The following is a 57,671-nucleotide window of genomic DNA, read 5'->3' on the forward strand; positions in this document are numbered from 1 at the left end:
CCAAAATCCAGCACCATCGACTCATCATTCAACTGACCATGTAGAGTTAAATCCACAATCCAGCTCTCGCCAACTGCGCCGCGTTTATTACACAAGTAAGAAAAATCAATCACTGTCAGTGAGTTTACAAAAAGGATCATAAATTTCCTTTAGACTGGTTAAAGAATCACAGCAATTATAATGATTTTTACTTCACAATGCGCGGTTTTATCTCCCTTTATCTGTAACAGTTTAATTAAGTGGTCATAAAACAAGCTGAAAATATAAATTATTTAACTGCTCCGAGTTGTTTAGCGTACAAGTGTACGCTAAAGTACATGGCAATTTCTAAGCGACGAATAAGAGTTATGGAACCTAAAAACAGCTATACAAAAGAAGAACTAATCCTTTGCGGTCAAGGTGAAATGTTTGGTGAAGGCAACTGCCGCCTACCTAGCGACAACATGCTTATGATGGATCGCATCGTTTCAATTACTGAAGATGGCGGCGAGCACGGTAAAGGCCAGATCGTTGCCGAGTTAGATATTAACCCTGATCTTTGGTTCTTTGACTGCCACTTTAAAGGTGACCCTGTTATGCCTGGTTGTCTAGGCCTTGATGCAATGTGGCAATTAGTTGGTTTCTTCCTTGGTTGGTCTGGTGGTCCTGGTCTTGGCCGTGCACTCGGTGTAGGTGAAGTTAAATTCACAGGTCAAATCCTACCAACAGCTAAAAAAGTTACTTATCGTTTAGACATGAAACGTGTTATCAAACGTAAATTATTCATGGGTATGGCTGATGGTACTGTAGAAGTAGATGGCCGTGTAATCTATGAAGCGAAAGATCTTAAAGTAGGTCTTTTCCAAGATACAACTGCATTCTAATTTTTTACTTGTTTGCAGATACAAAAAAGCCCCTGCATGGGGCTTTTTTGCGTAAATTAACAGGTGCCTATATTAAGTTTTAAACATATTGCGGTTTTCAATTGCTTCGCGCCAGCCGCCTAACCATTCAGATTTAGGGTCGATTTGTTGATAAGGGCATTGATCTTTGGAACGGCCTGCCAAGCCTGCTTTATAACCTTGAGAATGAGCTCTTTCTAAACGATCTCTTTTCTGTCTCTTCATAGGTAATATCCTCACCTTTTATATTTATAGATATGTAGCGAAATTGACATCTACATTTAATGAATAGTTAATAAAACTGTTAAATTCAAATAGCAAAAAGCAATTAAATAAATTGACAACAAGTAACATGCTGATGCTCAACTGAATTAACATTTTAAATGACTAAGTGGTCGTACCTCTCATCTAAAACCACCTATAAATACACTTAAATTCGGCTAAAAATTTTATCTCTTTTAGCTTCATAATTGTGACCTAAGCCGTTTCGGCAAAGTTCCCATTTAAATTGTAATCATGACAAATTTATGATGATTACAATTTAGGCAATTAATTACTTGCATATTAAAAACCGATCGGTCTAATATTAAGTATGCAAACAAATAACACAACGCCAAGCCGTCGTGGCAGGCCACCAAAAATAGCACGTTCAAATGCAGATACTCGCGCTCTTTTAATTAATACGGGTTTAGCTGTATTAACTGAAAAAGGCTTTAGTGCAACCGGCATTGATTTAATCTTAAAATCAGCGCAGGTACCTAAGGGCTCTTTTTATCATTACTTCAAAAGTAAGAATGATTTTGGCTTAGCACTTATTGATGCTTACGACAGCTATTTTCAAGCAAAGTTAAAACGCCATCTAACTGATGAAAAAATAAACCCGCTTGAAAGAGTTGTACTGTTTGCTAACGACGCCAAACACGGCATGACAAAGTTTGAGTTTAAGCGTGGCTGCTTAATTGGCAATTTAAATCAAGAACTCAGTTACCTTGATGAGCCAATGATAGAACGTATTAAGCAAGCTTACATCAGCTGGCAAGCTTTAATTGAGCAGTGCCTAGTTGACGCAAAGCAGCAAAAGCAAATACCTCAATCATCAGATTGTAAGATGCTTGCTGAGTTTTTCTGGATCGGCTGGGAAGGCGCAGTAATGCGCTCTAAACTTGATAAATCAAGTGAACCACTCACCCTTTATACAGCACAATTTTTACGCTTAATTTTATAAAGCCGTTTTAATACGGTTTTATTTCAACCATTAAAAGACGATCGGTCTAAAAGGAGTCAACATGACAACATCAGTAAAATCGGTAGTTATCAACAAAGATGATCAAGGTTATTGTGCCCAGTACACTGACTTTCCTATAGAGAGCATCCACCAGCACGATGTAAATATTGATGTTGACTACAGTACGTTAAATTACAAAGATGCCTTAGCGATTACTGGTAAAGGCCCTGTAGTAAGAACATTTCCTATGATCCCTGGGATTGACCTTGCAGGCACAGTGACAGAGTCTAAGAGCGATGAATTTAAAGTTGGTGATAAAGTCCTGTTAAATGGCTTTGGTGTTGGGGAAAAATACTTAGGTGGTTTGAGTTCAAAAGCGTCTATGAGTGCAGATTGGCTTATCCCCCTCCCCGTTAATTTAACACCAAAACAGGCAATGCAAATTGGTACGGCAGGTTATACCGCAATGCTGAGTATTATCGCCCTAGAAAAACAAGGTATTACACCACAAAGCGGCGAAATACTTGTCACCGGTGCTAATGGTGGTGTAGGCAGTTTTGCAATCTACTTATTAAATAAGCTTGGCTTTGATGTGGTTGCAACAACAGGTCGAATGAATGAAGCAGACCACCTTAAAAAATTAGGCGCAAAACGCGTTTTATCTCGTGAAGAATTCTCAGCACCTAGTAAACCACTGGCAAAAGAGCAATTTGCTGGCGCAATTGATTCTGTTGGCAGCCACACCCTTGCCAATGTATGTGCATCTATTAAATACGGTGGTGTTGTAACAGCATGTGGATTAGCACAAGGTATGGACTTTCCGGCAACGGTAGCACCGTTTATCCTTCGTGGCATTAGTCTTATGGGCATAGATAGTGTAATGCGCCCAAAAGCCGACCGAATTGAAGCATGGCAACGTTTAAGTGAGTTAGTTGAAGCTCAGTACCTCGATGCTATTTCGCAAGAAATTCCACTTTCTAATGCCGTTGCAAATGCCGAAGCCCTATTAAAAGGTGAAATTCGCGGCCGTTTAGTGGTTAATTGCAAAGAATAGGTGCGGATATAAACATTCTTAGCAAGTTAGCTATAAAACTAGGGTAAAGGCAATTATACTTACCCTAGTTTTGTAATACCGGACAGTCTAATGAGTAATAAAGAAATTTTCAGCAATAACCCACTGCAAGGTGTTGGTATCGAGCAAGTCGTCACAGAGCTTGTCGAACAATATGGCTGGGAATTACTCCACGCCTATATGCGTTTGAACTGCTTTAAGAATAACCCAGATGTAAAATCTGCGGTTAAGTTTTTACGTAAAACCCAATGGGCACAAGAAAAAGTCGAGAACTTTTATTTGTATCGTCTTAAAAACTTACCACGCCCTGACGATGTAAACTACGAATTACCGCCACGCGATCGTGTGATCCCTGCAGATCAAAAACCAGGTGAACCGTGTGAGTTAAGTTTTACTGACGCCAAACGCATCCACGCTAAAAAAGAAGCAAAACAACTTGCTCGAGCTCGTAAACAACGTTCAAGTGCGAGTAATCCTTGGGGTAATTGACTTTAAGTTTTGAGCTATCAGTTTTTAGCTGTAAGTTGAAATATGCCGCCTGTTAGGGCGGTTTTTTATTTGAGTTAGCAAGTTAATATCTTCACAGCCAGTCAAACTCGTCAATATTATTTGTTATTAATTTAAGGGTAACGTGATTATGTTAGACTACTTTCATCATCATTAATGTCAGTTAAAAAGGATGTATATGTCTAACTACAACGAATCACCTGAACAAATCACGAATGCAACGCAAGGTTATGTTATGCAGCAAACAATGTTGCGCATTAAAGATCCAAAGCCGTCTCTAGATTTCTACCAAAACGTTTTAGGCATGAAGTTACTGGGTAAATATGACTTCCCTAAAATGGAGTTTACACTGTACTTTTTAGGTTATGAGCAAGACATGCCAACAGGCACCGATAAAGAAAAAGCACAGTGGGTGTTTCGCCGCCCTGCTCTTATCGAGCTTACACATAACTGGGGCACAGAAAAGGACGACAGCTTTACAGGTTACCATAGTGGTAATGATGAACCAAAAGGCTTTGGTCATATCGGTATTAGCGTGCCAGACGTATACGCAGCATGTGAGCGCTTTGCAAAATACGATGTTGAGTTTGTAAAAAAACCAGACGATGGTTCTATGAAAGGCTTAGCCTTTATTAAAGACCCTGATGGTTATTGGATAGAAATACTCTCGGCTGAAGGGATCACTGAGATAATTGAAGATCACAAATAAGAAAACCTTATATTAAAACCTGCCATCTAGCAGGTTTTAATATTTGATGAATTAGAAATCTTAGTATTTCATTTTTTAATAGTTAGAAAAGCTACAACTTTCATCATCGCTTGATACAGAAACGGAAAGTTCTTCATCACTGTTTTCAAAAACTAAAAAATTTATTGGCTTACAACAAACTTGGCAATCTTCGATGTATTGTTGATTTAAGTCTGCAGGGTCAAGTAAAACATCTATTTGTTCACCGCAATATGGACATGCAATCGTTTTTTCAGTTAATTGATTCATCAGTACGACTCCCTAATATTGAGTTCTATACTAAGTAGATTGTTCTTATCTCAATGCTTTTCAACATAACCACCTTATTGAGTATCAAAATACCTATTAAGTAAGCTTAGTTGCTACAAACTACTCACTTTTAGGCTTGCGCAATTTAGATAAAATAAGACTATCAATATCATTACTAACGCTTCCTATGCTGCTATTGGTAAGTATGACGTAGCCTCTATTTTGGTCTGTAATCGACCGTGTTAAGGCTATCCAACCTTGGTTGAATCCAGCGAACCCTAAACTTTTATTTTCTGAATCGACAACATAACTCATACTCCAGCGATCTCCTGTGTTTGCTACAGGTGTAATCATTTCTGTAATTAGAGCTTGTGATATAAGACGAGAGCCATTGTATTTATTTTCCTTATTTTTAAGCACGGCTAAATTAAATCGTGCTAAATCAATAGCAGTCGTTTGTAAACCCGCAGCAGCTTGCTCAGCAAAGTAGATCATGGATGTTTTCTTTGCATTTTCATCATACGGTGTTGCTGATTTACTCATAACAGCAGGTGTTACATTAAATGTTGAGTTATTCATGCCGAGCGGCTTAAGTACATTTTTCTGCATATAGTCTTCAAAACTTAAACCCGATACATCTTCTATGAGTAACTGAACAATAGAGTACCCACCACCTGAGTAGGACCATTTTGTATTTGGTGTATGTATTAATTTTACATCGCCTGCACCATTATTCTTGCCATTTAATGAATCAACAATCGAAGGAACATCAGTCGGTGAACCCCATCCAAAATAAGGACCGAGAGACAAGCCCGATGTATGCGACAGAACATTTCTTAATGTTACATTTTCAGTTCCAAACTCAGACTTAGGTATCTTCCAGCGTTTTAAATAATTATTTATTGGTTTATCAAGTTCAGTTTTACCTTGATCCACCAACTGCATAACCCCCCACGAAGTTACTACTTTTGATATTGAGCCCACATTAAACATGGTATTCTCTGTAATCGCTTTTTGACTTTCAATATCAGCAAAACCATAAGAAAGAAATCCAGTAACCTCTTCGTCTTGAACAAAGGCAACAGCTACACCTGGGGCTTTATGCTTATCTAAAATCTTTGGTACAGCCTGATCAAGCTCAGCTTTTAATTCTGAGAAATAAGTCGTCTCAGCTGCTTGAGCATTACTAATAACGAAAAAAACAATAAAAAATAATAATTTATTCATAACATCCCTTTTGAAATACTAAATAACGTAAATACACGCTTCTAAAGTAAGAATCTCTTATAATAAAAACAACCTACTATTAATTATTTAAGTAAATTCCTATAAGTATTTACAGCAATATCTAGTAACTTTGGTTTTTTGTTAGTCTTACGCCATCAACAACCATTACCCATTGGTCATCAACCAAGTGTGGTGCTTCTGTCACATCGAAATTAGAGGTAAAAAAAGCCACACCTACTACAAAGTCATCTCCTCTAAACTCTTTTAACGGCGCGTTTATAGATGTTGACCCACCATCTTGGACCCTCTCATATACCACCGTACCGTCTTGATGGATAAGTAAGTACATTTCTTTGCTTTCCCACTCACCTACGTAAGATAACTTATCCGCTGGCAAAGGCTTGCTACAAGAAGTCAGAGCGAGCACAGCTAAAACAAGTAAAATAAACTTTTTCATAATCCCTCACGATTAACTAAACATCACATTGGGCAACAACTAAGCATTTAAAATACCAAAGATTTTTATGCCTTCCCTGAGCCAAGCGCAGAACAAAGCTTCGTTCCCCATCTTTTCTCATAAAAGGGCTTAATTTGAGTTAGCAAAAACTCACTTAAACCAGAGTCATTTTCTGTGATTTGATAAAAATCTATTGATTCACCTTTTGGTAATGTATCTGTGGCGACAGAGCCTGCTTCTGTTATCACTTTTTTAGCGTCACCATCTGTTTCAATGCCAATAATTAAATGCGGCTTTTCATCAACGGATTTATCGTGCATTAAAGCAAGGTAGGCGCTATTCACATTTCTATGCTTTGCGAATAACTGAGTTAAAGAGTCAATCATTTTATGAGGATAATTAGCAGGCTCTCCCAATAGGACTGTTGTTTCTTTCTCAACAACTCTTTGTACTGGAGACTGACTGATACCTGTGGTTAATAAGTGAGCCACTTCCTGTGGTAAAAACTCTTTACCATAATTTGACTTAGGATTGAGGAATAATGTAGCTCCTTGTGTCATTTCAAATAAAGAGCGGGTTGGCAGCATCAAATACGACTGTTCAGTATCAATGGATTTCTGAAGCACTTCTAAAGACGAAAAAAACGGGATGACAGATAAGCCATCGGCTCTTTGCCAATGTTGTATTTGAATGTGACTACCAGCTTCAAGGTTGCTATGCCCATAAGCTTCTACTTGTTCTGTAGCACCCAGTAAAAACACGTTTGAATTAAGTAAAGTTTCGCAAAATTCTGGCCGATGAGCAGGTTCATCTGCTGCAAGCCTTAATAGTTCTTCAAGTTTATTTTCTTCGATTGTTTCCACAACTCTTCCTTAAGCTGGTTTACACCTAAAATGGCAGGTTGAAGTGAGTAATGCTTAGCTTTTTGAAATTAGCTGCTTGCATTAAACCACGATTATCGCGCGTGTACAAAAAGTGACAATATAATACGCGTTCTATATTTTATTTTGGAAAGTTGTATTTTCAATACCGTTTACAATGAGTTTTAGTTAAATAACTCATTTCACCAAAACTCTTTTCGGATCACGCGGATAAAACTCATCGGGCTGTTTAGCACATAAATCAAATTCACGGGTATTTTTGTAAGGTAGTTTCATAAAGCCAGCTACACCTACATCAGTTATACTTACTGCATATTGCATCAACTTACTTAGCAAACGTTTAAATTCAGGCTCTTTACTTGCATCAAGCAGACGATAGTAATGATGTATTTTCATCCTATCTGGTAAGGCTTCAAAAATGATACAGCCCGTATGGTGTATCTGATTTAGCTCAAATACGCACTTTATGACCTTTTTCGGGAGCTGTAATTGCTCGTCAGGGTCTTTACCATCTTCAAAATAAGAGTGTGGCCTGGTTACGTCTGAGGCTTGTACATCCATTACTTCATAATCAAGCTCAGGTAAATTTTCAAATTTAAACGCACCGGTGCCATCACGTTCGAGCTGAATTGTTTTACGCGCATCAAACAAGCAACATTTAAAGAGGCCTTTTTGTTCAATCCCTTGGGCTAACATCACTGTGTTGTTAATCGCATCGGTAAACGCAGTGCCGAGTGTTTCATCATGCAGAATAAGGGAAGACTCAACAAACAGTGAGTTTTCTTTCCAATGAAAACTTAGGCCACCTACTACTGGGTATTTTGCTAATCGGCTTATAGAGGCCAAAAATGCTTTTTCGGTGTCGCCGGTATCAAATAAAAATTCTTTGTAGTATCTATCGAGCTGGGCATCGTTTACATCAAGTAATTGTTGATTATGGTCGGCTTGTCTTAAAAATTGCTTACGGGAGCTATAAACCACTGTATCTGGGTGCTCATCAAACTCACTAAACCAATAAGGAATATGAGGGCGAATGACTTTACGGGGTAACTCAGGGAGGTAAGCTTTGGCCATTGTAGGCATGTTACGCATAAAATAATCACCCGCACCATCACGAGTGGACTTATTTTTTGAAAGCATACCGTCAATAACACGGGCAAGCTCCATGGGTAAATTGAGGCTTGTAGCCGGAATAACAGCAGCTCCAAATCGACACGACTGTGCAGACGCCAGTGCATAAAGGGTTGATGCAACACCCTGCTCATCAAAACGTGGCGATGACTGCCCGCCCGACATTTGTTCATCACCAATAAAATACACATCCCCCATGCGTGCATTAGTGGTGCTGATATCAGCAGACATAAGATCCATAAAGTTACTGGCAACAGGGTTACCTTCTGCGTCTATTTGTGCATAAACAGAGCTGCCCCAATCCACCAACGACAACTTATTTGTTTGTTCATCATAAACGATGTTAGAGGGTTTAATATCACCATGTACAATTGGTTGCGGGCTTAAGCCATTTTTATGTTCGCGTAAGTCAATAAGAACATTGCGAAGCTTAAGCGCCAGCGCCATAATTTTTGCTGCGCTAAAACGCCCCTGTTTGATGGAGATTTTTTCTAAGTCTTCACCTAGAGCGCGCTCCATCATTAAGATTCCTTGCTTTTTAATGCGCTCAAATGCATAAAACTTTGGTACGAGTGGGTTATGCACTTGCGAAAGCATGTACGCTTCGTCTTCTAAACGGTCACGCACACTTTGCGCAAGCGTTATGCGTGAAAACTTAAACACCCAAGGCATACCTTCGTCATCAATACCCGCAAATACAAAGCCAAATGCACCAGAACCAATTAATTCAACGTCACTGTAACCAAGCAAGGTTAGCTGTTTAATACAAATGTTAAGCCATTGACGGTGCTTTTTAGCATCATGGTGAGACAGCAAATAAACAGACTGTTCTTCATTGATATAAAAATTGCGGATTTGTTTAGGATTCACTGCATCTCTCAAGGTAGAAAACGACTTTAATTATTGAATGTAGGAAAGTTAATTACAAGGGCTGAGTTCAATTAAGGTTTGTTACGACTTAAAGCAAAAAAACGGCAAGCAAAGCTTACCGTTTTGGGACTCAATGGGTAGTTGAAATTAAAGTCTTATACCACCATCAATTTCTACAACACGACCTGTAAAGAAATCGTTCTCTACAATGTATTGTGCTGTTTGGGCAATTTCTTGTGCTTCACCAAAACGACCCACTGGCGTTACCGCCATCATGCGTTGTTTTGCTTCTGGTTTCATTGCATCTGTCATTGCAGTGCGAATAACACCCGGTGCGATTGCACCAACACGGATACCAAAGCGACCTAACTCTTTCGCCCAACCCGTTGTCATCGCAACAACACCGGCTTTAGACGCTGCATAGTTTGTTTGGCCAATGTTACCAGCACGGGCAACACTCGACATATTAACGATAACGCCACCTTTGCCAGACTCAATCATGTGGCTCGCAGCTTCACGCCCTGCTAAGAATACACCGGTTAGGTTCACATCAATCACAGATTGAAATTGAGCCAACGACATTTTATCTACCACTTTGCCTTCTTTTGCTTTGATAAACATACCATCGCGTAAGATACCCGCGTTGTTAATTAATACGCCTATATGGCCAAAGTCTTTGTTAATCGTGTTAAACGTTGCTACCACTGCATCTTCATCTGTAACATTAGCAGCATACGCCATGACTTTTGTGCCATATTTAGCAAGCGCTGATACTGCAGTATCAAGTACGTCTTGTTGCATATCGATAAGGGCGATGTTCGCACCAAGCGATGCAAATTTCTCAGCCATCGCAAAACCTAAACCTTGCGCACCACCGGTAATTACAATGTTGTTGTTTTTAATTTCCACAACAATCTCCTACTTCGAGAATAATTTAAAAATAGCGCTAAAATCATCACTACCCGCACCTTGATGCTGAAGCATAGTGTATAGATTCTTCGCCATTGACCCCATTGGGGTAGATGAATTACTTTGCTGAGCCGCTTCCATAGCAAGACCTAAGTCTTTTGCCATTAAATCAACCATAAAGCCCGGTTTATAATCATTACTTGCTGGCGCCGTTTCCATTACACCAGGGCATGGGTTATAAAGCTCAAGTGTCCAGTTACGGCCAGAGCTTGCAGTCATGATGTCACTTAACACTTTTGGATCAAGCCCGTTGTTAATGCCCATTTGTAGTGCTTCGCTAGTACCAGCCATTAAAATGCTTAGCAGCATGTTGTTACAGATTTTTGCGACTTGTCCTGCGCCAATATCACCAGCATGGAAGATGTTTTTACCCATATCTACTAGAGCAAGCTTGGCTTTTTCAAAGTGGCTTTGCTCACCACCGACGATAAAGGTTAAAGTGCCCGCTGTTGCACCTGCAACACCACCTGATACCGGCGCATCAACAAAATCAATACCTTTTTGAGCAAGTTCGCTACCCACTTGACGCGCTGATTCGGCATCAATGGTTGAGCAGTCAATAACCAAAGTTTTGCTATCAAGTAAGTTGATAAGACCTGTTTCGCCTAAGTAAAGCGATTTAACGTGTTTGCTTGCCGGTAGCATACTGATAAAAATATCAGCGCCAATGGCACACTCTGCTGCATCGTTTGCAGCAATTGCACCTTTATCGGCAAGCTCACTGACCGCCGCTTTATTTAAGTCAAACACGCGAACTGTATGACCTGCATTGACAAGGTTTGCCGCCATTGGGCCACCCATGTTGCCTAAACCAATAAATCCTATTGTTAATTTAGCCATTTGTTTACCCCTTGGACTTAAGATGACGTTAATGAGTTAAGTGGGTGAGATTGCTCATCCCAGCGTGCTGTAAAAAAGCTATCTACAACTGCTTCGTCGATATCGCTAAGCGATTTAAACTGCCAGTTAGGTGCACCGTCTTTGTCGATTAGTAGCGCACGAACGCCTTCTTGGAACTCGCCTACTTCGCCACAGCGTACTGACATACCCAGCTCCATTTTGAAGCACTGTGCTAACGTCATCTCTTTTGAATTTGCTAATTGACGTTCAACCAGCGCACAACTAAGCGGACAACCATGTGCTAATGACTTTTGCGCACGGGTAAGCCATTTGTCTTCGGTTTCTAAAGCTTGAATGTAGTCAATTTTGCACTGCAATGAATCAAATTCAGCCAGCTTTTGTATAACCGCTAAGTTATCTTTTATATTACCTTTAGGGACACGGCCTGAAATATTATCAATGGAGATTAAAATGTTTGTCAGCTTTTCGTGGTTTAATGAAGCTGTTTTGCCCCACTTTTCAGCGGTGATAGCCGTTAAAATAGCGTCATATTTATCTGCTGTTGCATAGTGATCAGCAAGATTAACAAACAAGGCATCTTCAGCATTGATAGACGCCGCAGTTAATCCTAAAAATAAACCGACTTGCTCAGGCATTTTATGTAAGAAGTAACTGCCGCCCACATCTGGGTATAAACCAATGGTTAGCTCAGGCATGGCAATACGTGATGTCTCTGTTACCACACGGTGACTTGCCCCAGCCATTAAACCAAGGCCGCCACCCATAACAATGCCATTACCCCAAAGTAATATTGGCTTTTCATAGCAGTGAATTAGGTAGTCTAATTTATACTCAAGGGTAAAAAAGTCTTCAATGTAGTTAGCAGGCTCACCTGTGCTCATTGCTTTATGCAGGCTTACTACATCGCCACCGGCACAAAATGCTTTTTCGCCAGCCCCTTTTAGAACGACCATGGCAACGGCGTCATCGTCAGCCCATTTTCTAAGCTGAGGCTCTAGCAATTGGATCATGTCGTAATTTAAAGCGTTTAAAGACTTAGGCGCATTGAGTGTCGCAATTGCAATGAGGCCGCTCTCGGCCTCTGCAGTTTCAAACACCACAGGCGCATCTTGATGATTTAGTAGTGTTACATTAGTCATTAGCCATTTACCCAATTTGCTTTACGCTTTTCTAAGAATGCATTCACGCCTTCTTTTTGGTCTTGCGTATCAAACAACTGTACAAACAACTCACGCTCTAATGGCAATGCATGAGACATAGGTTGTGTGCGACCTTTTTGGATAAGCTCTTTACATGCAGTCACAGCAACTGGGCTTTGCTCGCCAACTTGGTTAGCAAGTTTCATTGCCGCAGCTAAACTTTCGCCAGTACCAACCACTTCTTCAACAAGGCCAATTTCGCGTGCTTTGTCTGCTTTTAGGCGCTCGCCACATAAGATCATGCGTTTTGCCCAGCCTTCACCAACAAGCCATGCAAGGTTTTGCGTACCGCCAGCACAAGGCAACAAGCCAACTTTCGCTTCAGGAAGTGCCATTTGAGCTTGCTCTTCAGCAATACGAATATCACACGCAAGAGCCACTTCAAGACCACCGCCCATGGCATAACCATTAATTGCCGCGATTGATACACCACGGAAATTGGTTAACGCTTCAAATGCATCACCAAACACTTTTGACATAGTGGCAGCAACGCCTTTGTCACCGCTGGCAAACACGTTTAAATCAGCACCTGCGCTAAAGAACTTTTCACCTTGACCTGTGATCACCAATGCATAGACATTTTTGTTAGCATTTAGCTCAGTTACAGTGTCTTTAAGCGCGGTTAATGTATCTTGTGTCCAGGTATTCGCTGGCGGATTATTCATGGTTAAAACCGCTACGTTACCTTCAATATTTAAATCAATCGATGGATTAGACATAGGTTGCTCCTTATAGAATGTCGCCAGCTGACTCAGCTAAGATACGACGTGCGATAATCACACGCATGATTTCGTTTGTGCCTTCAAGAATTTGATGCACACGGACGTCTCTAAAATGACGCTCTAATGGGTATTCTTTGATGTAACCGTAACCACCGTGAATTTGTAATGCGTCGTCACAGACTTTAAAACCAACATCTGTAGCAAAACGTTTAGCCATCGCACAGTAAGTGGTTTTTTCACTGTCACCGGTATCTAGTTTAAATGCGGCTAAGCGCACCATTTGACGAGCAGCAACAAGCTCGGTGTTCATATCGGCAATCTTAAATTGCAGTGCTTGGAAAGCAGCTAATGGCTTACCAAATTGCTCACGTTCTTTTAGGTATTCGCGCGCAGTATTAAGAGCTGCTTGTGCTGTACCTAATGAACAGGTAGCAATATTAATACGACCGCCATCTAAGCCTTGCATTGCAAACTTAAAGCCTTCACCTTCTTGACCTAGTAAGTTAGCCGCAGGAATTCTGACACCTTCGAAGCTAATTAAACGTGTTGGCTGTGCATTCCAGCCCATTTTTTCTTCAGCTTTACCGTATTCGATACCTGCTGCATCTGCAGGCACAACAAATGCCGAAATACCGGCTGCGCCTTCACCACCAGTGCGCGCCATAACTACTAGTAAATCAGTTTCACCAGCACCCGAAATAAACATCTTAGAGCCTGAGATCACAAACTCATCGCCCTCTTTAACCGCTTTGGTTTTTAACGATGCCGCATCAGAGCCAGAGCCAGGCTCTGTTAAACAGTAAGACGCAAGTAACTCACCCATTACTAATTGTTCGCAGTACTGGGCTTTTACTTCCTCAGTACCAAAGCTTGCAATCATCCACGTTGCCATATTATGAATGGTCAACATAGCGGTTGTTGCGGTACAACCCATGGCAAGCTGTTCGAAAATAATGCTTGAATCTAGGCGAGATAAACCTAAGCCACCCGCTTCTTCAGGGGTATATAAACCACAAAAGCCTAGCTCACCGGCTGCTTTAATGGTGTCTTTAGGGAAAATGTGTTCTTGGTCCCACTTAGCTGCATGTGGAGCAAGTTCAGACTCTGCAAACTGACGGGCTGTTTCAGCAAACGCTTGCTGATCTTCGGTTAAATTAAAGTCCATAGTAGACCTCTATTTGTTGTCTTATTCTTGTGTGAATAACGATTGTTGTCGTTTAAATGTGTGTTCTTTGAGCGAGCGTGTGCTCGCTCAGCAGTAAATTAATTACGGCTTATTTAAGGTTGATACTCATGTTCGGGCCTGAGGCGATATCATCCTCGAACCAACGTGAAGTAATTGTTTTCGTTTCTGTGTAAAAACGAATACCTTGCTTACCGTAGGTGTGTTGGTCACCGTAGAATGAACCTTTCCAACCTGTGAAAGAGAAAAACGGGAGTGGAACAGGAATTGGCACGTTGATACCAACTTGACCTACTTCGATTTCATGTTGGAATTTACGTGCAGCAGCGCCGCTTGATGTGAATAACGAAGTACCGTTACCGTAAGGCGAGTTATTGATAAGCTCAATCGCCTCTTCTAGTGTATCTACAAACATACAAGCCAATACAGGACCAAAGATCTCTTCTTTGTATAAATCCATCTCGGTTGTTACATCAGTAAATAACGTTGGACCAACCCAGTTACCTTGCTCGTAACCTTCAACAGTAAAGTCAGAGCCATCAATTAAGCACGTTGCACCTTGTTCTTTACCACTTGCGATAAGTGATAGAATACGGTCTTTAGCAGCTTTTGATGTTTGTGGGCCGTAAGCCGCGTTGGTATCATCCCATACACCTGGGCGTACGTTTTCAAAGCCTGCTTTAATTTCGTCAACCCAGTCTTTTGCTTGACCAACAAACACAGCAACCGAAATACCCATACAGCGCTGACCCGCAGCACCTACAGACGCACCTACTAGGTTGTTTACAACATGCGATTTACTTGCATCAGGCATAATAACCATGTGGTTTTTTGCGCCTACACAAGCTTGCACGCGTTTAAGGTTTGCAGTGCCTTTTGAGTAGATGTATTCACCTACGCCACACGAACCAACAAATGAAATAGCACGTACTGCTGGGTCTTCTAATAAACGGTCAACTTGTGGTTTTGTACCATGAACAACTTGTAACACCCCTTTTGGCGCGCCCGCTTCAACAAATAGTTCAGCTAAACGCATCGGTGTTAGTGGATCTTGCTCTGATGGTTTCAGAATAAAGGTGTTACCACACACAATAGCCAGTGGGAACATCCATAATGGGATCATCGCAGGGAAATTAAATGGCGTAATACCCGCACATACACCCAGTGGTTGCATGTAAGAATAGGTATCGATTTTACGCGCTACGTTTTCCATTGTTTCGCCCATCATTAGTGATGGTGCATTGGCTGCTTGCTCAACCACTTCAATACCACGCCAAACATCGCCTTTGGCATCTTCAAATGTTTTACCCAGCTCATGACAAATAATCGTCGCAAGCTCGTCATGGTTTTCTTTTAGTAGTGCTGCGTATTTCATCATAATGCGCGCACGCTCAGAAATTGGCACTTCTTTCCATGTTTTAAATGTTTCTTTTGCAGAGGCAATGGCTGCATCCATTTCAGCATCCGTTGCACACGGAACTTGCGCTAACACTTCTTGGTTTGCAGGATTGATAACATCAATCAACTGCGTTGAACTTGATTGGGTAAATTCGCCGTTGATAAATAAAGGTACTTGGTGCATGAGGCACTCCTCCCCAGTGGGTATAAAGAGGCCGCAACATGATAGTTTTTAAAATACGTTGCGGCTGTGAGAGATTAAAATTCTAAAGTGATTAAATAACTTCGATTGCCATAGCAACAGCTTCACCACCACCGATACACAGTGAGGCAACACCTTTGCTAAGACCACGATTCTTTAATGCATGAATTAAGGTAACTAAGATACGCGCGCCGCTTGCACCAATTGGGTGACCAAGTGCACAAGCACCGCCGTTTACGTTTACTTTGCTTTCATCAAGTTTTAACTCGTTAATTGCAAGCATAGTCACCATCGCAAACGCTTCGTTGATTTCCCATAAATCAACATCATTCACAGACCAACCTGCTTTTTCTAAAAGCGATTGCATCGCGCCAACCGGTGCTAAAGTAAATTCGCTTGGAGCCTGAGAATGTGTGCTGTGAGCAACGATACGGCAAAGTGGCGTTAAACCTTGTGCTTTAGCATCTGATTCACGCATTAACACAAGCGCTGCTGCACCATCAGAAATTGATGACGAGTTTGCAGCTGTAATCGTGCCATCTTTTTTGAATGCAGGACGTAAACCTGGGATTTTATCAGGGCGTGCATTGCCTGGTTGCTCATCAATCGCAACGGTCACATCACCTTTACGTGTAGAAATAGTGTGCGCTGCAATTTCATTATCAAATGCGCCTGTCTCAATCGCGCTGTTTGCTTTAGTCAGTGAGCTAAGTGCAAAGTTATCCATTTGTTCACGACCAATTGAATATTGATCGGCAGTGTCTTGTGCAAAACAACCCATTGCTTTGTTGTCGTAAGCATCTTCAAGGCCATCACACATCATGTGGTCTTTCACTTCGCCATGACCCATACGCATACCTGAACGTGCATTCGGTAACATATAAGGCGCATTACTCATGCTTTCCATACCACCCGCAACAGCGGTGTTTATAGAGCCTGACTTAATTAAGTCATGGGCAAACATTGCAGCTTTTAAGCCAGAGCCACATACTTTGTTGATTGTTGTTGCGCCAGTACCTTGATTAAGGCCCGCTTTTAACATTGCTTGGCGAGCAGGTGCTTGACCAAGACCAGCTGGTAATACACAGCCCATGATCACTTCGTCAATCTTATCGGCAGATAAACCGGCTTGCTCTAAGCTACTTTTAATAGCTGTAGCACCTAAATCAGTTGCGTGTGCACCACTTAGTGCGCCCATAAAACCACCCATAGGGGTACGTTTTGCGGCAACAATAACAACGGCTTCAGTAGTCATAATTGGCTCCATGTAAGTGGTTATCATCATGTGTTCAAATCATGTGTAACCAAACAGTTAATTTGTTATAGTTTAATTTCGATTTAATTCAGCATACATAATATTTACGTTTACGCCAACGTAAATCTAAAATCAACTTTTTTGCGGTCGTTAAAACTGTAAACTTATCTGTATTTTGTTGTATTAAAAATCGAACATCTGCTTACAAGGCTAGATAAATAAAGCTTTTCAACAAATCCAACCAGTTATCTTTATAAGTCTAAAGTATAACTCCCAAATCACCCTTTACCTTTACGTAAACTTCACTTATATTGGTGTTATTCGAATGAGGTAAATAAATCATGAAACAAGACAATCAAACAAACTTTGAAAGCGCAGCAGTTGAACCTGCTAGCAATGAGCAAACGTTTAGTATCAGCGAACTAGCAAAAGAATTTGATATTACCACCCGCTCTATCCGCTTTTATGAAGACCAAGGCTTGATCTCACCTGATCGCAATGGTCAAACCCGTATTTATTCAAAACGCGACAAAGTAAGACTAAAACTTATTCTACGCGGTAAACGCTTAGGTTTTACCTTGGCTGAAACGGGTCGTTTGTTTGAACTGTACGATGCAGACAAATCAAGCGCTAAGCAGCTAGTGACTATGCTTGACCTTATCGCAGAGAAAAAAGCCGACCTAAGCCAACAGATGGACGACATTAAAGTTGTACTGATGGAATTAGTTACAGCAGAACGTCGCTGTCGTGAAACCCTTAATAATTTAGACGAATAACCTGACAACAATCTCGTCAACAGACTCTCACAGGAACACACATTATGAGCACTATTTCACTATACAAAGAAATGAACTTCGGACTTGGCGAAACAGCAGACATGATCCGCGATCACGTTAATAGCTTTGCGAGCCAAGAAATTGCCCCACTTGCAGAACAAACCGATATAGATAATGCCTTCCCTAATCAACTTTGGCCACAGCTTGGCGAAATGGGTTTATTAGGTATGACAGTACCTGAAGAATTTGGCGGTGCGGGCCTTGGTTACCTTGAGCATGTAATCGCAATGGAAGAAATTAGCCGTGCAAGCGCATCGATTGGTTTAAGTTATGGTGCTCATTCAAACCTATGTGTTAACCAAATTAACCGTAATGGGTCACAGGCACAAAAAGAAAAATACCTGCCTAAGCTTATCAGCGGTGAGCACATTGGTGCCCTTGCGATGAGTGAGCCAAATGCGGGTTCTGATGTTGTATCAATGAAATTAAAAGCTGAGAAAAAAGGCGATGTGTTTGTACTTAACGGTAACAAGATGTGGATCACTAATGGTCCAGATGCCGATACCTTTGTTATCTATGCAAAAACAGATTTAAATGCTGGCCCTAAAGGGATCACAGCGTTCATCGTTGAACGTAACACACCAGGATTCTCTACTGCACAAAAGCTAGACAAACTTGGTATGCGTGGCTCTAACACCTGTGAATTAGTGTTCGAGAACTGCGAAGTACCAGCAGAAAACATTCTAGGTAACTTAAACGAAGGCGTAAAAGTACTTATGAGTGGCCTTGATTATGAGCGTGTTGTTTTAGCCGCTGGCCCGCTTGGCATTATGCAAGCATGTATGGACATTGTGGTTCCTTATATTCATGAGCGTAAACAATTTGATAGCCCAATTGGTCAGTTCCAGCTTATTCAAGGCAAAATCGCTGATATGTATACGCAAATGAATGCTGCTCGTTCATACGTTTACACGGTAGCTCGTGCATGTGATCGCGGCGAAACAACGCGTAAAGATGCCGCTGGTGCGATTTTATATGCCGCAGAGCTTGCGACTAAAATGGCCCTTGATGCTATCCAAATCTTAGGCGGTAATGGTTATATTAACGAATACGCGACAGGTCGTTTATTACGTGATGCAAAACTATATGAAATTGGCGCAGGTACCTCTGAAATCCGCCGCATGCTAATTGGTCGCGAATTATTCACTGAAAGCCGATAGGACCTTGTTATGACGATTTTAAAATCGAGTGTAAATCCACACGATCCGCAATTTTTGCAAAATCACGAAAACATGGCCGCTCTCGTAAGTGATTTACGTGAAAAAGTAGCGGATATCCGTTTAGGCGGTGGCCCTGCCCTAATTGAGCGCCACCAAGGCCGTGGTAAGTTGTTTGTTCGTGACCGTATTGAAACGCTACTTGATGAAGGCTCGCCATTTTTAGAGATTTCACAATTTGCTGCCTTTGGCGTATATGAACAAGCTATTCCTTGTGCCGGTGTTGTGGCTGGGATTGGTCGTGTGAAAGGCGTTGAATGTATGATCATCGCCAATGATGCAACCGTAAAAGGCGGCACATACTTTCCACTAACAGTTAAAAAACACCTGCGTGCCCAAGATATCGCAGAGCGTTGTCATTTACCGTGTATTTATTTAGTTGATTCAGGCGGTGCAAACCTGCCTGAACAAGATGATGTATTTCCAGATAAATTACACTTTGGCCGAATTTTCTATAATCAGGCTCGTATGTCTGGTAAAGGCATTCCACAAATTGCGGTCGTAATGGGTTTATGTACTGCAGGTGGTGCTTATGTACCAGCGATGGCTGATGAAAGTATTATCGTAAAAGAGCAAGGCACAATTTTCTTAGCAGGCCCGCCACTGGTTAAAGCAGCTACGGGTGAAGAAGTGAGTGCTGAAGAGCTCGGTGGTGCTGATGTTCACTGTAAAACATCTGGTGTTGCCGACCACTATGCTGAAAACGATGCCCATGCACTTTCTATCGCGCGCCAATGTATTGAACGAATTAACTATCAGCGCCCTACTGCACCGTTACTTGATGATGTAAAACCGCCGCGTTACGACATTAACGAAATTTACGGCATTGTGGGTACCGACCTCAAAAAGCCATTTGATGTACGCGAAGTAATTGCCCGTGTTGTTGATGATTCATCGTTTGATGAATTTAAACGCTACTTTGGCGAAACACTAGTAACCGGCTTTGCAAAAATATTTGGTCACCCTGTCGGTATTGTTGCCAACAACGGCATTTTATTCAGTGAATCAGCGCAAAAAGGCGCGCACTTTATACAACTATGTGCACAACGCAAAATTCCTTTGGTGTTTTTACAAAACATTACTGGCTTTATGGTTGGTAAAAAGTACGAAGCCGAAGGTATCGCCAAACATGGGGCGAAAATGGTAACCGCTGTGTCATGTGCTGATGTACCAAAATTCACCGTGTTAATTGGTGGCTCGTATGGTGCAGGTAACTACGGTATGTGTGGCCGTGCATTCGAACCAACCATGATGTGGATGTGGCCAAACGCCCGTATCTCGGTAATGGGTGGTGAACAAGCAGCTGGCGTTCTTGCTCAAGTAAAACAAGACGGTTTAGCCCGTAAAGGCGAAAGCATGACTGATGAGCAAGTCCGTGAGTTTAAAAAGCCAATTATCGAGCAATACGAAAAACAAGGTCATCCATATTACGCCAGTGCCCGCCTTTGGGATGATGGCATTATCGATCCTGCTGATACCCGCAATGTATTGGGGCTTGCCTTAAGTGCAGCTAAAAATGCACCAGAGCGCGATTCGCAGTTCGGCGTATTTAGAATGTAATGGAGGCCTTATGTCAGTAACACTCGAAATAACAAAATCAAATGTGGCTGTGCTGGTACTAAGTCGCCCTGAAAAACACAATGCATTTAACGAAGAAGTCATCAGTGAGCTGATCCGTTTAATTGAACACGCAAACAGTTGCGATGTGCGCGCACTGGTTTTAAAAACCGATGGTAAGCACTTCTCTGCAGGGGCTGATTTAAATTGGATGAAGTCGATGGCTGGCAATGACTTTGCTGAAAACTTAGCGGATTCAATGCAGCTGGCAAAGCTTATGAAAGTCCTTGCTACAAGCCCTCACCCTACAATTTGTGCCGTACAAGGTGCTGCATTTGGCGGTGCGTTAGGCTTGATTGCCTGTTGTGATATCGCGATTTGCCAAGACGATGCGCAATTTTGCTTAAGTGAAGTAAAGTTGGGTCTTATTCCTGCGGTTATCAGCCCTTATGTCATTAAAGCTATTGGTGAACGCGCTGCACGTCGTTATTTTTTAACGGCTGAGATTTTTGACGCGCATACAGCCAAGCAACTGGGTTTAATTCACCAGATCACCGGCGATTTACAAACAGCGCTCGACAAACACTTACAAAACCTTGTCAACAATGGCCCTATTGCTGTTAAAGGAGCGAAGCAGCTAATCAATGATGTCGCTGGCAACGTAATAGATGATGCACTGATTGAGTTAACCGCTGAGCGCATTGCTCGCATTCGTGTATCTGAAGAAGGCCAAGAAGGCCTAACTGCTTTTTTTGAAAAACGTGCCCCTAACTGGCAGAAATAGGAACCATTATGACAACAAAATCATTGAAAAAAATTCTCGTTGCCAACCGTGGTGAAATTGCCTGCCGAGTTATGCGTACAGCAAAGCAAATGGGCTTAACAACGGTTGCAGTGTACTCAGATGCTGATAAACATGCTCAGCACGTAAAGCTTGCTGATGAGGCGTATCACATTGGTCCTGCGCCAAGTAAAGATTCGTACTTAGTGGCAGACAAAATCATCGATGTTGCAAAACAAGCAGGTGTTGATTGTATTCACCCAGGTTATGGTTTTTTATCTGAGAACTGTGACTTTGCGCTCGCGTGTGAGAAAAATGATATCGCCTTTATTGGCCCGCCAGCATCCAGCATTGAAGCCATGGGTTCAAAAACCCGCGCTAAAGAAATTATGCACCAAGCAAATGTACCTTTAGTGCCAGGTTACTATGGTGATAAGCAAGATACTGAGTTCTTACAATCTGAAGCTGAAAAAATTGGTTACCCGGTACTGATTAAAGCGGCCTTTGGTGGCGGTGGTAAAGGGATGCGAGTTGTAGAACACGCAAAAGACTTTATCAGTGCTCTTGAAGGTGCAAAACGTGAAGCAAAAGCCGGCTTTGGTAACGATTTAGTACTGTTAGAGCGCTATGTCACCAAACCTCGCCATGTTGAAGTACAAGTTTTTGCCGATAGTCATGGTAACTGTGTGTACTTAGGCGACCGTGACTGCTCATTACAGCGTCGTCACCAAAAAGTAATTGAAGAAGCCCCTGCTCCGGGTTTATCTGATGAACTTCGTAAAGAAATGGGTGAAGCAGCAGTACGTTGTGCCCAAGCGATTAACTATCGCGGTGCAGGTACGGTTGAGTTTTTATTATGCGGTGATGAATTCTTCTTCATGGAAATGAACACCCGTTTACAAGTAGAGCACCCAGTAACAGAAATGGTAACCGGTGTTGATTTGGTGAATTGGCAAATCAACATTGCGGCAGGTGAAGCATTACCACTTAGCCAAGCAGATATTCAGCTACAAGGTCACAGCTTTGAAGCGCGTATTTATGCAGAAGATCCAAGTAATGACTTTATTCCGTGTTCTGGCCACATTGACGCCCTATTCACACCGAACGAATCTGAATTTGTACGTATAGATACAGGGATTGCAGCGGGTGATGAAATTAGCCCGTTCTACGACCCTATGATTGCTAAATTAATTGTGCATGACGATAACCGTGAGGCAGCACTTGGGCGTTTATCAAAAGCACTAGAGCAATTTCACTTAGCTGGTTTTAGCTGTAACGTTAATTTCTTACATAACCTTGCTAACCACCCTATTTTTCAAGCAGGTGCACCCGATACGCACTTTATTGAAGACCAAGGTGATCGCCTTGTTGCTAAAAACGAGCAACAGTCTGTTATTGCGACCGTTGTGGCAGCCTATACGTATGCAAATCAACTAAAAGGTGAAAGCAGCAGCCCATGGCAACAATTAACAGGCTTTATGCTAAACAGTGACGCTAAAACAACAATTCCGTTTGTGGATTTAAACGTTCATGCTATTAAGACCTCAGAAGGCTTTAAAATCAGCCTAGATGGAGTTGACTATACAACCTCGGGCAAGGTTGAAAATGGCCTTGCAAACCTAGTCGTTAATGGCGAAAAAGTTGTGGCTCATATTAATCAAACAGACTCTCACATCACAGTGATGTACAAAGCACAGCAAACGGTGCTAGAACTGATTGATAAACACTATATTAGTGAACACGAAAGTGATGCATTGCCACTCGCTGCACCACTCAATGGTACTGTTGTTAAACATTTAGTTGAAGTGGGTAGTACTGTCGCTAAAGGTGACGCTGTTGTCATCATTGAAGCGATGAAAATGGAATACACCCTTAATGCCCCGCATGATGGTGTATTAACTAGCTATTGCTTTGCTGAAGGTGAACTGGTGAGCCACGGTGATATGCTAGCCATTGTAGAAGAGCCGGAGGCGTAATGGCACAGTTTCCTGATTTTGTTCGCATTGTAGAAGTTGGCGCCAGAGACGGCTTGCAAAATGAAGCTGCCGTTAGCACTCAAGATAAAGTCGCGCTTATCAACGCCCTTGCAGATGCTGGGCTTAAAGATATAGAAGGAGGCGCCTTTGTGTCACCTAAATGGGTGCCACAAATGGCTGATTCTAGCGATGTAATTAGCGCGTTAAATTTGCCTAATGTTAACTTAAGCGCCCTCACCCCGAATTTACGGGGTGCAGAGGCGGCAAAACAAGTCGGCATACAAGAATTTGCTATCTTTACAGCAGCAAGTGAAGCGTTTTGTCAAAAGAACATTAACTGCTCTATTGATGAAAGTATTGATCGCTTTAAAGATGTTATGGCTTTTGCCAAAGCGAATAACATTCGTGTTAGAGGTTATGTTAGCTGCGTTATGGGTTGCCCATATCAAGGTGATGTCGACTACAATGATGTATTAAACGTCTCAAAGCGATTACTTGAGCTCGGTTGTTACGAAATTAGCCTAGGTGACACCATTGGTGTAGGTACAGCGAGAAAAGTCGATGAGTTATTAGATTTACTCTTGCAACATATTGATAAATCTAAACTCGCTGTACATTTTCACGACACCTACGGGCAAGCGCTCACAAATATTTACACCGCCCTAAGCCGCGGTATAGCAACGGTTGACAGTGCTGTTGCAGGCCTTGGTGGCTGCCCTTATGCCAAAGGTGCGTCAGGAAATGTTGCCACTGAAGATGTAGTTTACTTACTACAAGGGCTTGGCATAGAGCATGGAATTGATTTAGAAAGACTGGCGAAAGCTGGTTGGGCTATTTGCAGTGCACTAAATAAACAACCTGTCAGCAAGGTATCACTTGCTCTAAAGAACACTCAGAATAATTAAGGAGTAGGCTCATGGCCGGTTTCGATAAAGTGGTTTCAAGTTATGAAGCTGCAATGGAAGGTTTAAAAGATGGCGATACTATTATCGCTGGTGGCTTTGGCTTGTGTGGTATTCCTGAGGGACTTATCAGTGAAATTAAGCGTAAACAGACTAAAAATCTAACCGTTGTCTCAAACAACTGCGGTGTAGATGATTTTGGTTTAGGGGTTTTACTTCACGATAAGCAAATTAAAAAAATCATCGCGTCTTATGTGGGTGAAAATGCGCTTTTCGAAAAACAACTACTCGATGGCGAAATTGATGTTGTTTTAACACCACAAGGGACACTCGCTGAGAAGATGCGCGCTGGTGGTGCGGGTATTCCTGCGTTTTATACAGCAACAGGTTACGGGACTCCTGTTGCCGAAGGTAAAGAAGTCAAAGAATTTGATGGTCGCCCGTATATCTTAGAAGAGTCAATTACAGGTGAGTTTGCCATTGTTAAAGCATGGAAAGCCGACCGCTACGGTAACCTTGTATTTCGCCACACAGCAATGAACTTCAACCCGATGGCCGCGACAGCAGGTAAAATTACCGTTGCTGAAGTTGAAGAGATTGTTGAACCAGGTGAACTTGAGCCAAGCCAAATTCATACCCCAGGTATTTATGTTAATCGCGTGATCAAAGGTGACTTTGAAAAACGCATTGAACGTGTAACAACTCGCGATTAAGGAGCAATAAAATGGCATTATCACGTGAACAAGTTGCAATGCGTGTTGCACAAGAACTACAAGATGGCTATTACGTAAACCTAGGTATTGGTATCCCTACTCTGGTTGCTAACTATGTACCTGACGGTATCGAAGTTATGTTGCAGTCTGAAAATGGTTTATTAGGTATGGGTGCGTACCCAACCAAAGACCAAGTTGATGCAGATATGATCAACGCGGGTAAAGAAACCGTGACAGCAGCCACAGGTGCAGCAATATTTAATAGTGCAGATAGTTTTGCCATGATACGGGGTGGTCATGTAGACTTAACAGTATTAGGTGCATTTGAAGTTGACCAGAACGGTAACATCGCATCGTGGATGATCCCAAAGAAGCTAATTAAAGGCATGGGTGGCGCGATGGACCTCGTTGCTGGCGCAAAGAATATTATTGTTACGATGACTCATGCAAGCAAGCATGGCGACTCTAAGTTATTAGAAAGTTGCACTTTACCGCTAACTGGGGTTAACTGTGTAAAGAAAATCGTAACTGATTTAGCCGTACTAGAAGTTAAAGACGGCGCATTTCATCTAATCGAACGCGCTCCAGGCGTGTCGGTAGACGAAATTATTAGCAAAACGGCAGGCAAATTGCTTGTTGAAGGTGATGTTCCAGAGATGGCTTTTTAAGCCACTCACATCCCATGTACCGACCTCATTCCCAGTGCCAATGGCGCTGAGTTACCCAAAATCCCTCGCAAGAGGGATTTTTTTTATCTATTGATTTACTCTAAGTTGCACCAATTTGTCACATAAATAGTATAAAATGCCCTAACTTTGTGAAGTGAAAGTCTTTGAAGTATAGGGTGTTACCTGTTTCAGAAAACTGCTAAAATCTTTTAAATGCAATAAAAGTAGATTAAACAATCAATTAAAGAGTCTTTTTTATGCATTTGTGCAAATATTAGCTATATTCAACTTTTACTCTCTTACTTTTTACATTTTGGGATAATAATTGCTTAGCAGTTAATTAACTAACAAGCGCTATTGAGACTTACTGAAATTAACTATGCAAACACCTATTCGTGGCTTACGCTCATTTTGTTTTGCTGCACGCACCCTTAGCTTTAAAGATGCTGCAAACCAACTCTACCTTACGCCTTCAGCCGTAAGCCATCAGATCAAACAATTAGAAGAACAATTGGGTATTGAACTGTTTGAACGTCAAACCCGCTCTATCCGCTTAACAGCTGCGGGGAAAAATTTTTATGACTCTGTATCACCGCTTATTAAAGCGCTAGAAAAAACCATTAACGAGTTTAGTCAGTTACAAGAGAACGTAACGATCAGTATTACGCTACCTGAGTTTTTCGCCAGTGAGCTGTTAATGCCAAAACTGAGCGAATGGACTAGCGATCACCCAAATACAAACTTACAGTTAAATACCTTAAAAACGCGTAAAGAGCTAACTAAGCAAAGCGACTTATCGATTGTATTGTCTTCGTCTAAACCGCACGAAGGGGTTGTACATGAGTTGTTTTCGCTATCGTATACGCCAGCTTGCAATAAAGAAAACTGGCAAGCATGGCAAGAAAACCCTTTTCAGGCATTAAATGAAGTTCCTCTAATACTTCATAAGGCGCGTCCCTGGGCTTGGCACCAATGGGCAGAGCATGCTGGTATTGATGACTTTGCACCAAAGCAAATTATTCAGGTTGATAGTATGTTTGGTGTGGCACGTGCTGCGCAACAGGGCATGGGTATTGCCCTAATCCCCTTACCTATCAGTCAGACTTGGTTTGATGAGCAATGGTTATTTAATTTCACTAATATGCCATTAAAAACCAAGGATAAATATTACTTAGTGCAACACGAACCAAGTGAAACCAATGCACAACTAGAACTATTTATAAAATGGATGATTGATACTTTTAAGCACCTTAAGTAGTCATTATGACCCTCAGAGAAACCTGAGGGTTATCTAAATCTTTAATATCTTAAATAACAATCAACTAAGCTTTAACTCGTTTTAGCCCACCTTACCATCAGTAATGAGCGTCTTAGTTATATATAAAAGCCGATTAAACCAATAGCAACTACCAGTACAAGGGTTAGTAAGTCCATTTTCAATCCATCAATAAGCCCTCAACTTAAAGTGGGGACAGTTAGGCTTTTTAAATCATCAAATTATTGTTCAGCTATTTAAAACTCTATACTTTTAATTTACGACAATTTAAGCATAACCCTTATAAACTAATGCATACAGCGCTTAGTCTTAAATTATTACATTAGACTAAAGTCTATAAGTTAATTTTCTTCATCTATTGAGTGTTTTTTTATCGTTTGTTGAATTTTTTCTACTCAACTAAAGTTCAATTGTCGGCACTTGATACCGATATAACAGAGGAAAAGATTATGTTTAGTACACTTATGAAACCCGTTGTAGTTAGCTCTTTATTAACTTGTTCAGCTATGGCAATGGCTGATCAAAGTGACTATAAATTAATGGTAATTGACCAATCGACACAGGCAAGTGCTGAGGTTAACCGTCAATACGAATTAGCATTTAACCAATGTGCGTTAAGTGTTCAAGCAAAGAATTTTACCGAAGCTGAAACGCTTTGTTCAAAGGCAATCAGTTTACTAAATACAAGCAAAGTACCTGCTTATAAACGCCGTGAATTAACGTCATTTGCTTTAAGCAACCGCGGTGTTGCTCGCATCATGTCTGAAAACGACACAGCTGCACTGTCTGACTTCTACGAAGCAGTACAAATTTCAGGTAACGAGTTAGTAGAGCACAACTTAACGCGTGCGAAAAAGAACTTAGCGTTATAAGTTCTCACAGAACTGTGTTGTCTCAAAACCCAGCTTCGGCTGGGTTTTGTCGTTTATGTACTGATCATTTTTTGCTTAGTGCAAAATTCTATTAGCGATTTAGAGATTAAGCTAACGAAGCTTACTTTAAGCTTCAGTCAGTGCCTGTTTGTAACTTAAATCAAAATATTTGAGTAACTGATTCAGATAGTTCAGGTTTATTTGGTTAGGCTTAAAACTTTGTCCCTTTTCTATATTCGCTATGTGCTTTCTTAGCTTTGCTTCGTCTTTAGTCCAAAAAGCGATGTTCCCTAAAACAAAGTCATTCCAATACATTTTTGAATTACTTAAGTCTTCATTGGGATCCAATACTTTTTTTGCGTAAAAAACAGCGTGTTTATAATTACCCGCTAGCCCTTCCATTTGAGCTAAATGCCAAGTTAATGAGCTTTCTTTTGAATTATTATGGGTAATAAAACGTTTAATCAGAATAGCGGCTTCAGCATGACAACCTGATTTTTCAAGTAACCTAAACCCAGCATCGTAAGTCTGATCAAATTGCTGGTATGTAAGATTTAAATCTTCTTTTAATCTTTCTTCAAGCGCAACTTTACAATCAGCAAACACAACATTTGATATAAATAAAAATCCAATTGATAAAAATCCTGTTTTCATAATTCTGTCCTTGTTGTTCTCACTATAGGCTCGTCTATGATTCTTTGACAAAAATTTTAATTGTTTTGCTAAATACCACGATTCTAATATACAAGCATATTTACTCAGGTTCAGAAGCATTTTCAACTTGTAAATATACAGATAACTTTGAAATTTAAATGTCACCTTGAAATGCTTTGTCCATAATCTTTAAAAAGCTATTTTTAACAAAGTTACTAACCAATGGCCACCGTTAAAAAGTTAGCTCGTTTATCAAAACCTATCTCCATATAAAAATCACAGTCTACAGATGCAAATAACGTTTCTATAAATGAGCCAGGCATAAAAATTTATAAGCACTCAGCCAAACTTATTTCAGTTGTTAAAGATACTAGAATCGACATTACATACGCTCAACCTTCATAAAACTCCAAGCTCTGAGTAATTACTCTATAGATTAAATTTCTTCATCTATCAGGTTTAATTTAATCGTTTGTTTAGCTTATAGGAATATTTTAAAGTTCACTCGTTGGCAAGAAACACCAACTTATTCAAAGGAAAACTATCATGTTAAAAACACTTGTAACCACTATTGCACTTAGCTCTTTATTAACTTGCTCAGCGATGGCAGTAGCCGCACAAGCTGATTATAAATTGATGGTTATTGAGCAAGGCCAAACCAACGATAATGCAACCAGCCAATACGAAACTGCCTTCAACCGCTGTGCATTAAGCGTTAAAAAAAAGAATTTTTCAGAAGCAGAAAGCCTGTGTACACAAGCAATTTCTCTTCTAAGTACAAGTAAAGTACCAGGTTACAAACGCCGCGAGTTAACATCGTTTGCACTTAGTAACCGAGGTGTTGCACGCATCATGTCTGAAAACGATACAGCCGCGCTTTCTGACTTTTATGAAGCAGTACAAATTTCTAAAAATGAACTTGTAAACCACAACTTAAGCCGTGCAAAGCAAAACTTAGCGCTGTAGTTGTAAAGGTTCCCCCAACCAAATTGTTGTCGAAAGCCCGGTTCTTGTGTGTTCTGACTGGGCTTTTTTTTGACCTGATTAAAGGCCAATATCAAACTGCTGCTTTAAAGCTCTAACTTGGTCACTGTGGGTAGATAAATATAAATTAAATTGCTCAATAACATCAGGATATTTAACTGTTGAAAGATGGAAACTTTGCACATCTACCGCAAGTTTATCGTGAAAGTACACGGGCACTCTGTTTTCAAACTCTTCTCGCATTTTATAGTTCAAAACATCTTTAGATATGTAAATACAATTTATTCGCTTTAACAGTAATAAAGAAATCAATTCACTGGTATCAGCCGTCTCCACAACGTCTATCTGCTTTTTCATAAAATGTGATTTATAACTTTGCGATGTAAAGCCTCGAACTTTACCTACCCTACTACAGTCCGAAAGCGTGGTACTTTGTTGCAAACTCGCAATGCCTGTAACTGTATCCAAAATAGATTCTGAGTAAATAATGGGGTTAGATTTTGAAAATGTATCTTTAAACGATTTTTGCCACTGCGGATTGTCAGGATATTTAAAATCAATATAGTTTTCAGTAACCAGATCCCTATAAAGACGATTTAAAGGAGCGGGATAAAACTTAACGCTATAACCAAATTCTCTGCTGAATTGTTTAAGCAATTTTTCACTAAATCCTGTGAAGTTAGGCTTTTTACTGTCACTGCCATCGTAATAAGGTAGATACTCTATATTCTCTACACCTATCACGATGGCTTTTAATTCCTTACACACTAATCCATTAGAAAATAAGCACAATTTTAAAATTAACGTATAAATTAGTTTGGTTTTCAACACAAAAAGTATCTAGTTTCTCCAGCCATAGTTTTAGGATAGGCTATAACTATGGTTTCAACTAATTTTTACTAATAACATTTAACTACGCGGAACAAACTCAAGTACTGTTGCATTGATGCAATATCTATCTTGTCCTCTTGGACCTTCCCCCGGAAATAAGTGCCCTAAATGAATCCCTGAGCTTTTCGATTTTAGCTCTATGCGCTGCATACCATAGCTATTATCTTCATGCATCGTTACACTATTTTTAACGGGGTGAGTAAAAGACAACCACCCTGTTCCTGAATTAAACCTATCTCGGGTATCAAATAATGGTGCACCACTTAATTTATCGATAAAAATGCCATCTGGGGTATTTTTAAAAATGTCATATTCCTTACAAAACGGGCTGTCTGTTCTGGAATGAAATGCCACTCTAAAAGCCTCACTGTCCCCCAATTTAAATGCGCCCAATGCTTTGTAAAACTCTTCCTTATTCACATACCCTTGACGCCCATAAACTTCTTTACCATCTTCGATAAATAAAAGTGTGGGTGTTGCCCAAGTAGGTGTGTTAATAACCAAGCCGGCAAGTTGATCAGCATGGCGAAAAGTCATAGGGATTGTGCCCTTGTAAGCATTAGCAACTTCTTTTTTAAATTTTTCGCAATACGGGCAATAGCCTTTAGCATCTATTACTACAATGTGTTTGTTAGCGAGTAAGGCAGTGTTATCTATTTTGGGCTTTTCTAATGGGCTAAATACAACCCCTGTAGAATGATCAGGACAGTAGCCATTCGGATTTTTCTTTATATAGTCTTGGTGATACTCCTCTGCTTTAAAAAACCTATCAAGCGGTTTGATAACCGTTTTAATTTCACCAAAGCCTGCAGATGATAATTTTTTTTGATACTCTTCTTTAAGGCGATTTGCACTAACAAGCTGATTGGAGTTGCTGGTCAGAATAGTCGACCGATATTGTGTGCCAATATCATTGCCCTGCCGGTTAAGCTGTGTGGGATCATGACTTTCGAAGTAATGTTTTAAAAGATCTTCTGTCGTTAATTTGTTGCTGTTATAAGTTACTTTAACTACCTCAGCGTAATTGTTTTCATCAAAACGACGAGAGCTACGTGTAATATTTTTATATGTCGCCTTAAAGCCTTGGCCATCAGCATAACCCGATACCGCATCGAGCACACCGTTGAGGGCTTCATAGCGTTTTTCTGCTCCCCAAAAACAACCCGAACCTAATACTATAGTTTCAATATGCTTAGTTGCATTAGGCAGATCTTCTTTGGCCAAAACGGGACTGATACTAGCAACTGCACTGACGGTGAACCATGCCACCAATAAAGACTTAATTGTCATACTAATTTACCTCGTCATAGCGTGTGTATTTAATAGACCTAAGAGAAATATAAAATATTTCAACTTAAACGCATCCCACGGGCTATTCACCGCTTAAAATTTAACTCTTTAGTGTTAATAGGGTAAAAAAAGCTTTTTTTAACATTGGGATATATAAATGAGAATTGCACATAGCTTATCTGCTCTTGCATTGGGTATAACGCTTGCTACGCAAGTGAATGCAGCAGAGTTCACTTTTAAGCAATCTATTCAAGCAACAGATAACACTTTGGTATTGTTTTTAGACACTGAAACACAAATCGCCAAATTCAATCATTTAGCCTCAGAGACACAAACTCACATCAACAAAGTGATTGATTTTTCAGACTTTGAAGCTAAATATGGTAAGACATTAGAGATCATTGCTCCAAATGGTAGTCAGCATCAACGTATTCTTCTAGTTGGCTTAGGTGAACAAGCAAAGCTAGATGCAGCAAAAATGGCAAAGCTTGGTGGCAATGTACATGCACAGCTACATAAAGCAAAACAAGAAAACGTCAGCCTTGATTTCTCAACAATCACTGATCAAGAAACTAACGCTAAATATGCTGCAGAGTTTGCCCATGGCGCAAATCTACGTGACCACCGCTTTGAAGTTTACAAAAAAGAAAAAGATAGTCACTTAGTGAGCTATACAGTCGATGTAGAAAATATAGACCAAGCGGTCAAAAACCATACTTTACTACAACATATAGAAGAAGGCGTATTTTTAGCTCGCGACTTAACAAGTGAAGTTGCAACTGAAATGACGCCGGCTGATTTTGCAAAAGCTGCAAAAGAACTTAAAAAGTTAGGTGTCAAAATTTCTATTTTAGAACCTAAGCAAATCAAAAAACTTGGTATGGGTGCACTAGAAGCAGTTGGTCGTGGTAGCGAACAAGGTTCACGTTTAGTTGTTGCGCATTATCAAGGAAATAAAAATACACCGATCGCTTTAGTGGGTAAAGGTATTACATTTGACTCTGGTGGTTATAGTCTAAAGACAGGTGCATCAATTGCCCGCATGAAATCAGATATGGCCGGTGCAGCAGCGGTACTTGGAACGGTTAAAGCAATGGCACTAGCAAAAGCTGATACTAATGTCGTTGCAGTAATGGGCATGGCAGCCAATATGGTGTCACAATTTGCCGTTGCACCTGGCGATGTAGTACGTACAGCCGAAGGTCTAAGCGTAGAAATTGTAAACACCGATGCTGAAGGTCGTTTAGTGCTTAGCGATGCAATGTGGTACGCCCGTGATAAATTTAAACCAAGTATTATGGTTGACGTTGCAACATTAACCGGCTCTAAAATTGGTGCTGTAGGTAATGACTATGCTGCCATTTTCTCTGAGGATGACCAATTAGTAGAGCAACTAACGATCGCTGGTAAGCAAGTAAACGAAAATGTATGGCGTTTACCACTAGGCTACGAAGATGCATTAAAGTCTGATATCGCAGACTTAAAAAATATTGGTTCACATGGTCCAGGTGCAACAACAGCAGCTAGCTTCCTGAAAAACTTTGCGGGTGAAACTCGCTGGGTTCACATTGATATTGCCGGAAATGCGCTTAACAGCAAAGCAAAAGATGAGCTTGCTGAAGGCGGCACTGGTTACGGTGTGCGTTTGTTATCTAACTGGCTTCTAAACAACCAGTAACAAAAAGATTGCCTACAACACCAGGTTGTAGGCAATTAACACTCGATTAAAATACAAAAACTGTATTTACATCAACAAATTCGTGCTTTTATGCTATGTTGCTATGACTAATCACTTTTAAATTGGGATGCAATGACTACATACAGCTCGCCATCGATTACTGTACTTACCACTCACTGCATTTATTTTGATGTAAGTCATTCAGAACAGACAATTCTAGAAACACAGAAAAAAGTCTGGGCTTTAGCACAACTCTGCCAACAATCTGGTGATTTTATTGATGTGGTGCCTGCAAACAATAATCTGACTTTATATTTAAACGATCCTTTAAGACGTCAATATTGGTTATCAGCTTTGAATGAACACTGGCTTGAAGTCTCATCATTAAAATTTAACTCTACCCACCATCAGTTATTGACACGGTACGGTGGAGTTCATGGCCCTGATATTAAGCATGTTGCAAACTATCACAACCTAAGTGTGGATGATGTAGTACAATTACATAGTAGTGGCACATACCATGTATTATTTTTAGGATTCCAGCCAGGATTTGCCTATCTAAGTGGTTTAAATAATAAATTATACACACCGAGACGTAGCGATCCTCGTACATCTGTTCCTAAAGGCTCAGTTGCTATTGGTGGTGAACAAACTGGTATCTACCCAGAAACTTCGCCAGGTGGCTGGCAAATTATAGGTCACACCGACTTTAAATTATTTGATATTAATGCTCCCTCTCCTTGCGCTTTTGCGCCAGGTGATACCATCGAGTTTACAATCAAGGAGGTGCTATCGTGATCACCGTTGTTAAACCGGGTATGCAAATGTCTATACAAGATCAAGGACGCACAGGTTCAAGACATTTAGGTATTGGTCAATCAGGTTGTATCGACCCATATGCACAAATTATTTGTAACCGATTAGTCGGTAACCCTGATAATTGCCCTGTACTTGAAATCACGTTAGGTCTTGCCGAAATTAAATTCGATAATGATTACTATATTGCCCTACACGGCACGGATATGAAAGCTACAGTCAATGGTAACCCTATTCAACCAGGCTGGAGTTATTACATAAAAAAAGGCGATGTATTAAAACTTAATGCTGCACGACATGGATTTCGAAGCTACCTTGCTATAGGTGGTATTTGGCAATTACCAACGCCTATATTAGGCTCTTACTCTACCGATTTAACCGCTAAGTTTGGTGGTTTACATGGTAACGCTTTAAACCCTGGTGACAGCATAGACATAACACCACAATACAAAACCAAAATTGGTTTAGGTGCGATGCTTCCACCAAAAAGTACACACATACGCGTTTATGAAGGCCCTCACAATAAATTACTGCCAGAGCAAAGCATCTACAAATTTATTAATCATTCATGGCATATTTCGCCCAGTAGTAACCGCATGGGAGCGAGGTTAAGTAGTGATGAATGCAAATTAGAACATGGTTTATCATTACCTTCTATGGCAGTCATGCCTGGTAGTATCCAGTTGCCACCGAGTGGCGAGCCTATTGTTCTTTTAAATGATGCTCAAACAACCGGTGGTTATCCATTACTAGGTACAGTTATTGAGGCTGATTTGAGGCACTTTGCCCAATTAAAACCGGGGGATTTTTTACACTTTGAATTCGTCAGTTTAAATGAGGCAACTAAAGCACAACAAAAGCTAACTTCTCATCTAAATCAATTAAAAATTGCTCTAGAATATAAAAATAAACAGTAAAATAGTGAGCAGCACCCCTCTGTGCTGCTCAATTTATAGATCTTGTATACACAAGATCACCAGCACAAATTATTTAACCAGTCTACTGCACAAAACCAGTGCAAAGATTAACTAAAAAATAGCTGCTCGCTTTTGGATATAGAGCGATTTCCGATTTATCCATTGTCTATGAGCTTATTGCAAAATAGTTATTGATCATTTTGGTGCAACGCTCACCTATTATGGTGCATATTTTATTCTTAAATATTTAGAAAACCTGTGTGACTTAGGTAATTATTTCTGTTAAAACAAAGGTTCGCAGTTTTAAATTTATGTTAACTGCACACATAATAGGAATGAGGAGTCACTATGTGTTCAATTTTTGGTGTATTAGATATTAAATCTGATCCCACACAATTGCGTGGTCAAGCAATTGAGATGTCAAAACTTTTAAGACACCGCGGGCCAGATTGGTCTGGCGTATATTCGTCTGATAAAGCGATTTTAGTCCATGAACGCCTTGCTATTGTAGGTGTATCAAGTGGTGCCCAACCACTGTATAACCCTGAACGTACTAATATACTTGCTGTTAATGGTGAAATTTATAACCACAAAGAGTTAGCTGCAAATCTAGAAAGCGATTTTACTTTTCAAACGCAATCAGACTGTGAAGTCATATTGGCTTTATACAAGCAAAAAGGTCCTGAATTTTTAGACGATTTAAATGGTATTTTTGCGTTTTGTTTATACGACGAAGAGCAAGATGCCTATTTAATAGGCCGTGACCATATCGGTATTATTCCGCTTTATACGGGTCATGATGAGCATGGTAACTTTTATGTAGCCTCAGAATTAAAAGCACTTTCGCCAATTTGTAAACACATTGAAGAGTTCCCTCCTGGGCACTTCTTATGGAGCAAAGATGGTCAATTACGAAAGTACTACGCCCGCGATTGGCAAAGCTATGATGCAGTAAAAGATAACGATGCAAAAGCAAGTGATGTAAAACAAGGCCTAGAGGCAGCTGTTAAACGTCAATTAATGTGTGATGTTCCTTATGGTGTATTACTATCTGGTGGTTTAGATTCATCAGTTATTTCTGCTATAACGCAACGCTTTGCTGCAAAACGGGTTGAAGATAACGACGAGTCTGATGCATGGTGGCCAAAGCTTCATTCATTTTCGGTTGGGCTTGAAGGTTCACCTGACTTAGCTGCGGCACAAAAAGTAGCTGATATGATTGGCACGGTTCATCACCCTATTCACTTTACTATTCAAGAAGGCATTGATGCACTGCGTGAAGTGATTTACCACATCGAAACGTATGACGTAACAACCATCCGCGCCTCAACACCTATGTATTTAATGGCACGCCAAATCAAAGCCATGGGTATTAAAATGGTGTTGTCGGGTGAAGGTGCTGACGAATTATTCGGTGGTTATTTATACTTCCATAAAGCACCAAATGCACAAGAGTTTCATGAGGAGCTCAATCGTAAAGTATCAAAGCTTCATATGTTTGACTGCTTACGTGCTAATAAATCAATGGCTGCATGGGGGGTTGAAGCACGTGTACCGTTCTTAGACAAGGAGTTTGTTGATGTCGCAATGCGTATCAACCCAGAAGCGAAAATGTGTAAAGACGGCAAAATCGAAAAACACATTATTCGAGAAGCATTCGACGGCTACCTACCAGACGAAGTGCTTTGGCGTCAAAAAGAGCAGTTTTCTGATGGCGTAGGTTATAACTGGATTGATACTTTAAAAGAGTATGTGAATGAGCAAGTGAGCGATCAAGATCTTGCTAATGCGAAGTATAAATATCCGATTAATACGCCTGATTCTAAAGAAGCCTATTTCTATCGTAGTATTTTTGAAGAACACTTCCCAGGTGATGCTGCAGCTAAATGTGTTCCCCATGGCAAGTCTGTTGCATGTTCAACACCTGAAGCTCTAGCTTGGGATGAGTCATTCCAAAACAATGCTGACCCTTCTGGTCGTGCTGCTGGGGTTCACAACGACGCGTACAAAAAATAAGCTTTTGATATTATGCTGCAAGTCACCGCTTGCAGCTATTTAACTAACGTAACAAATTAGCTCCTCGAAAATTTCACTGTCATCAAATAATTATCTACCTGCGCCATAACTGTTTAAATTACATTCAAACAAGCTAAAAAACTGTATTTATTCGGATATTTAGGGACAAAAGCATTTACATTTGTGTACGACCTCCTACACTAAAGATTAATCATGGGCACTATTATGATTAGTATTCAAACTATTTTTAAATTTCGAACGTAAAAATACTGATATAGCTAATTTGTGTGCCTACCGGCCGTTTAGCTATCTGCTAAATAAAATTACAACAAGAGGTATTCATGAGCGAACATCATGACAAGTACAGTATCGACAATACAGATTACACTGTCGGTCAGGACAATGTACAAAAATGGGGTTTTGATGTGCATAACCCTGTGTTTGGTATTAGTGCAGGCTTAATTGCGCTATTTTTAGTGGCTACACTCATTTCTGACGCAGAAACCGCTAAATTAACCCTTAACGGCATTAAGAATGACATTATTAATAATTTTGATGGCTTTTTTATGTGGTCAGCAAACTTATTCGTATTGTTTTGCTTAGCATTAATTGTTTCACCATACGGTAATATCCGCCTTGGTGGTAAAGAAGCGCGTCCAACCCACTCTCGTATTTCATGGCTGGCAATGCTATTTGCTGCTGGTATGGGTATTGGCTTAATGTTTTGGGGCGTAGCTGAGCCCGTTGCCTACTTTACAGGCTGGTATGAAACACCACTCGGTGTTGAAGCTAACACCCCAGAAGCCGCTAAACTAGCAATGGGTGCAACTATGTTCCATTGGGGTTTACACCCTTGGGCAATTTACGCGGTTGTTTCGCTTTCACTCGCATTCTTTTGTTATAACAAAGGTTTGCCGTTATCTATTCGTTCAATTTTTTACCCTATTTTAGGCGACAAAGCATGGGGCTGGCCTGGCCACCTTATTGATATTCTAGCTGTACTTGCCACGCTATTTGGTCTTGCAACGTCTCTTGGTTTAGGCGCTCAACAAGCGGCTGCAGGTATTAATCATGTATTTGGAACCGATAGCGGCATTGGCTTACAAATTGGCGTTATTGTTGGTGTGACGTTACTTGCTGTGATTTCTGTAGTTCGCGGTATCGACGGCGGTGTAAAACTGCTTAGTAACGTAAACATGCTTATCGCTTTTGTATTACTTGTATTTGTTGCACTTGTTGGTTTTTCTGCAGCATTTGGCAACCTTCCTAATACGGTAATGGGTTATGTTGAAAACATTATTCCACTGAGTAACCCGCATGGCCGTGAAGATGAAACTTGGATGCATGGCTGGACTGTATTCTATTGGGCTTGGTGGATTTCATGGTCACCGTTTGTAGGTATGTTCATTGCGCGCGTATCTGAAGGACGTACAATTCGTGAGTTCTTAATTGCCGTATTACTTGTGCCTACCGTTGTGACTATCTTCTGGATGTCAATTTATGGTGGTATCGCTATTGAACAAGTGATGGATAAAGTGGGTGTACTAGGTGAGAAAGGTTTAACTGATGTACCACTGGCTATGTTCCAAATGTTTGAAGCATTACCTATGTCACAAGTGCTTTCATTCATTGCAATTGTGCTGGTACTCGTGTTCTTTATCACTTCTTCTGATTCAGGTTCATTAGTTATCGATTCGATTACTGCAGGCGGTAAGGTCGATGCACCTGTACCACAGCGCATTTTCTGGGCGACCATTGAAGGTGCAATTGCTGCGGCTCTAGTTTGGATTGGTGGCACGCAAGCAATAGAGGCACTACAAGCTGGCGCTGTATCAACAGGCTTACCTTTCACCGTAGTACTGTTGCTAATGTGTGTGAGCTTGCTGCTTGGTTTAAGAACTGAGCCAAGAGGACGATAAAAAATAAAAACCCAACAGGAGAGTCAGTTCTTGTTGGGTTTTGTTTCAACATATGGAATATCTTAAACTATTTTTTTATCTGCCAATCCCCTCCTAAGCTTTTGTGTAACATTACGACTGTGGTTGCAGTGTTTAATCTAGCTAACACTTCTGCATCTTTTAGTTGGTTGTTCTGTTTTTGCGCATTTAGAACTGAAATATGATCAATTAAACCAGCACGATACAAAACTCTTGCTTTATCCAATGCCATTTCAGCATGACTTACAGCTTTTGAAATTTGAGTATTGAATTGCTGAGCATTCGCATACGCGTAGAGAGTTGTTTCAACTTCATTAAATGCAGCATTAACAGTGTGCTGATAGCTTAAAACTGACTGTTTAAAATTGGCTTTTTGCATATCAACCATGGCCTCACCTCGGCCGCCATCAAATATATTCCAACTTACTCCAGCCCCTAATGACCAAGATATTGAATCCGAATTAATAAGATCATCAAAGTCACCCGCTACAAAGCTTGGCGCACCAGTAAGGAAAAGGCTTGGGTATTTAGCGGCGATAGCCGCACCCACCTCTTCATTTTTGGCAGCAATTTCTCGCTCCGCCAGTGCGATATCGGGACGTCTTGTCAGTAGTTGTGAAGGTAACCCTGTTGGCACCAACCCTTGCATTTGTGGTAATGGTGCATCAGTAAATCTCAATTTAGTTTGATTCACAGACTCACCAAGCAAAATAGCAATGCGATTCAGGTGAACTTGCTGCGCTGTTTTAAGTGGCAAGAGTGCCGATTTAGTCGTCGCGAGCATTGTTTTTTCATTGGCAATATCTAACTCAGAGCTATAACCATTTTCGAATAATGACCTAACCAACGCTAAAGACTGCTCTTGTTGCACTACATTTTGCTGGGCAATAACAAGGCGAGACTGCGCGCCTCGGTACTGCAAATAGTTGTTAATAACATCAGCTGTAACAGCTGTATTGACAGCTGTTTTCATAACCTCAGCTTGTTCAGCTCTAATTTTTGCAGCGGCAGACATACTCTCTATACGTCCGAATATATCTAGCTCCCAGCTGGCATTTAAACCGACAAAATGATCTTTACTATCTCTACTGGCACCGGAGATATAGCCTCCACCAAAACTGTCTGGTAAGGCAATATCACCAATTAACCCACCGGCAACGGCTTCATTTTCACTAAACCGTAAATCAACCACACCTGCACTTAAAGAAAGAGTCGGAACTTTATACGATGCCACTGATTGATGATAAGCATTCGCTGCGTTAATCCTCTCACTGGCTTGTTTAATATTAATGTTCTGCTGTTGAACATCCTCAACAAGCTCAATAAGTTGTTCATCAGCAAATTTATGCCACCAATTTTGCTGTGTTAATTGCTGTTGTATCTCTTTCGAATTTGATGCATGTAAATACACATCAGCAACGCTCACGTCTGGTCTTTCATAATCTGGCGTCATAGAGCAGCCACTAATAAGTAATGCGGATGAAATGATTGTTAATGTTAGCTTTTTCATTTTAATACTCCTCGACTTTATCGTGTTGCAGTTGCTTTTCTAATCGCTCTTCTTTCGCATAAAACAAACGATATAGTGCAGGCATAATAAACAGTGATAAAACAGAAGCGGCCATCAACCCTCCAATTATAGTGGCGGCCATTTGGTCGAATAACTTGTCTGTTAATAATGGAATCATGCCAAGTGCCGTTGTCAACGCAGCCATTGAAATTGCCATAGTACGATTGAGAGTTGCATCTTTCACTGCATTAACAATACGTTTGCCATTTTTTCGCTCAAGCTCAATTTGATCCATTAGTACAATACCGTTTTTAATAATCATGCCTGACAGACAAATCATGCCGACAATACTCATGAAGCCAAATGGTTTATCTAATGCAATTAAGCTCCAAATAATCCCAATACTTGCAAGTGGTAGAGTGATAAAAATGATCAGTGGCTGACGGTATGCATTGAACATGGCCACTAAAATAAGCAGCATTAATACTGTCGCTTTAGGGTTCTGCTCTAAAAGATCATCAATCGAGCGTTTTTCATCATAATACTCTCCTCCCCAATGCATGCTGTAGCCCTTAGGTAAAGTCATCGACTCTATTTGAGGCGCTAATTCAGAACGTACTGATGCAGGAGTTGCATTAACTACACCCGCCTGTGCAGTAATGGCTGGTTGACGATTTCGACGCCAAATTACACTTTGCTCGCCTTTTATTTGTATATCATCGACAACTTGCCCAAGTGGCACGCTATGGCTTGAAAGTAATGATCTCACTGGAATATTATCAAGCTGCTCAATACTACTATCGCTATTGATTAGCTTAATTGCGATTAAGTCATCACCTTGACTCAAAGAACCTATTTGCATGCCTTCAGAAGCTTGGTTAAGTGCTCTTGCGATATCAGTACGGTTTACACCCGCAAGCCTTGCCGCTTCTTGATTTATAATTGGAACAAGAACCTTACTTTCTTGACGCCAATCATCACGCACGTACTTGGTATTTGGATGTGAGCTCATAATGTCTTTCGCTTGTTTTGACAGTTGCTTTAATACTTCTGGATTCGGCCCTTCAAATCTAACTTCAATTGAATACTTATCCTTCGTCGCTAATTTTAGATCTCTAAAGCGCGGTTCAGCATGTGCAAACTCAGCAGCTAACCATTGGTCGCCTCTCTCAACTAATGGTGCTATGCCTGCAAAATCCTGTGTATTTATGAGGATTTGCCCATAGCTTGAATCTAGAGGCTCTGGCTCAACTGTTACAGAAAAACGGGGCGCACTTTCACCAATGTAGCTTGAAATACTTTTTACTTCTGGCTGTGCGAGTAACCATTGTTCAACTTTTTTCATATCCTCAGAAACAACATCACTTCGACCACCATTAGGTAGCCAGTAATCTAAAAACACAATTGCACGGTCTGAGCTTGGCATAAAGTTTACTTTTAGCATTGGTGCCGCAAGAAGTGTTGCAACAAGCAAAGGAACGACCATTAAAACTGCTTTTTTAGGATTATCGACAGTCCAGTTAACTGCTTTGCGATACCCTGCCATGACCTTAGATTCTTTCTGTTTTGTTGGATTGTGATCAACACGGATAAACGCCCAACACAGTAGTGGCGTAACTATCATTGCTACAACCCACGAGAGCAATAATGAGCTACATAACACTTGCACTATTGATAAAGAAAACTCGGCAGAGTCTGTCTGTGAAAACAGCACTGGCGTTGTTCCCATCGCCGCAATAACTGTTGCGCCTAATAATGGCCAAGCCATTTCTGAAATGGACTCTCTAACGGCTTCTGTTCTTTGTATACCTTGCTTTAACTTAGCGACAAATAAATCAACAATTACAATCGCATTATCAACTAACATACCCAAGGCAAGAATAAATGAACCAAGTGACACACGCTGAAGATCAACATTAGTCATATTCATATACACTAATGTAAATAAAATAGTTAAAAATAGACTAACACCAACAATTGTCGCACTGCGCCAGCCCATAAAAATAAACAGCACAACAACCACAATTACGACACTTTCAATTAAATTAGCGACAAAGTTGTTGATTGATTTTGTAACCTCATCAGGCTGGTAAGCAATGATGCCAACACTTGCACCAATAGGCAGTTCAGATTCAAAGTCTGCAAGTACAGATTTTAACTCATCACCAATATTAACGACATTTATGCCATTTTCTGGGCTAACAGCCAGTGTAATTGCCTGTTGACCATTAAAACGGCTAGCTGTATTGATTGGTGTTTCATAACCCATAGTAACAGTGGCAATATCACCAAGACGTACGACTCCAGAACTATCTTTAAGCTCATTGATACCTGTACGGATCATTAAATTTTGTATGTCAGTAAGATTTTGATATTGGCCTGTTTGCTCAACACGAATATTCTCTTTGCCAATATCAAAGTCTCCACCATTCACTGGGCTTGTTTGAGCATTAAGTTGATCAACAAGCTGCAACATAGAGATATTACTTTGTGCTAACTTTGTATCGCTTACAGCAATATTGACAACCTGTTTACGCACACCATGTAATTGTACTTTTTTAATGCCATCAACAGCTTTAATTCGACGTTGCAATTCTTTCGAATAATCATCTAGTTGATGCATTGGAATGTCGTCACCATAGACTGCAAACAACATCCCATAAACTTCAGAAAATTCATCTTGCACTACCGATATTTGAGCTTCAATCGGTAGTTCTAATTTAACATCTTGAACTTTTCGTCTTAATAAGTCCCATTGTTGAGGTAACTCTTCAGAAGAATAGCTTTCTTTGAGGTCAACAAAAATCATTGAGCTTCCGGGGCGAGATAACGAACGAAGCTTCCAAAGTGACCCCATTTCTTGCAGCCGCGTTTCAACTTTGTCCGTTACGAGCTGCTCAACTTCCTCTGCTGATGCACCAGGATAAAGAGTAACAACAACAGCACTTTTAACGGTAAAAGTGGGATCTTCTAACTTACCCAAGTCAAAATAAGAGTAAACACCAGCAATCATGCAAAGTATTGTGAAAAAAATCACAAATGTGCGTTGGCGAAGTGCGAAAGTAGATAAATTCATAGCTTACTTCACCTCTTGAACAAAACTTATTTGCTGACCATCTTCAACAAATGCACTGCCTGAAGTAACGATATAATCGCCACGCTTTAACTTACCATCTATGCACACAACCGATTGTTTTTGGTTTGTTATCTCAACCGGTAGCTTTTGAACGGTATTCCCTTCAACTTTAAACACAAAACTATTTACTGATTGTTGCACCAGTGCTTGCGTAGGAACACAGAACTTACCTTCTTCATCTACAATATTAAGGTCTACATACACAGGCTTGCCGGAAAAAAGCGGCTCGTTATTCGCGTTTTTAACTCCAAAAGTGACTTCATAAGTGCGTTTAAGCTGATGTGGCACGCTTGCTATATCCGTCACGGTCGCTGATAAAGAATTATCGTGCCCATGCCAATTAATCTGTGCAGGCATACCAAGTGCAATTTCATTAATAGCGCCTTCTGGCACATCAGTGACCGCTTCGAGTAAATCTGGTTGATGAAGGGTTAAAACAGAAAATTGTGGTGATGTTTGTTCAAATGAATCAATAGCAATCTGTGCGACAACACCATCAAATGGGGCTTTAAGGTTGGTATAACGTAGCGAGTCTTCTGCTTTTTGCAGGGCTTGTGTGACTAATTTTACATTAGCAATTGCACGGCTATACATAGTTTCAGCACGGTCTAGCTTTATACTTGCTATTGCGCCATCTTTACTGGCATTGCGAATACGAGAAAGCTCAAGCCCTGCCAGCTCTTTACTCGCAACGGCTTCATCTAAGCGTGCTTGCAACTCACTGACTTGCACTTCAAAATCATGGCTATCTAACGAAGCAAGTATTTGACCTTTTCTGACAAACTGGCCTTCATTTACATGTATATTTTCAACTTTACCAGCAACGCGGAACGACAAATCAGCCTGCTTTTGTGATTGTATTACGCCACTAAGCCTGAAATTTCTGTAGTTTTCCTTATGCTCTAATTGAACAACATTGACTGGTCTAAGTGGTTTTTCTGGTGTTTTAAGCTCAGCTTGGCAACCCGTTACCCCGATTGCCACAGCTAAGATAGATAAAGTTTTTAAACTATTCATAATATAGCTTTCCATATGTTGTTTTGGGAAAGCGATTATATTATTTAATAATAGTGAGATAATTAGCCTGTAGCGGCAAACACTATTCCATTTATTGAGACAATCACTGCCACTTGTTTACTTCATCTAAGAAATAATCAATAAATAACCTAGCGGCATGAGAAGTACCCTGCCTACTTGGGTAAACTAACCAGATATCCTCAATCATAGTTTCGTATTCTGGCAGTATGTCAACGACTTCCCCAGCAGCTAGGGCATCTTTCACAACAATCTCAGGCATCAATGCTATTCCTGAGCCAGCTAATACGCTATGTCTTATAAAATAGGAGTTATTAACAATTAATTGGCTGTTTACGACTACACTTTCAGTTTGAAATTGCAGGGTATTTTCTAGCCGACCATCAGGCCAACGCAGTAAAATTATAGAATGATCTTGAAGCTCATTTAACGACTTAGGTTTACCAAACTTTTCAATGTATTGCCTGCCCGCATATAACTTACGTTTAAAAGGCTTGATTTGGCGCGCTACAAAGGAGCTGTCTGCTATCGGTCCAATATGAATGCTGGCATCTAAACCATAGCTGATAATGTCATGGTAACCCAAGCTACTTAGGTGAGTTTCGATCTGAATGTTCGGGTATTGACGTAAAAACCCCTGCAAAATATCATGACAAAGAATGTCTGATTCATTTAAAAAACCTATTTTTATACGCCCTGTTGGACTGTGACTTTGAGTTCTTACAACTTCATTCGCTTTATCAAGTTGAGGAATAATATTCAGCATATTGTTGTAGTAATCTAACCCCGTGGTCGTTAGCGTTAGATTACGTGTTGTTCTAATTAGTAACTTGGCACTCAGCTGTGTTTCCAATTCACTAATTCGTCTGCTCACGGTCGATCTTGGTAGATTCAGCGCTTCTGCGGCACTTGAAAAGCTTTGTAACTCAACCACCAGCATAAAAAGCTTAATATCATCTATTTTCACAATTGCTCCTTACTGAAAATCTAAAACCAGAGTTGAGACAATTCAGTATCAGGTCGGTAATGGTAAGCGAGTTGCGCTTGTAAAAGCTCGGCGGTTGCTATGGCGTCATTTAAAGCATTATGATTTTGATATGCGGGTAACGAATAGCGTGTTCGTGAATCAGCTAACCTTACCGAGCCAAGTTTGGAGTTAAATAACCGGCCTAGTAATCCCTGCTTTGCCTTCAGAGCCCTTCTTTCAAGCTCTAATGTATCAATAACAGCAAATTCTACCCCTTCATTAACGCGTGACATCATTGCCTGATACAAAAAGTGCCTTTCAATTGGCGCAAAATGAACCACGATGACTTTACCTGTTAAAGCCTTAAGTACCGGCTCCATAATTGACGAAAAATCAGGGGCATGTTTGAGCTCAGAGTGTGTTATTCCATGTATGACAATAGACTCTTCATCTAACTTTTGCTGCGGTTGAACGAGCCAATGGGCGCTGTCTTTGCAATAAATTCGTTTTGATGTAAAAGGGACTAACCCCACACTAACAATATCATCTTTATCAAAATTTAGACCGGTCGTCTCAAAATCTAATGCGACCAATGGTACTTCACTAATTGGTAAACTGGCATTTGATACAGCTGACTGGTAGAAACTTTTAATCACTGGGTGCGTACTTTTTTCAGCTAACAGCTCATAACGCTTCGGCCAATCAATTTTTGAAGGGTGAGCAGCCATTATTTCATTCCTGAATTGGCTGAATAGCGAAATTTTAAGAAGTTTTGCGCTTTATCTAAGATAGCGAACGCCTCTTTTAAGTTTCGCTGCTCAAAAGGTGATAGCAAATGTGGCTCTAAATCGTTATCAGGTTCTTCATCGAGCATTTCAATTTGCCATGCTTGATGTCGAATACGGATCATAGCGATATATTCAAGGGCATCTCGTAAGTCTTGCGCTTTGCCTTCAGGAAGAAGCTTTGCATCGATAATATCTTCAATGCGCTCAAATGAATTTTGCTTTCGACTACCAATTGCCAGTGCGTGTACACGTATAACATCAGACAAAGGTGCTGTCCCACGGCGTTTCAAATTCATAGAGCGTTTGTGCTGACCATTGTGCTCTAAAACGAAATCTTTAAAAAAGCCTAGCGGTGGAGTTCGGTTACGCGCATTCGCTGCCATATTGGCTAAGAATCGTTTATTGCTACGCCCTTCTTTTGCAATAAAACGCTTTAATTCATCAGCCCATTTGGTTTTGCCATAAACGCCGTCCAAATCAAAAAAGATTGAACTGTGTAATAAAGCTTGAGGCTTAGGCTCTGCTATCCAGCCTGCAAATTGTTCTTGCCATTGCTCTCGTGTTAAACGCCACTTTTTAAATGACGCCATAATTTCACCATCGCAGTACTTATAACCACACTCAGCCAAGCCATCACAGACAAAATCAGCGAGCTTTTGGAAATAATCATCGTGCAAAGACTCATCAAAACTATTATCAAGAATAATGGCATTGTCTTGGTCGGTCACAATTAACTGCTCATCTCGTGCCATAGACCCTAATGCAATGAAACAATATGGAACAGGCGGTGGGCCAAACTGCTCTTCAGCTAAATCAAGCAAGCGTTGTTTAAATGTGCGCCCAATTACAGCCATTGCCGTACCAATCATATGTGAATTGGCATCTTCATTCACCATACGTACAAACACACTCGGCAGTTGCCTTGCATAATGAGCTAAATCTTCCACCGACTGCTGTGCTAATATACCGCGCACTAATAACAAGCTACTTTGCGACTCATAACGTAAAATATCGGATAATGAAATAACACCTATAGGCTTTTTCTTCACCACAATAGGCAAGTGATGAATGTTGTCTCTAAGCATCGCAAGAACGGCTTCAAATACATACGCATTGCTATCAAGGAGTACTAAATCTGTTTGCATTATTTGCTGAGCATGTGACTCATAACTCAGCCCTTTTGCAATCACACTTGAGCGTAAGTCTCTATCGGTAATGATCCCCACTACTTGACCGTCATCATCATCGGGGTCATCACTAATAGGTTTGTCTGCATCAGTGACTAGAACTGACGAAACCGACTCTTGTGTCATCACCTGCGCCACCATTTGAACTGTTGCATCTTTGGCAACCGTTACAACATCACGGTGCAATAAAGATTTTACCTTGGCTGTAGTTAAGTCGTTACTATCAGCTTGCTCAACGATTGCTTGATGTAAGCGCACATTGCCATCGGCTTCAAAAAAGTCCGCAAAGGGTTCAAACTGATCACAATACTGATTAAATAACTCTACATTGATACAATAAACAAGTGTGTCTTCAAGTGCTTTTGCTGGAAATCGAACTTTGCGATTCATTAGCAAACCCATTTGCCCAAAAATACCGCCAATAGTTAAACGGTTATACAAGTCTCCGTCACGACGATACATTTCAACCGCACCGGTACGAATAACGTATAAATCAGCGATATCTTCGCCATAATTTAATATTTGTGTACCTGCGCGAAAATAAGCAATTTCAACTTGTGATGCGAGTTTATTAATGGCCTCATCAGGGAGATCATCAAAAGGAGCGTGATCTTTCAAAAATTGAGCAATATCGATGTGTTCGGCTTGCATATGCGTACCTAGTCAGAAACTTTTTCTTGATTGTGAGCGTAATCGGCTATTTTTTCAAAGAAAAATAGCCGATTTTAATGAATTAAGCTTTTTCAAGCTCATCGGCAAGTAGTTTAGACTCATCCCCTCTAGGTTTAGTAAAACGCGCTAAACCGAGGTAAATAACAGGGGTTAAATAAAGCGTAAATAACACAGCAAGTGCTAAGCCTCCAAATACAACCCAGCCTATTGCATTTCGTGCTTCAGCTCCCGCCCCCGTTGAAAGAATGAGCGGTAAAGCACCCAGTAAGGTTGAGACCAATGTCATGGCAATAGGTCGTAAACGCACTAAAGCGGCCTCTTCAACTGCAACTCTAACAGAGCGGCCTTGATCCCGTAGCTGGTCAGCAAATTCCACCAGTAAGATCGCATTTTTAGCAATCAAACCGATTAGCATCACAAGGCCTATTTGTGAGTAAATATTCAATGATGTACCCGTTAAATAAAGAGCTAAGATTGCTGATGTAATACCAAATGGTACGGTTATCATTACCACTATGGCACTATTAACGCTCTCAAACTGGGCTGCCAACACAAGTAAAACAATTAAGAATGCTAAAACATAGGTTACAAGTACTTCATTGGCGGTTTCTTCAAAGGTAAGGGCTTCACCTTTGAACGCAAGGCTAATACCGCTTGGTAAACTTTGCTGCGAAATTTCACGAATTTTAGTGACCAGCTCAGCGATTGTCACATCTTCAGGTAACTCCATACTAAGCTCAATGGCTCTACGCTGTGCATGGCGCTCAAGCTCTGCAGCAACACCTTCTTCCGTAATAGTTGCGACGCTGCTAAGTGGTACTAGCTCGCCATCGCGCGTACCAACATATAGATTAGCTAAATCATCAGGGTTCGTTATTGTTTGGTTTTGAGCTTGCAGCATAATTGGGATTGATTGGTCACCAATGTTTAAATCGGCGATATCATCACCATTGATTGCCGCTCGAAGCGTCACTGATATATCACTGAGCGATACCCCTAACTCTTCAGCACGGCGCCTATCAATATTAACTCGCAATTGTGGCTGCGATGGCTGATACGAAATCCGCACAGGGGCAACAGCTGGCATCGCTTTTTCAATTTCAGCAGAGAAGTCTTGTGCGGCTTTAAATATTTCTAAATAGTCTTGGCCAAGTAATGCAAGCTCAATTCCCCCACCTTGACCACGTAAGTTCAAGCTATTTGAGCCACCGGGATAACCCGCAGCGCCTGGAATATTACCTAATGGTTCGCGAATTTTATCAATAATTTCTTGCTGACTAAAATGACGTTCATCCCAATGTTTTAACGGAACTGTAATGAATACGATGTTAGGATCCCACTGCCCAACTACAGTGTAAATTGACTCAATTTCTCCGCTTTCAACATAAGGTAATAAAATATCTTCCATCTGCACAGCTTGCCTATCCATAAAATTAAGGCCAACCCCATCTGGGCCACGGGCAAAAATCCTAATTTTGCCGCGATCTTCTGTCGGTAATAACTCATTATCTAAATTGAAATAAAGTGCACCAGAGCCTGCAGCAACCAATAAACACGCAAAAAATGTTAACCATGCATGTTCAAGCACACCATGAATAGAGCGTTTATATATTGCTGCTAAACCATGTCCCAATTTAGCGAAAGGATGAAAACCACCTTGCTTTAATTTCAGCTTAGAGGTCAGTGCAGGTACTAATGAAAGGGCCACAAAGCTGGAAATAATTACTGCACCGGCTAGTACCCCACCAAATTCTCTAAACAGTCGCCCTGCTGTTGAAGGTAAAAAAGCGATAGGCACGAATACTGCGGCAAGTACTGCGGTCGTTGCTACTACTGCAAAAAATACTTCACGCGTGCCAATTACCGCTGCTGCACGCCTACCCAACCCTAAACCACGTTGCCGCTGTATGTTTTCACTCACCACAATCGCATCATCAACAATTAGACCTGTAGCTAACACTAACGCCAATAAAGTTAAAATATTAATCGAAAAACCAAGTGCCCAAATAAGCGCGAGCGATCCAATTAATGCCACGGGTATTGCAAAGGCAGGAACAAGGGTTGCTCGCCATGAGCCAATAAACACCCAAAGCGTAATCACCACCAGCAACACTGTCAGTAATAAAGAGTTGATAACCTCATCAACGGAGCTTCTAATAAACTGTGCGTCATCAGAGGTAAGCGTAAACTCCATTTCAGGAAAACGTTCGCGCATTCCTTCAATTAAGCTAAGAACTTCATCAGAGATTTCGATAGTATTTGACTGTGCTTGACGAATAATTTCCATACCAATCACAGGCGTGCCATTGAGTCTTACAAATGAGCGCGGATCTGCAGGGCCAAAATACACCGCAGCGACATCACCAATTCGAGTATCATTACGAACAATTATATCGGCTACCTGCTCAGCAGAAATAGACGTTGCATCGGCACGCACAATCACTTGTTGATCGCTCGACTTTAAACTTCCCGCAGGTACGTCAAAAGGCGCTTGACGAAGCACGTTAGCAATATCAGGCACGGTTAAATTAAAGCTACTCAGTTTAAGTGGGTCTATTCGAACACGTAATACGCGTTCGCGGTCACCGTTTAAGCGTACATCAGCAACCCCTGGAATAGTTAAAAACTGCGGTGCTAAATCGACATCAACGCGCTCTGTTAACGCCTCAAGTGATAAGCTGTCGCTTGATACCGTTAACGATACAACCGCTTCGGCATCGTTATCGGCTTTTATAATAGATACACGTTCAACTTCCTCAGGTAGTTCACGCTGAACACGCGCGACTGATTCTCGGGTTTCATTTGCTGCATCATCCAGATTAACACCGGGGCGAAACTCAACCACAATACGAGCGTTATTCTCTTCACTTTGAGCGCGAATAGTCTTAACGCCACTTACCCTTGCTACAGCTCCTTCAAGCTTACTGGTCACCTCTGTATCAACAGTTTCAGGTGAGCCACCAGGAAATGAGGCTGAAACAGTAATTCGAGGTCTATCCACGTCAGGTAATTCACGAACTTCAACACCTGCAATCGCCGCAATACCAGCAATGATGATCAACAAATTCAGCACCACAATTAATACTGGCCGACGTATCGCCATTGATGGTAAATCTTCCATCATAGGTTGCTGTTTCATTATTGCTCCTTGGCCAGTTTAATATTATTAATATGAACTAACTCTTGGTCAGGTCGTAAACGCTGAACACCTTCAGTTACGAGTAAATCACCTTCTTTTAATCCACCGGACACAAGTAAACGCCCTGCTAATCGTTGTTCAATTTTGACATCAACACGGGTTGCTTTATTATCAGCACTTTTCCACACATAAGGGCCTGCAGCGCCCCACATCATGGCAGCTTCAGGTACTACAGCGAAATCATCACCAAGTATATTTATATTTACTCGAAAGCTCATCCCCGGCATAAACTGCTTGGCTAAGTTATCAAGTTTTGCTTTCGTTCTTAAAGTGCGCGTTTGTCCATTTATACGCGAATCCAATTGTGCAATTTTTGCCTCGTAAGCTTTTTCGCTAAGCCAAGGAATCACTTCCACACTGCCTTTGCTTCGCAATACATTAACTGCGGCCTCTGGCGCATTAAAGTTAATGTAAAGCTCAGTTGTGTCATCAATCGTTGCAATAGCTGTTTGGGTTGTGATCCTATCGCCTACTTCAACGTCGGTAAGACCCATCACGCCACTAAATGGGGCACGCACTTGGCGGTCTTCTAATTCAGTTTCAGCCTGAGTTAACTGAACTTTAGCCAGTTCAAATAAGGTTTTAGCATCATCTAGATCACTTTGTGGGACAGCTCCTCTGGCATGACTTTCAACTAATCGCTTCATAGTGCGCTCAGTATCTTGTAATGTAATTCGAGCTTCTGTAAGGGCTGCTTTTTGACGGCGAGAATCTAACTCGAGCAACAATTCACCTTTTTCGACATTGTCTCCTGGTTTAAAATGTACATGGGTGACTCTATCCCCTACAGCAGGATAAAGTGTTACAGAATGAATTGCCTCAGCGTTACCAACCGCTTTTATTTGCTGTTTTGTTTGTTCTAATCTAACGGGTTGTACGACAACATTTGCTGCATGCGCTACTGTTATAAAGCTAATACAGGCTAAAAATGTCCATGATTGAAATCTGCCAAGCTTCAAAATTTCACCTAAATAAGAATCGTTTTAATTGTTACGAAGTGTAACAGCTTTGTGATCAATAAGAAGATATGTTCGATTAATAGCAGTTCAGTGCGGCTAATGTCATTATAAAGACTGGTTAAGCGTATTAATCAAGGGCTGCAAGCAAAATATTATAAGCTAATTGATATAGCGCTGGTACTGAGTAAAGAGTAATAATGAGAAGTGAGTAGTATGGCAATGGCTACTCACTTTTTAAATAAATCGAGCAACTAGATGTTTACCTTGGTAACTAGTTCTATAGAGTTAAAACCTAAACACAAGCGATGCCACGATTGTTTGTGTTGAGATATCAGCTATGTCTGTTTTTTCATAGTCGATTGTAGCCGCTACGTTATCATTAAAACCATAGCCAACACCAAAGCCCGTTAACAAGGATACTCCGGTATCACTTTTTTCAACCACGCTATAAGATTCTGCTGATTCTTGTAAGTAGCTAAAGTCATTGTCCCAGACGTAGGCACCAGCATGTGCTCTTAGGAAAAAACTCCCCGTAATTGGGTAAGTGGCAATAATTCGTGTATCAAAAGAAAGTGTTTTAAAATCTCCCTCGTACACAGTCTCCTTAGTCGGTTCATTTTTATCATTGACCGTATCACGGTAAATATTAAAGTTTGCTTCCCCTGGTAAACCTAGTCCCACTTCAACGGCAAAATATTGGTTAAACTGATAACCATAAAAACCTCTAAAGCCTTTACCTGACTGTTCATCACTGTAATTTAGTGGTGCGAAAGAATCTTGCTCTATCGAAGGGATAAAATTGATATCGTAATTATTGTTTTGTAGAGCCAAACCAAAGTAACTGAACTCATTATTAGAATTGGCGTGCGACATTAACGGCATTAGGCATAGTGCCGCTGTTGTAAGCTTTAATTTCATAGATATCCTTCTCTTTTTGTTCCAACATTCTTAAATAGCAAGGCAGGCTAATCGCTATATTTAGCCAATTTAAAGCTCTGTATAAAATATTTAAAAATTAGTTGGTTGTATAAAATTTATCAAAAGCAGCGCTAATGTACACCATTAAGGAACGACATTGAAGTTTTCACTATAATTAAACGCAAAAAAACCCCAGACAATGCTGGGGTTTCTATCAATTCATAGAGCTAAGAATTACTGTTGGCGCTGTGCTTCTTTTTGCGCTTTTTTAGCTTCTTTACGCTTACGAAGAACTTCTTGGGCTTCGTTACCGATGTGACCCTCGCCACGCGCCTGTGCTAATTCGATTTGCTTTTGACGCTCAGCAAAACGGGCACGTTGCTCTTCTGTTAGGCTGTCGTGACAGTGATGACACGAAACACCTTCCATGTATTCAGGCTTTTGCTTTTCTTCTTCAGTGATTGGCATACGACACGCGTGACATTGGTCGTAAGAACCTTTTTGTAAATCGTGATTTACCGCAACACGGTTATCGAAAACAAAACACTCACCTTCCCACATGGTTTCTTCTTTTGGCACTTCTTCTAAGTACTTAAGAATACCGCCTTCAAGGTGGAATACTTCGTCAAAGCCTTGCTCTTTCATGTACGCAGTTGATTTTTCACAGCGAATACCACCGGTACAGAACATAGCGACTTTTTTGTGCTTTGCTGGGTCTAGGTTTTCTTTCGCCCATGCAGGGAATTCGCGGAATGTCTTCGTGTTTGGATCAACGGCATTTTGGAAAGTACCGATCTCGATTTCGTAATCGTTACGCGTATCGATAAGAATCACTTCAGGGTCTGAAATTAACGCATTCCAATCAGCTGGTTTTACGTATGTACCCACTACTTCACGTGGGTCGATACCTTCAACACCCATAGTGACGATTTCTTTTTTCAGTTTTACCTTAGTACGGTAGAACGGACATTCGTCATCGTATGACTCTTTAGTCACAATGTTATCTAGGTTTGGTTGTGAATCTAACCATGCAAGTAGGTTATCGATACCTTCACGTTTAGCAGAAACAGTACCGTTAATACCTTCAGCCGCAAGTAACAAAGTACCGCGTACTTCATTGTCTTCCATTACTTTAAGTAGTGGTTGGCGAATCGCTTCAAAATCAGGAAGGGCTACAAATTTGTAAAGTGCGCAAACAACAAAGTGCTCGCTCGTTACATTGTCTTTATGAACAGCAGTCATGGTTTTACCTTTTGCTTTAAATGCCCATGTGGGGCGTTAACCGAATCGCAAATCCGGCGCATTGAGGGCGCGTATTTTACGCGAATTAGCGATAATTGCAAAAACTGATGCGAAATAGCTGTGTTTTTACTGTCTCCAAGTGAGGCAAGTGCGTTATAATGAACAGGATTTACAATTTTGCTCATCGGAGATTACGCATTGCATTTTACTGAACTTGGGATTGATACACGCCTCGAAAAACAACTTGCGCATCAAGGCATCACCCAGCCCACTGACATTCAAGCTCACGCGGTACCAACAGCTATCGCAGGCCATGATATTTTTGCACAGTCAAAAACAGGATCGGGCAAAACGCTGGCGTTTTTATTACCTGCTGTACAGCGCGTAATGAAACAAAAAGCACTCAGTAAACGCGACCCTCGCGTTTTGATCGTTGCGCCTACACGCGAATTAGCAACCCAAGTATACAGCCAATTAAGACTTTTAATTGCAGGCACAAACATTAGTGCAGTAAAAATACTGGGTGGTGAAAACTTTAACGATCAAATTAAAGCACTTCGTAAAGACCCGCACTTTGTAGTAGGCACACCGGGGCGTATTGCTGACCATTTAAGTCAACGCTCATTACAGCTTTCAGGCTTAGAGCTGTTAATTTTTGATGAAGCTGACCGTATTTTAGATTTAGGTTTTACCGATCAAGTTAAAATGATCAACGAGCTTGCTGATCACCGTTTACGCCAAACATTATTGTTTTCAGCAACCCTTGACCATGCACAAGTTGATGCTCTGTCACGTAACTTATTACGCTCACCAAAACAAATACTGTTAAGTGCTTCTAACGAGCAACATAGTGATATTACTCAGCAACTTTATTTAGCTGATCATCTAGATCACAAAGAAGCGCTACTTGAGCACTTTGTAAAACAAGACAATGTTGGCCAATGCATTATTTTCACTGCAACACGAGCTGACACCCAGCGTTTAAGCCAGCTGTTAAATGATAAAGGCTTTAAAGCGCAAGCGCTTGCGGGTGACTTAACACAGGCTAAGCGCCTTGAAATCATGGATGCCTTTAGCCGTGAAAACTTTAAAATTTTGATCACTACCGATGTTGCATCACGTGGTCTTGATTTATTAAGCGTGACCCACGTAATTAACTTTGATCTACCAAAACATGCTGAAGAATATGTACACCGTATTGGTCGTACTGGTCGCGCAGGCTTTAAAGGTACTGCTATTTCGTTAGTGGGCCCGAAAGATTGGCCTAGCTACAAAGCAATTAAAGCATTTTTAAATGATGAATTAAGCTTTTTCACCGTTGACGGCCTTGTTGGTAAATTTAAAGGTCTGCGTGAGAAAAAACCAAACACAGTTTGGAAAAAAGCAGAGAAAAAAGTGGCCGCTAAACCTGCTAAACCAAAACGCAAAGCAGCCCCTAAAAAGCCTAAAGCCCCTATTCAAGCACCAATTGATGTAGATGGTTTTGCTCCAATGCGCCGTAAGAAAAAGCCAGAACAGGAATAACAATGAGTATTTTAGGAACCACACAAACCCTTTTCGTTAACGAAATGTCTAACGAAGGTGCTTATTTAGATGGCCGTGATTTAGGCGAAGTATTCTTACCAAGCAAAGAAATTGATTACGAACTAGAAGCTGGCGACAGCGTGCAAGTATTCATTTACTTAGATCACGCAGGTCACCCAACAGGCACCACAAAAAAACCTTTAGCTGAAGTGGGCCAATATGCCCTACTACGTGTTAAAGCAATCAACAGCACTGGTGCGTTTTTGGATTGGGGCCTCGAAAAAGACGTACTTGCGCCATACAACGAGCAAAAGCCAAAAATGAAAGACGGCTTTTCGTATCTTGTTCGTTTATATCTCGATAACGCCAGCCAACGTATTTGTGCATCGAGCAACTTTAATAAGTTTTTATCGAAAGAAGAACCAACTTACGCAACGATGGAAGAAGTTGACTTAATCGTTGCGGGTAAAACAGACCTAGGTTACAAAGTGCTCGTGAACGAAGCCCACATTGGCGTTGTCTACTACAACACCGTATTTAAAAAGCTATTTGTAGGCCAGCGCTTAAAAGGCTTTATTCAAAAAGTACGTGAAGACGGCAAAATCGATGTGCTGCTTGAAAAGCCAGGCATGGGCAAAGTGAACGACCTAGGCGAAAAGATTTTAGCAAAATTAAAAGCCGAAGGCGGCGTACTTCACCTAGGTGATAAGTCAGACCCTGAAGCAATAAAAAAGACCTTCTCAACCAGTAAAGCAAACTACAAAAAAGCCATTGGCGGTTTGTTTAAGCAAGGTTTGATTGACATTGAAGCGACGTCGATTAGGCTTAAGTAAGCTGTAAGCTCGTCTGTATTAAGTGATTAAGAAAGAGTAAAGTGAAAAGCTTTACTCTTTTTTGGTTTTAGAGGTACTAATAGCTTTAATGAATAGACGCAGTAAATTTTCTAACACTATTTATTTAGAAATGAAAGATAGCATTGTGCCATAAGCAGACATTGGAAACGCCCTGTTAAGATGTGAACAATGCAATGCTAAGGTTCCTAAAGATCGCACGATTTAATTAGATTGAACATTTCATGCGGCCAGCTATAATCTTATTGTAAATCCAGATTTGGAGATTGGACTATGCACACATTAACAGCAAATGATGCGAAACGTAATTTTGGTGAACTACTTCTTAGCGCCCAACGTGAGCCAGTAAAGATTAGCAAAAACAGCAAAGACGCCGTAGTAGTAATGTCTATTAAAGATTTTGAAGAGCTAGAGGCAATGAAAGCTGATTACCTTAAACATTGCTTCGAGTCAGCAAAAAAAGACTTAGCGCAAGGCAATGTGGTCGATGGTGAAGACTTCTTAAGCGCCTTGTAATCCGCTATGCAAGAGCAGAAATACAAACTTAGCAAATTAGCTCAGGCTCATTTATTAAAAATAAGAAACTACACCGTTAATCATTTTTCACAGATGCAGTGGCTCAACTACAAAGATACGTTACTAACTGGATTTCAAATGCTTGCTGA

The 57,671-nt window shown here is 40.8% G+C and carries 52 protein-coding genes (2 of these 52 cut by a window edge); 25 read left to right on the forward strand and 27 right to left on the reverse strand.

Annotation, left to right across the window (positions count from 1 at the left end; genetic code table 11):
* Positions 1 to 140, reverse strand: the start of a protein-coding gene (locus L3V38_RS04875; protein WP_237118565.1) for a 6-carboxytetrahydropterin synthase. It extends 718 nt beyond the left edge of the window; 140 of the gene's 858 nt are visible here — the first part of the coding sequence; its start codon is at positions 138 to 140; its stop codon lies off the left edge, out of view.
* A gap of 207 nt (positions 141 to 347) precedes the next feature.
* On the opposite strand from L3V38_RS04875, the gene fabA reads away from it, so the two are divergent.
* Positions 348 to 863 (forward strand): bifunctional 3-hydroxydecanoyl-ACP dehydratase/trans-2-decenoyl-ACP isomerase, encoded by a 516-nt coding sequence (gene fabA / locus L3V38_RS04880; RefSeq protein ID WP_062569073.1) that lies wholly within the window; start codon positions 348 to 350, stop codon positions 861 to 863.
* A 72-nt stretch (positions 864 to 935) separates the two neighbouring features.
* Here the strand turns inward: fabA and rmf are convergent, their stop codons facing one another.
* The gene (rmf, locus tag L3V38_RS04885) at positions 936 to 1,106 is read right to left on the reverse strand and encodes a ribosome modulation factor (RefSeq protein WP_062569403.1); all 171 of its coding nucleotides are present in this window, start codon (positions 1,104 to 1,106) and stop codon (positions 936 to 938) included.
* A gap of 367 nt (positions 1,107 to 1,473) precedes the next feature.
* On the opposite strand from rmf, the gene L3V38_RS04890 reads away from it, so the two are divergent.
* From L3V38_RS04890 to gloA, 4 genes are all read left to right on the forward strand, one after another.
* On the forward strand, positions 1,474 to 2,106 hold the full coding sequence (locus L3V38_RS04890; RefSeq protein ID WP_237118566.1) for a TetR/AcrR family transcriptional regulator: 633 nt from the start codon (positions 1,474 to 1,476) through the stop codon (positions 2,104 to 2,106).
* Between the two features lie 61 nt (positions 2,107 to 2,167).
* A complete protein-coding gene (locus L3V38_RS04895) occupies positions 2,168 to 3,160 on the forward strand; it encodes an MDR family oxidoreductase (protein ID WP_237118567.1) in 993 nt (330 codons plus the stop codon).
* 90 nt (positions 3,161 to 3,250) lie between these two features.
* Positions 3,251 to 3,667 carry a VF530 family DNA-binding protein gene (locus tag L3V38_RS04900; protein WP_237118568.1) on the forward strand — a complete coding sequence of 139 codons (417 nt, stop codon included), beginning with the start codon at positions 3,251 to 3,253 and terminating at the stop codon, positions 3,665 to 3,667.
* 196 nt (positions 3,668 to 3,863) lie between these two features.
* The gene (gloA, locus tag L3V38_RS04905; RefSeq protein ID WP_237118569.1) at positions 3,864 to 4,394 is read left to right on the forward strand and encodes a lactoylglutathione lyase; all 531 of its coding nucleotides are present in this window, start codon (positions 3,864 to 3,866) and stop codon (positions 4,392 to 4,394) included.
* Between the two features lie 75 nt (positions 4,395 to 4,469).
* Here gloA and L3V38_RS04910 read toward each other — a convergent pair whose 3' ends face one another.
* From L3V38_RS04910 to L3V38_RS04965, 12 genes are all read right to left on the reverse strand, one after another.
* The gene (locus L3V38_RS04910) at positions 4,470 to 4,682 is read right to left on the reverse strand and encodes a CPXCG motif-containing cysteine-rich protein (protein ID WP_237118570.1); all 213 of its coding nucleotides are present in this window, start codon (positions 4,680 to 4,682) and stop codon (positions 4,470 to 4,472) included.
* A gap of 120 nt (positions 4,683 to 4,802) precedes the next feature.
* A complete protein-coding gene (locus L3V38_RS04915) occupies positions 4,803 to 5,909 on the reverse strand; it encodes a serine hydrolase domain-containing protein (RefSeq protein ID WP_237118571.1) in 1,107 nt (368 codons plus the stop codon).
* Between the two features lie 121 nt (positions 5,910 to 6,030).
* Positions 6,031 to 6,366, reverse strand: a complete 336-nt coding sequence (locus tag L3V38_RS04920) for a hypothetical protein (RefSeq protein ID WP_130149850.1) — start codon at positions 6,364 to 6,366, stop codon at positions 6,031 to 6,033.
* A 65-nt stretch (positions 6,367 to 6,431) separates the two neighbouring features.
* Entirely contained in the window at positions 6,432 to 7,229 is a 798-nt protein-coding gene (gene sseB, locus L3V38_RS04925) for an enhanced serine sensitivity protein SseB (RefSeq protein WP_237118572.1), read from the reverse strand.
* Between the two features lie 195 nt (positions 7,230 to 7,424).
* Positions 7,425 to 9,248 carry a serine/threonine protein kinase gene (locus L3V38_RS04930; protein ID WP_237118573.1) on the reverse strand — a complete coding sequence of 608 codons (1,824 nt, stop codon included), beginning with the start codon at positions 9,246 to 9,248 and terminating at the stop codon, positions 7,425 to 7,427.
* A 147-nt stretch (positions 9,249 to 9,395) separates the two neighbouring features.
* Positions 9,396 to 10,157 carry an SDR family oxidoreductase gene (locus L3V38_RS04935; RefSeq protein WP_237118574.1) on the reverse strand — a complete coding sequence of 254 codons (762 nt, stop codon included), beginning with the start codon at positions 10,155 to 10,157 and terminating at the stop codon, positions 9,396 to 9,398.
* A gap of 9 nt (positions 10,158 to 10,166) precedes the next feature.
* A complete protein-coding gene (gene mmsB, locus L3V38_RS04940; RefSeq protein ID WP_237118575.1) occupies positions 10,167 to 11,057 on the reverse strand; it encodes a 3-hydroxyisobutyrate dehydrogenase in 891 nt (296 codons plus the stop codon).
* 17 nt (positions 11,058 to 11,074) lie between these two features.
* Positions 11,075 to 12,217 carry an enoyl-CoA hydratase/isomerase family protein gene (locus tag L3V38_RS04945; RefSeq protein WP_237118576.1) on the reverse strand — a complete coding sequence of 381 codons (1,143 nt, stop codon included), beginning with the start codon at positions 12,215 to 12,217 and terminating at the stop codon, positions 11,075 to 11,077.
* Positions 12,217 to 12,996 carry an enoyl-CoA hydratase gene (locus L3V38_RS04950; RefSeq protein ID WP_237118577.1) on the reverse strand — a complete coding sequence of 260 codons (780 nt, stop codon included), beginning with the start codon at positions 12,994 to 12,996 and terminating at the stop codon, positions 12,217 to 12,219. The genes L3V38_RS04945 and L3V38_RS04950 overlap by 1 nt, the downstream gene beginning before the upstream one ends.
* A 10-nt stretch (positions 12,997 to 13,006) precedes the next feature.
* On the reverse strand, positions 13,007 to 14,164 hold the full coding sequence (locus L3V38_RS04955; protein WP_237118578.1) for an acyl-CoA dehydrogenase family protein: 1,158 nt from the start codon (positions 14,162 to 14,164) through the stop codon (positions 13,007 to 13,009).
* A 109-nt stretch (positions 14,165 to 14,273) separates the two neighbouring features.
* Positions 14,274 to 15,764, reverse strand: coding sequence for a CoA-acylating methylmalonate-semialdehyde dehydrogenase (locus L3V38_RS04960; RefSeq protein WP_237118579.1), 1,491 nt, complete (start codon positions 15,762 to 15,764; stop codon positions 14,274 to 14,276).
* Between the two features lie 91 nt (positions 15,765 to 15,855).
* The gene (locus L3V38_RS04965; RefSeq protein WP_237118580.1) at positions 15,856 to 17,037 is read right to left on the reverse strand and encodes an acetyl-CoA C-acyltransferase; all 1,182 of its coding nucleotides are present in this window, start codon (positions 17,035 to 17,037) and stop codon (positions 15,856 to 15,858) included.
* Positions 17,038 to 17,378: 341 nt separating this feature from the next.
* Between L3V38_RS04965 and L3V38_RS04970 the strand changes: the two genes are divergently transcribed.
* The 10 genes from L3V38_RS04970 (at position 17,379) to L3V38_RS05015 (ending at position 27,835) form a co-directional block, all read left to right on the forward strand.
* Positions 17,379 to 17,813 (forward strand): MerR family DNA-binding transcriptional regulator, encoded by a 435-nt coding sequence (locus tag L3V38_RS04970; RefSeq protein ID WP_054553803.1) that lies wholly within the window; start codon positions 17,379 to 17,381, stop codon positions 17,811 to 17,813.
* A 44-nt stretch (positions 17,814 to 17,857) separates the two neighbouring features.
* On the forward strand, positions 17,858 to 19,033 hold the full coding sequence (locus tag L3V38_RS04975; RefSeq protein ID WP_063705375.1) for an isovaleryl-CoA dehydrogenase: 1,176 nt from the start codon (positions 17,858 to 17,860) through the stop codon (positions 19,031 to 19,033).
* A gap of 9 nt (positions 19,034 to 19,042) precedes the next feature.
* Positions 19,043 to 20,650: a carboxyl transferase domain-containing protein gene (locus L3V38_RS04980; protein ID WP_237118581.1), complete on the forward strand. Its 1,608-nt coding sequence runs from the start codon at positions 19,043 to 19,045 to the stop codon at positions 20,648 to 20,650.
* Positions 20,651 to 20,660: 10 nt separating this feature from the next.
* A complete protein-coding gene (locus L3V38_RS04985) occupies positions 20,661 to 21,431 on the forward strand; it encodes an enoyl-CoA hydratase/isomerase family protein (RefSeq protein WP_237118582.1) in 771 nt (256 codons plus the stop codon).
* A gap of 8 nt (positions 21,432 to 21,439) precedes the next feature.
* Positions 21,440 to 23,404 (forward strand): acetyl/propionyl/methylcrotonyl-CoA carboxylase subunit alpha, encoded by a 1,965-nt coding sequence (locus L3V38_RS04990; RefSeq protein ID WP_237118583.1) that lies wholly within the window; start codon positions 21,440 to 21,442, stop codon positions 23,402 to 23,404.
* Positions 23,404 to 24,309 (forward strand): hydroxymethylglutaryl-CoA lyase, encoded by a 906-nt coding sequence (locus tag L3V38_RS04995; RefSeq protein ID WP_237118584.1) that lies wholly within the window; start codon positions 23,404 to 23,406, stop codon positions 24,307 to 24,309. The genes L3V38_RS04990 and L3V38_RS04995 overlap by 1 nt, the downstream gene beginning before the upstream one ends.
* An 11-nt stretch (positions 24,310 to 24,320) precedes the next feature.
* A complete protein-coding gene (locus L3V38_RS05000) occupies positions 24,321 to 25,019 on the forward strand; it encodes a CoA transferase subunit A (protein WP_054553797.1) in 699 nt (232 codons plus the stop codon).
* A gap of 11 nt (positions 25,020 to 25,030) precedes the next feature.
* Positions 25,031 to 25,687 carry a 3-oxoacid CoA-transferase subunit B gene (locus L3V38_RS05005; protein ID WP_054561524.1) on the forward strand — a complete coding sequence of 219 codons (657 nt, stop codon included), beginning with the start codon at positions 25,031 to 25,033 and terminating at the stop codon, positions 25,685 to 25,687.
* A gap of 379 nt (positions 25,688 to 26,066) precedes the next feature.
* Complete coding sequence (locus tag L3V38_RS05010; protein WP_130149838.1) at positions 26,067 to 26,945, forward strand: LysR family transcriptional regulator; 879 nt, start codon at positions 26,067 to 26,069, stop codon at positions 26,943 to 26,945.
* Positions 26,946 to 27,412: 467 nt separating this feature from the next.
* The gene (locus L3V38_RS05015; RefSeq protein ID WP_237118585.1) at positions 27,413 to 27,835 is read left to right on the forward strand and encodes a hypothetical protein; all 423 of its coding nucleotides are present in this window, start codon (positions 27,413 to 27,415) and stop codon (positions 27,833 to 27,835) included.
* A 126-nt stretch (positions 27,836 to 27,961) separates the two neighbouring features.
* Here the strand turns inward: L3V38_RS05015 and L3V38_RS05020 are convergent, their stop codons facing one another.
* Positions 27,962 to 28,489 carry a hypothetical protein gene (locus L3V38_RS05020; protein ID WP_237118586.1) on the reverse strand — a complete coding sequence of 176 codons (528 nt, stop codon included), beginning with the start codon at positions 28,487 to 28,489 and terminating at the stop codon, positions 27,962 to 27,964.
* Between the two features lie 546 nt (positions 28,490 to 29,035).
* Between L3V38_RS05020 and L3V38_RS05025 the strand changes: the two genes are divergently transcribed.
* Positions 29,036 to 29,455 (forward strand): hypothetical protein, encoded by a 420-nt coding sequence (locus L3V38_RS05025; RefSeq protein ID WP_237118587.1) that lies wholly within the window; start codon positions 29,036 to 29,038, stop codon positions 29,453 to 29,455.
* 78 nt (positions 29,456 to 29,533) lie between these two features.
* Here L3V38_RS05025 and L3V38_RS05030 read toward each other — a convergent pair whose 3' ends face one another.
* On the reverse strand, positions 29,534 to 30,217 hold the full coding sequence (locus L3V38_RS05030) for an amino acid ABC transporter substrate-binding protein (RefSeq protein WP_237118588.1): 684 nt from the start codon (positions 30,215 to 30,217) through the stop codon (positions 29,534 to 29,536).
* A gap of 165 nt (positions 30,218 to 30,382) precedes the next feature.
* The gene (gene msrA / locus L3V38_RS05035) at positions 30,383 to 31,654 is read right to left on the reverse strand and encodes a peptide-methionine (S)-S-oxide reductase MsrA (protein WP_237118589.1); all 1,272 of its coding nucleotides are present in this window, start codon (positions 31,652 to 31,654) and stop codon (positions 30,383 to 30,385) included.
* A 157-nt stretch (positions 31,655 to 31,811) separates the two neighbouring features.
* Between msrA and L3V38_RS05040 the strand changes: the two genes are divergently transcribed.
* The 5 genes from L3V38_RS05040 (at position 31,812) to L3V38_RS05060 (ending at position 39,000) form a co-directional block, all read left to right on the forward strand.
* On the forward strand, positions 31,812 to 33,332 hold the full coding sequence (locus tag L3V38_RS05040; RefSeq protein WP_130149832.1) for a leucyl aminopeptidase: 1,521 nt from the start codon (positions 31,812 to 31,814) through the stop codon (positions 33,330 to 33,332).
* 132 nt (positions 33,333 to 33,464) lie between these two features.
* Positions 33,465 to 34,130, forward strand: a complete 666-nt coding sequence (pxpB, locus tag L3V38_RS05045) for a 5-oxoprolinase subunit PxpB (RefSeq protein ID WP_237118590.1) — start codon at positions 33,465 to 33,467, stop codon at positions 34,128 to 34,130.
* Positions 34,127 to 35,065, forward strand: coding sequence for a biotin-dependent carboxyltransferase family protein (locus L3V38_RS05050; protein ID WP_237118591.1), 939 nt, complete (start codon positions 34,127 to 34,129; stop codon positions 35,063 to 35,065). The genes pxpB and L3V38_RS05050 overlap by 4 nt, the downstream gene beginning before the upstream one ends.
* A gap of 348 nt (positions 35,066 to 35,413) precedes the next feature.
* Positions 35,414 to 37,081 (forward strand): asparagine synthase B, encoded by a 1,668-nt coding sequence (gene asnB / locus L3V38_RS05055; RefSeq protein ID WP_237118592.1) that lies wholly within the window; start codon positions 35,414 to 35,416, stop codon positions 37,079 to 37,081.
* A 341-nt stretch (positions 37,082 to 37,422) separates the two neighbouring features.
* The gene (locus tag L3V38_RS05060; protein WP_237118593.1) at positions 37,423 to 39,000 is read left to right on the forward strand and encodes a BCCT family transporter; all 1,578 of its coding nucleotides are present in this window, start codon (positions 37,423 to 37,425) and stop codon (positions 38,998 to 39,000) included.
* Positions 39,001 to 39,067: 67 nt separating this feature from the next.
* Here L3V38_RS05060 and L3V38_RS05065 read toward each other — a convergent pair whose 3' ends face one another.
* From L3V38_RS05065 to L3V38_RS05110, 10 genes are all read right to left on the reverse strand, one after another.
* Positions 39,068 to 40,528, reverse strand: coding sequence for an efflux transporter outer membrane subunit (locus L3V38_RS05065; RefSeq protein ID WP_237118594.1), 1,461 nt, complete (start codon positions 40,526 to 40,528; stop codon positions 39,068 to 39,070).
* A 1-nt stretch (position 40,529) separates the two neighbouring features.
* A complete protein-coding gene (locus L3V38_RS05070; protein WP_237118595.1) occupies positions 40,530 to 43,604 on the reverse strand; it encodes an efflux RND transporter permease subunit in 3,075 nt (1,024 codons plus the stop codon).
* Between the two features lie 3 nt (positions 43,605 to 43,607).
* Positions 43,608 to 44,681 (reverse strand): efflux RND transporter periplasmic adaptor subunit, encoded by a 1,074-nt coding sequence (locus tag L3V38_RS05075; protein ID WP_237118596.1) that lies wholly within the window; start codon positions 44,679 to 44,681, stop codon positions 43,608 to 43,610.
* Positions 44,682 to 44,784: 103 nt separating this feature from the next.
* Entirely contained in the window at positions 44,785 to 45,666 is an 882-nt protein-coding gene (locus L3V38_RS05080; protein ID WP_237118597.1) for a LysR family transcriptional regulator, read from the reverse strand.
* Between the two features lie 20 nt (positions 45,667 to 45,686).
* Complete coding sequence (locus tag L3V38_RS05085) at positions 45,687 to 46,394, reverse strand: 3'-5' exonuclease (protein WP_237118598.1); 708 nt, start codon at positions 46,392 to 46,394, stop codon at positions 45,687 to 45,689.
* Positions 46,394 to 48,292: a DUF294 nucleotidyltransferase-like domain-containing protein gene (locus L3V38_RS05090; protein ID WP_237118599.1), complete on the reverse strand. Its 1,899-nt coding sequence runs from the start codon at positions 48,290 to 48,292 to the stop codon at positions 46,394 to 46,396. Before L3V38_RS05090 ends, L3V38_RS05085 begins: the two co-directional genes overlap by 1 nt.
* A gap of 82 nt (positions 48,293 to 48,374) precedes the next feature.
* Positions 48,375 to 51,452, reverse strand: a complete 3,078-nt coding sequence (locus L3V38_RS05095; protein ID WP_237118600.1) for an efflux RND transporter permease subunit — start codon at positions 51,450 to 51,452, stop codon at positions 48,375 to 48,377.
* The gene (locus L3V38_RS05100) at positions 51,452 to 52,471 is read right to left on the reverse strand and encodes an efflux RND transporter periplasmic adaptor subunit (RefSeq protein WP_237118601.1); all 1,020 of its coding nucleotides are present in this window, start codon (positions 52,469 to 52,471) and stop codon (positions 51,452 to 51,454) included. The genes L3V38_RS05095 and L3V38_RS05100 overlap by 1 nt, the downstream gene beginning before the upstream one ends.
* Before the next feature lie 285 nt (positions 52,472 to 52,756).
* On the reverse strand, positions 52,757 to 53,389 hold the full coding sequence (locus L3V38_RS05105; protein ID WP_237118602.1) for an outer membrane beta-barrel protein: 633 nt from the start codon (positions 53,387 to 53,389) through the stop codon (positions 52,757 to 52,759).
* Between the two features lie 234 nt (positions 53,390 to 53,623).
* Complete coding sequence (locus L3V38_RS05110) at positions 53,624 to 54,631, reverse strand: rhodanese-related sulfurtransferase (protein WP_166340207.1); 1,008 nt, start codon at positions 54,629 to 54,631, stop codon at positions 53,624 to 53,626.
* A 198-nt stretch (positions 54,632 to 54,829) separates the two neighbouring features.
* On the opposite strand from L3V38_RS05110, the gene L3V38_RS05115 reads away from it, so the two are divergent.
* From L3V38_RS05115 to L3V38_RS05130, 4 genes are all read left to right on the forward strand, one after another.
* Positions 54,830 to 56,155 (forward strand): DEAD/DEAH box helicase, encoded by a 1,326-nt coding sequence (locus L3V38_RS05115; protein WP_237118766.1) that lies wholly within the window; start codon positions 54,830 to 54,832, stop codon positions 56,153 to 56,155.
* Between the two features lie 2 nt (positions 56,156 to 56,157).
* Positions 56,158 to 56,988 carry a S1-like domain-containing RNA-binding protein gene (locus L3V38_RS05120; RefSeq protein WP_237118603.1) on the forward strand — a complete coding sequence of 277 codons (831 nt, stop codon included), beginning with the start codon at positions 56,158 to 56,160 and terminating at the stop codon, positions 56,986 to 56,988.
* A gap of 291 nt (positions 56,989 to 57,279) precedes the next feature.
* A complete protein-coding gene (locus tag L3V38_RS05125; protein ID WP_237118604.1) occupies positions 57,280 to 57,522 on the forward strand; it encodes a type II toxin-antitoxin system Phd/YefM family antitoxin in 243 nt (80 codons plus the stop codon).
* Between the two features lie 6 nt (positions 57,523 to 57,528).
* On the forward strand, positions 57,529 to 57,671 hold the start of the coding sequence (locus L3V38_RS05130) for a type II toxin-antitoxin system RelE/ParE family toxin (protein ID WP_237118605.1). It continues 154 nt past the right edge of the window; 143 of the gene's 297 nt are visible here — the first part of the coding sequence; the start codon lies at positions 57,529 to 57,531; the stop codon falls past the right edge of the window.

It is taken from the genome of Pseudoalteromonas sp. L1, from assembly GCF_021728095.1.
In the GTDB taxonomy this organism is placed as follows: Bacteria; Pseudomonadota; Gammaproteobacteria; order Enterobacterales; family Alteromonadaceae; genus Pseudoalteromonas.

What these genes read in the sequence shown, in the direction of transcription:
- fabA (WP_062569073.1), top strand. Translation starts at nt 348, where the DNA reads ATGGAACCTAAAAACAGCTATACAAAAGAAGAACTAATCCTTTGCGGT.
- rmf (WP_062569403.1), bottom strand. Translation starts at nt 1,106, where the DNA reads ATGAAGAGACAGAAAAGAGATCGTTTAGAAAGAGCTCATTCTCAAGGT.
- L3V38_RS04890 (WP_237118566.1), top strand. Translation starts at nt 1,474, where the DNA reads ATGCAAACAAATAACACAACGCCAAGCCGTCGTGGCAGGCCACCAAAA.
- L3V38_RS04895 (WP_237118567.1), top strand. Translation starts at nt 2,168, where the DNA reads ATGACAACATCAGTAAAATCGGTAGTTATCAACAAAGATGATCAAGGT.
- L3V38_RS04900 (WP_237118568.1), top strand. Translation starts at nt 3,251, where the DNA reads ATGAGTAATAAAGAAATTTTCAGCAATAACCCACTGCAAGGTGTTGGT.
- gloA (WP_237118569.1), top strand. Translation starts at nt 3,864, where the DNA reads ATGTCTAACTACAACGAATCACCTGAACAAATCACGAATGCAACGCAA.
- L3V38_RS04910 (WP_237118570.1), bottom strand. Translation starts at nt 4,682, where the DNA reads ATGAATCAATTAACTGAAAAAACGATTGCATGTCCATATTGCGGTGAA.
- L3V38_RS04915 (WP_237118571.1), bottom strand. Translation starts at nt 5,909, where the DNA reads ATGAATAAATTATTATTTTTTATTGTTTTTTTCGTTATTAGTAATGCT.
- L3V38_RS04920 (WP_130149850.1), bottom strand. Translation starts at nt 6,366, where the DNA reads ATGAAAAAGTTTATTTTACTTGTTTTAGCTGTGCTCGCTCTGACTTCT.
- mmsB (WP_237118575.1), bottom strand. Translation starts at nt 11,057, where the DNA reads ATGGCTAAATTAACAATAGGATTTATTGGTTTAGGCAACATGGGTGGC.
- L3V38_RS04945 (WP_237118576.1), bottom strand. Translation starts at nt 12,217, where the DNA reads ATGACTAATGTAACACTACTAAATCATCAAGATGCGCCTGTGGTGTTT.
- L3V38_RS04950 (WP_237118577.1), bottom strand. Translation starts at nt 12,996, where the DNA reads ATGTCTAATCCATCGATTGATTTAAATATTGAAGGTAACGTAGCGGTT.
- L3V38_RS04955 (WP_237118578.1), bottom strand. Translation starts at nt 14,164, where the DNA reads ATGGACTTTAATTTAACCGAAGATCAGCAAGCGTTTGCTGAAACAGCC.
- L3V38_RS04960 (WP_237118579.1), bottom strand. Translation starts at nt 15,764, where the DNA reads ATGCACCAAGTACCTTTATTTATCAACGGCGAATTTACCCAATCAAGT.
- L3V38_RS04965 (WP_237118580.1), bottom strand. Translation starts at nt 17,037, where the DNA reads ATGACTACTGAAGCCGTTGTTATTGTTGCCGCAAAACGTACCCCTATG.
- L3V38_RS04970 (WP_054553803.1), top strand. Translation starts at nt 17,379, where the DNA reads ATGAAACAAGACAATCAAACAAACTTTGAAAGCGCAGCAGTTGAACCT.
- L3V38_RS04975 (WP_063705375.1), top strand. Translation starts at nt 17,858, where the DNA reads ATGAGCACTATTTCACTATACAAAGAAATGAACTTCGGACTTGGCGAA.
- L3V38_RS04980 (WP_237118581.1), top strand. Translation starts at nt 19,043, where the DNA reads ATGACGATTTTAAAATCGAGTGTAAATCCACACGATCCGCAATTTTTG.
- L3V38_RS04985 (WP_237118582.1), top strand. Translation starts at nt 20,661, where the DNA reads ATGTCAGTAACACTCGAAATAACAAAATCAAATGTGGCTGTGCTGGTA.
- L3V38_RS04990 (WP_237118583.1), top strand. Translation starts at nt 21,440, where the DNA reads ATGACAACAAAATCATTGAAAAAAATTCTCGTTGCCAACCGTGGTGAA.
- L3V38_RS04995 (WP_237118584.1), top strand. Translation starts at nt 23,404, where the DNA reads ATGGCACAGTTTCCTGATTTTGTTCGCATTGTAGAAGTTGGCGCCAGA.
- L3V38_RS05000 (WP_054553797.1), top strand. Translation starts at nt 24,321, where the DNA reads ATGGCCGGTTTCGATAAAGTGGTTTCAAGTTATGAAGCTGCAATGGAA.
- L3V38_RS05005 (WP_054561524.1), top strand. Translation starts at nt 25,031, where the DNA reads ATGGCATTATCACGTGAACAAGTTGCAATGCGTGTTGCACAAGAACTA.
- L3V38_RS05010 (WP_130149838.1), top strand. Translation starts at nt 26,067, where the DNA reads ATGCAAACACCTATTCGTGGCTTACGCTCATTTTGTTTTGCTGCACGC.
- L3V38_RS05015 (WP_237118585.1), top strand. Translation starts at nt 27,413, where the DNA reads ATGTTTAGTACACTTATGAAACCCGTTGTAGTTAGCTCTTTATTAACT.
- L3V38_RS05020 (WP_237118586.1), bottom strand. Translation starts at nt 28,489, where the DNA reads ATGAAAACAGGATTTTTATCAATTGGATTTTTATTTATATCAAATGTT.
- L3V38_RS05025 (WP_237118587.1), top strand. Translation starts at nt 29,036, where the DNA reads ATGTTAAAAACACTTGTAACCACTATTGCACTTAGCTCTTTATTAACT.
- msrA (WP_237118589.1), bottom strand. Translation starts at nt 31,654, where the DNA reads ATGACAATTAAGTCTTTATTGGTGGCATGGTTCACCGTCAGTGCAGTT.
- L3V38_RS05040 (WP_130149832.1), top strand. Translation starts at nt 31,812, where the DNA reads ATGAGAATTGCACATAGCTTATCTGCTCTTGCATTGGGTATAACGCTT.
- pxpB (WP_237118590.1), top strand. Translation starts at nt 33,465, where the DNA reads ATGACTACATACAGCTCGCCATCGATTACTGTACTTACCACTCACTGC.
- asnB (WP_237118592.1), top strand. Translation starts at nt 35,414, where the DNA reads ATGTGTTCAATTTTTGGTGTATTAGATATTAAATCTGATCCCACACAA.
- L3V38_RS05060 (WP_237118593.1), top strand. Translation starts at nt 37,423, where the DNA reads ATGAGCGAACATCATGACAAGTACAGTATCGACAATACAGATTACACT.
- L3V38_RS05065 (WP_237118594.1), bottom strand. Translation starts at nt 40,528, where the DNA reads ATGAAAAAGCTAACATTAACAATCATTTCATCCGCATTACTTATTAGT.
- L3V38_RS05070 (WP_237118595.1), bottom strand. Translation starts at nt 43,604, where the DNA reads ATGAATTTATCTACTTTCGCACTTCGCCAACGCACATTTGTGATTTTT.
- L3V38_RS05075 (WP_237118596.1), bottom strand. Translation starts at nt 44,681, where the DNA reads ATGAATAGTTTAAAAACTTTATCTATCTTAGCTGTGGCAATCGGGGTA.
- L3V38_RS05085 (WP_237118598.1), bottom strand. Translation starts at nt 46,394, where the DNA reads ATGGCTGCTCACCCTTCAAAAATTGATTGGCCGAAGCGTTATGAGCTG.
- L3V38_RS05090 (WP_237118599.1), bottom strand. Translation starts at nt 48,292, where the DNA reads ATGCAAGCCGAACACATCGATATTGCTCAATTTTTGAAAGATCACGCT.
- L3V38_RS05095 (WP_237118600.1), bottom strand. Translation starts at nt 51,452, where the DNA reads ATGAAACAGCAACCTATGATGGAAGATTTACCATCAATGGCGATACGT.
- L3V38_RS05105 (WP_237118602.1), bottom strand. Translation starts at nt 53,389, where the DNA reads ATGAAATTAAAGCTTACAACAGCGGCACTATGCCTAATGCCGTTAATG.
- L3V38_RS05110 (WP_166340207.1), bottom strand. Translation starts at nt 54,631, where the DNA reads ATGACTGCTGTTCATAAAGACAATGTAACGAGCGAGCACTTTGTTGTT.
- L3V38_RS05120 (WP_237118603.1), top strand. Translation starts at nt 56,158, where the DNA reads ATGAGTATTTTAGGAACCACACAAACCCTTTTCGTTAACGAAATGTCT.
- L3V38_RS05125 (WP_237118604.1), top strand. Translation starts at nt 57,280, where the DNA reads ATGCACACATTAACAGCAAATGATGCGAAACGTAATTTTGGTGAACTA.